Here is a 57,308-nt window from a genome sequence, read left to right as displayed (position 1 = left end):
TCCAGATTTGCGATTTCAGTGAGCTGATGTGGGTCAAAAAAACATCATGGCTGTGTACCTCGCCACTTTCTTCAATGCCAGTCATAATGGCAATAAGAATATTAAATAATATTTTGGACATTTCTTCTGAAATACGATCTTGTTTTTCGCTTTCCATAGAAGTTACTGCTCCCGCACCTTCAGGTCGCTCAGACTGACATATATGTCTATAAAAGAAATCTAAAAGCTCCTTATCGTGTAGGTTGATGGTTAAGCAGGCAAGTTCAATTTGCTTTGTAAATATTTTGTATTCTCTTGTTATCATTAATCGCAGCTTGGGCGTATCTTTTAGTGCCTGAAAAAGTACTTTAAAGTTTGAGTGATTGCTGACTCCTAGGTATCCCCTGAAGGATTGCATGTCATACGCTTCTGGAATGTTGTTTGAATTTTTTGTCGCAGCCTTAATTGCCTCAGTGCAGTAAGCGGACACATGCTCTCTAAAGTACAGGTAGGAGATTTTTAACTGTTCAGCTCTGTTTTCCTGCTTTATTTTTTCTTGTCGGTCTGAGTGGTAAGTTGTGTATTTATGTAGAAGCCACCCAAAAATTGCGATTCCCAGAAGTGTTTCGAAACTTGTTAGGAAGTAACCGACTTCATTTTTAGGGGTAATATCTCCATATCCCAGCGTTGTGATTGTCACAATGCTGAAGTAGAAACTTTTACCCCACTTCATTTCTTCATCGCTTAGGCATAAATCGCAGTTTTTATAGAAAGCTGCAAAAGTTATTATCGCTAAAAAATAAGCCAAAAGTGGTAGAAGCCAGGGAAGCACTGATCGGAAGCGTTGCATGTACCTGTCCATAGTTTTTGTATCAATCTACTTATTATCACGCCAGACTTTATTCATGTAAACGAATTAGGCGTCAGGGAAATAAGCTAAATTTATGAGTTTTAACTACGGGTACAACCCATACCTCCCAGACTGGGAAACCCAGTACAGCCCGGCTCCCCCATTAATTCAGCAACCCCAAACCCAGCAGCAATCCAGCATCAACCCCATGCAGGCCATGAGCTGGTATAACAAATTTGCAGGCGGTGGCGCATCTGGTGCAGGTAGCACGGCAAGCGGTACCGCGAGCACTGGCGCGGGCGGTAGTGCAGCGGGTGGCTCCAGCTGGATAGCTTCTGCTGGCCCATGGGCTGCCCTGGCTGTACTCATTGCGGCAAATGAACACGAAGCCCGCGAAGGTGGCTATCGCGATGAGGATGACAAGGGCTACGCCCTGGATTTACTCGGCGGCAAGGTATTCGAGCAAGACGCAACCTATCGCTGGAAAGACGACCTCAATGATGCAGTGCCAGGCTCTGGCAGCATGGTCGAATCAATGGCAAATATCGGTTCTCTGGATTTCTCCAACGCTGGCAAAGCGTTTGAAGATGGATTGAAAGAAGACCCATTAATTAAAGGCATTCTCAGCCTCTTTTAACAGGTGAAACATGGGATTTTTAGACGGTCTTATGGGTGGTGGCGGCGAATCCAAAAGCCAGAGTTATCTGGATGAGGACCAGAAAGGCTACCTAAATGATATCTGGGGAGAAGGGCAAAGGCTCTACAACTCCGGGCAATCTCCAGTAGCCGACCTCACCCCAGAAATGCAGCAATATATCCAGGCTGCAATGGGGTTTGGCAACACTGCCAATGGCTATGCCAACCAAGTATCTGGCGCGTCCAGTGGTTTCGGAAATACCGCCAATGTGATGCAGGATTATTTGACCCAGGTAATGAGCGGCGGAGGCTTTCAGGCCCCAATGCAAAACGGTGTTGATATGAACACCGTGAACTCCCTGGTTAACAACGATGTTTTAAATTCGCAAATTACAGCCAGCACTCGCGACATATACCGCAACCTCAGCGAAAACCAGTTGCCGGGCATCGCCTCTGGGGCGGTTTCTACGGGCAATGCTGGCTCGACGCGCCGAGGGGTTGCTGAAGGTATTGCCATGCGCGGCGCAGACGACAGGGCCGCAGATGTTGCTGCAGGTATACGCTCCAATGCCTATAACCAAGCCGTGCAGGTCGCGGCCGGCCAATCAAGTGCAAATCAGGGTGCTCAGCTGGCAACCAATAATCTCAACACATCTCTGGCCAGTAATAACTTCGGCACCGCTGGCAATCTCTTTAATACCGGATTCGGCAACGCCTACAACATGGGCGCGGGCGGTGTGAGCATGATGGGGCAGGGCGGAAACGCGATGCAAAACTATATGCAGCAGGTAGCCATGGCACCCTGGCAAAAACTGCAGCTATATCAGGGCTCGATTGGCTCTCCAATTGTGCTCAATGAATCCACCCAGGCGGGAGGCAGTAATGGGGCCGGGGGAATCCTGGCCGGTATCGGCGGAATCATGCAGGGCATGGGGTAAGGCCCACAACTGAAACTCAACAGGATAGAGAAATGCCAATACTCAGCATGGGCGAGCCTATCGGGGCGCTCGACCAGAATTTCATAGAACCCCAACAATCCCCCACCTTCGACGCCTCAAACCCTTTTGCCCGCACCATCGACCGATACGAACAGCAGCTAATTGAAAATCAGAGTGAAGTGGAAAAACTGAAGGGCAATAAATGGGCCCGGATTGGGCGCATGCTAACCGCTGCAGGTGTGGGCCTTAACGGCGGTGACCCCTCGCAGGTTTATCGGGGATACAACAATCAACTAGCGGCACTGCAAAATCATGGCGCTAAGCTCAATTCTGGGATTGATGAAATGAACCTGAAGCGGGCAATGATGGAGCAGCAAGGTGCGGGCTCAGCAGACACAGTAGGTTCTCCGCTAACACTCGCTAATGGTAATTATGGGATTGCGGTTAAGAATCCTGACGGCTCTACCGAGGTGCGTGACCTCGGTGTTCGGTTTGACCCGAAGGTGCATAAAGTCGGTGACCAGCTCCTGACGACAACTGGCGGAAGCACGCCCGTAGAGCTCCTGTCTGATGAGCAGCTTCAGAAGGTTTATGACCAGCGTATAAAAAACAAGAAAGGTGAGATTGATTTAAAGAATAATTCTGAGGCAGAAAAAACTGCAGCGCTTAACGCTAAAACTTACAAGGCGTATCAGGCTGGAATGGAAGGTCTGTCTAAGGGAATGGATGGAACTACCACCAATCCGTTTGCAGGTTCACTCCCGGCATTGACCTCAGGGGCGCAAACGGCTGATGGTGCAGTATCGGCCATGGCCCCAATTCTCAAATCTCTATTCCGTGAGGCTGGTGAAGGTGTTTTCACTGATAAAGACCAAGAGCTACTGCTAAAGATGATTCCAACTCGGAAGGACCACCCAGAAGCCCGCAAGGCAAAACTCGAAATGGTTGACCGAATTGTTCGGGCGAAACTTGGTATCGACTTCGAAGATATTGAGCGCGATGGCCCCGAGGCAGCAGCTGACGCCGCCAACACAAATAAAGACCCACTGGGGATTCGATAAATGGCTTTAACTATCGCGGAAATACGTAAGCAATATCCTGAATATTCAGATATGAGCGATGAAGCTTTGGCGCGCAGCCTGCACCAGTCATATTACAGTGATATGGAGTTCGGGGAGTTCGCCGGCAAGATTGGCTACACACTGCCGGACCCTGCGGGCATTAACCAGCCAGGGTCTTTTGAGCGGTTTGTGGACAATTCCGTTGGAGAATTTGAAGTGTTGGGCGCGGTGGGGTCATCCGTTCTGGCCGAGCCTATTTCCGGGCTTGCGGGCATTGCCCAATCTTTAAATCCCTGGGCTGAACCGGGAGCCGGTGCCGACGCCGTAGAGGCGACCCGTGACTTTCTCACCTATCAGCCCCGCACCAAGGAGGGGCAGGATAAATTAAATACGATAGCCGGCTACATCGAGCCTATTGGTGAGGCCATGGAGTATGTTGAAAAGGGCTTGGGTGATGCGACCTATAACGCTACCGGAAGCCCAACGCTGGCTGCCGGTGCCGCCTCTGTACCAACGGCAATTTTGGAGCTGCTGGGCGTTGGCCTCGGTAAAGGCGCTGCACGAGCAAAAAGGGCCACTCCAGAGAATGTAAAAACGGAACTGACGCGACTTGGTGTGGACTCGTCTCAGATGTCGGAGGAGGCAGTTTTAAGGGTAGTTGACGGACTGAATGAGGGTGCTGACTTCTCCGGTGATGCTCTGGTGGGAGTCCTTGAAAATGTCGATATGCCAGAGGACTGGGTACCAAAGACCCGCGCCGAGCAGCAGGGGATTGAAACTAGCAACTTTGACCTATGGCGCAAACAGAATGAGGCTGCGGCCGGCGTTTACGGTAGCGATGCAGAGGAGGCAGTTAATCGTTTCACTGATTTCCGCGAGCGCCAGCTGGGCAAAGTGGTGCAGAATCAGATGGATGACCTGGGGCCGACTGAGGGGGCTAGCTCACTCGCAAGTAATGCGGGGATGCTCTATGACGGCATTTTGTCAAAGGTAGAGAATGCCAAGCAGGCCAAAACCGACGCTTACACCAGAGTGGGCGATATTGCCAAAGAACGTGGCCCGATGATGGCTGAAGGCTCGGTTATGCAAGAGGGGTTAGGTGCGGCTTATCGTGGCTTTAATGGTGATATTAAACTTGCCAGCAAGACAGAGACACCCAACGCCTACGGGTTGTATGAGGAGCTGCAAGGAGCCCTGCGCGGTGAAAAGTCTTCCGGCCTCCCGGGCGCGCTGACGGTCGCGGCCAACAAGATGGAAAGCCTGGACAATTTTGAAAGCCTGCGCCGTCGAATATCTGCTGCAGAGCGGTCCGCCGCCCCGGGCTCTGCCGACCAAGCACTACTTGGGCAAGTGCGTCGGCAATATGACAGCTGGCTTGATGAGGCAGTGGAGAATGGGAAGTTTTTTGGCTCCCCCGAGCAGCTGGACGCCCTCAAAGAAGCTCGCCGCCTTAATCGTGAATATATGCAGATAGTCAAAGGCACTCACAAGGACGGCAAGCCCACGGCTCGCACTCGCATTATCAATGATGTTGTGAATGGCCGTAGCACTCCTGAGGAAGTGGTTAAAAAGATTATCGGTGGCACCGGTAAGAAGCAGGGCGCTGCTATTGTGAAAGATTTTAAGAGGCTGTTCGGTGAGGACTCTCCGGAATTCGGAGCCCTGCGGCAGTCCGCCTTTATGAATATTTTCGGCCCCGCTTTTAAAGTGGCCAATGATGGAAGCCTGCAACTATCCAGGGGCAGCTATATCAATCGACTCTCCGACCAACTTAAGAACAATGAGAGCAACTTACGGGCACTGTTCGATGAGTCAGAGGTGGGCCGCTGGAATAAGTTTGCCGGCGAGCTGCGCAAACTACAGGAGGATGTGCGCAAGAAGAACTTTTCGGGCTCTGCGTACCACTTAGCCGGACCGATGAGTGCACTGATTGACCGGGTAGGCATCATTACCCAGTGGCTGCCGTTTATGCGTGAGGGTGCCGAGAGTGTGAGCAAGAGCCGCCGTTGGCGAGACCTGAGAAAAAACGGCTTGGCTGAAGGTGATTTCACCGTGTCCAATGACACCGCTACTTTGCTTGGAGCATTACTGGGTGGCACCCCGGCGCCCTCATGGATATCACCAGCACTATTGTTAAGTGAGGACGGCGAGCCCCGTAATCAGGGTGTCTTGGCTGTTGAGTAATCCCTCGGTCTCAGAAACTTGTGACGGTACTGGCTGTGAACGGACGAGGAATCACTCTGGATGCGCCGTTATAGTGGGGTGGCAGTACTGCGCAAACCAGGCGGCACCCTGTCCGGTCTCTATACCGCTACAGCAACCGATAACGCCAGCGTTGTAACGATAGATTCCAATCTGGATTTTACCCCCACACTAGATGGCAGCATGGAACTGCCGCTGTATATGCTCGGCCAAGCCGAGCGCTGGAGCCACCCGGCACTGATCACCGATATTAAACCCAGCGGCACCGAGCGGGTAAGCATGACTGCTGTGAATTATGATGAGCGGGTCTATGCGGATGATGATGGTTACCCTAGTTGATTGGTTGAGGGCGAGAGAGGCATAGAGGGTGTGATATATTGCAGTTGCTTTTGAATATACTGTTAGGTTTCATGCACATGAAGGAAAAATTAAAAATAGAGTTTCCCGCACAAGGGTGGAAGCAATTCCTCACCTCCAGAAAGGAAATGCTCGATGCATTTGACCGTGCACGAGAAAAGTCTCGTATTCATGAAGTAGAAACTTATCATGGGAGAGTCGCAGAAGCAGAATTTAGAAAATGGTTATCAAGTTTTCTTCCTAAAAGATATGGTGTAACCGCTGGCTACATAGTATCTCCAGGCCTCAAAAGTAACCAAAAGACGCCTCACTTTGATGTAATTATATATGATCAACTAGAGTCACCTGTGCTTTGGGTAGAAGACTCCCCAGATTCTTCTGATCATGGGAAATCTCTTGCAATACCTGTAGAATATGTCAGGTGTGTTCTTGAGGTTAAATCAAAGCTGACATCTACAACAGCACAAGATGCGGTAGAACACCTTAAAGATTTGCTCCCTCTAATGGGTGGTCCCGATGACCCAGATCAAAAATACAAATTATATTTACCGCCAACTTTTTGTTGTGGATTAGCATTCTTTGAGTTGCAGGAAAAAAACCAATTTAGTAATGCGGCTCTTGAGAAACTTATTGCTGGAAAAGAATTGCGAGGTTTCTTCGGTGGGCTTGTTCTTCGTGGGGAGGGGCACGATAAAGATGTTACTGGAAAGCTGTCACTCCTTCGCGCAAGAGAATCAATAGACAGCACTATTGGAAAGGGTAAATCATCCCTGCTGAAAGTTGGAATAGCTAAGTCTGTAAAAGCTTCCGATAATTTGCATTTTAGCGCAATGGTGATGTGGAGTGAGTCTCACTTCTCTCAGTTTGGGTTTGATATCCTAGCAATGATGCAAGGAACGTATGAAGTTGGACGCTTGTCTAGTTTTCATGGCATGGGCGCATCTTAACGGGGTCAGGTAAATGTATATGCCCGGCCAGGCCGATGGCTAGAGCTTTCAGGTGCTGATTACTGGGATTTAACTCTCTGGAGCTAAGCGAATGAGTATGGCTGCTGTGAATCATGATAAGCGGGTCGGTGCGGAAGATAATAATAGTTGGGTTTGATTGCTTGGGCGGCTATTTATTGAGCAGCCCCTGTCCACAATTAGTGATGAAAAAATTTCGACACTAATTGTGGAAGGAATTTTGCTTGAATGGTTGTTGCTAGTAATTGGTTAAAATTATCTAGTTTATATTAAATTCCCTTTTGATCTTATCGTTTATATGTTTGTCGCCCCATGCCGAGCCAGCCTTCCCTTTTAGCTCATTCTTCAAGTTGTATTTTTTAATGAACTTTAAGTACTTTTTTAAAGATTTTTCTCTTTCTTTTGCGTATGAGCTAGGGCCTTTGTTGAAAGGGTTTTCTCTCCAGCTGTTTGCATAAGATAAGTCATATAGGGCATGAATTTGCTCTTTTGAAAGGTACCATTTTTTCCCTGTGTGATCGCAGACCCCTATTTTTTTTATCCTTCTGATTGAGGGTAGATTTTCTATATGCTCGTAAATTACAGTTGATTCAGCTTCTTGCAGTGTTTTATATAAATCTTTATTTTCCCCACAAGTGTAACCCCCTGAGCTCCAGCAGACAGTTCCTGCACTTTTTATCAGTATGGGCCTTAGACCAACATTGCTTACAGTTATGGCTATTGCGAGTTTGCCTTTTCCTGACTTTGGTTCGCTTAATTGAACGTGGCAGTTTATAGCTAGACGGCCTTGGTTTTTTTTGTAATTTAGGTACGTTATGATAACTGAGAGTGTGCTCGAAATAAGGGCTAAGCTACTGACAATGATTGCTGCAGAGGATGTTGTTGTAGACATAATTTTTTAGTTTTTCCGAGCTTAAATAAATTGCCTTTATAGTTTATTGTATATGGAAATTAGTGGCTATCAAAAGTTAGATTGACGGCATCGAAGAGTTGTTATTAAAAATTTGATCGCTAGGTTTTTTATGTGTTTACTTTCTCTGTTTGTCGTAGTGGCTGCATTAAGTGACTACGAAGCCGAAGCCGAAGCCGAAGCCGAAGCCGAAGCCGAAGCCGAAGCCGAAGCCGAAGCCGAAGCCGAAGCCGAAGCCGAAGCCGAAGCCGAGTCCGAAGCCGAGTCCGAGGCCTACGACCGCTAGCAATGGCTCTCCCGCTGGTCCGATGCCGATTGCCAGAAGAATTTGCCAAGTAATGCTAATCTGCCTCCTCTTGGTTCTAGTCACTTCCAACAAAGAAAAACTGAACATTCGTGCCAAATTAGGGGCCGCAGTTAATTTGGTGTAGGGGGTTAACGATGATAATATTTTGGCTGGATTTTGAGTGGTTATTCGTTTGGGTCTACATAGTTTAATTAGAATAGAATAAGAAATGGATATTACATATAAGCTACCTCATCCGGTTCGAATTTCTTGTAATGAAATCTATGAAAGAGAAATTCATCAGCAAGATGATTTTTATGATACTGTTCTCTCTGGGGTCAAAATAGAAAATAGCTGCCTTGACTATATTGGTGCAATTTTTGATAAGAAATGTCCTTCTCTGATTGATCACTATATGACCCAAGGTTTAACAAAGCATGAGGCAATGATAGCAATATCATCAACAGCTCTACCGTATAAGTATAGAAAAACTGAGGGAACCATTTTAACAACTTCAAAAGAGCTTGATCTCCTCTTAGAAAATACCGATATAGGAGATGATATCCCTATTGCTTACTTAAGGCCACCATTTCAAAACTGCTATATAGAGTTTACAGAAAATCGTAGCTCGTCATTGTTTGTTTTTAATAGCGAGACAGGTGAACATATCCTTGAGGGTGTTTATATTTCAGAAACTGAAATTCTCCCAGGGACAGTAGAAATGGAGGCGTTTAAAAATAAGGCAGAGGTGGATGCAAGTAAGGCGCTTAGAATATTGGATTTGATGTTTACAGGTTCTCCTGTTGGTAAGCAAAACAATAAAGATGATGCTCTCAGGCTTCAAAGTTTTTACATTCAAGATGATAATAGGACAATTTTAGAAGAATTAGAATCTATTGAGTGCATGTATGGTGGTGATGCAGATTTTGTTGGCGATATTCCTTATCTTGCGAAAACACTATACCATATGGCCAAAGTTCTTTTGTTTATAAATTGTAAGCAATATAGGGATACCGCTTTTAACGAGAGGAAAGAAATAGAAAAGAAGCTTTCCTCGCTAAAAAGTTTTTCAAAAATAAACAAATATAAGAATAAGCTAAGAAAATCGTATAATCGTTTAGTTATCAAGCCTGAGGACAATGTTAAATATTTAAAGGGTGATAGTAATGAGCACCCATCAGGGGTTAAATCTAAAAAGGCACATTGGCGAAAAGGGCACTTTAGAATGCAGCCTTATGGCGTGGGAGCCTCAAAAAGAAAAATTGTCTTTATAGAGCCTACAGTTGTCGGCGGGATTTACGCAGGTAAGAAGATTTATACAGCGAAAACTAAGCCTAATGAATCAGGCTCTTGATATCATTTCTGGTGAATTCCTTAGACTTATTTGTGCTTGTTTAGTTTGGAGTTTTAGGCGGTGAAAAGTAATTGTCATGCATTCCGCTTATTTCCTGAGAGTTTGCATAATAAACAGTATTTATTCCCTCACTACGACTCCCGTACTACCTCCTAAAATAGAAGAGAGGCCGTCAGGCGCCTGATTCTGCCTATCATCCTTTCTGCTGCTCTATCTGGTTGTTTTGAGGCTGAGGCCAACAGCACTGTCAAAGACTACGACCGCCACGAATGGCTCCCACAATGGTCTGACTCTGACGGCGACTGCCAGAGCACCCGGCAGGAGCTGCTTGTACAGTTCTCTCTGGCCCCGGTGACATTCACCAATGCTAAGGGTTGCGCGGTTCAATCTGGCCTGTGGCTAGACCCATACACCGGCAACTTCTACGCCCTGGCTTCTGACCTGGATGTTGATCACATCGTGCCACTTTCATGGGCTCACGAGCACGGTGGTGCCAGTTGGACTGTAGAACTGAAGCGTCAGTTTGCTGAAGACCCTGAAAACTTGTGGCTGGTGGATGACGGCCGTAACCAAAGCAAGGGCGACAAAGGCCCGGATGAGTGGATGCCGCCCTATGAGCCAGTCTAGGCCATCTATGTTAAGCGCTTTATGGCGATAGTTGAGATGTATGGGCTAAAGTTCTAACGGAAAGAGTTAGCCCAAATGTTGGCATTCTTGGGAGAGTAGGCGATTGTCAGATCTCGGAGTTCATAATCTGCTCTATTTATTAGAGAAGCGGCCTCCCCTTATTGTGTAGGCTGCTTCTCTTAAAATAAGCTCATCAAGTGGGAGCATTCAACCTGTTGAAATACTCCTCATTATTAGTGGTATCGTGAAGTTGTTTGTGGTTATTGATAGCTTTTACCAAGAGTATTTGAAGTCTATCCACTCGCCATTGTCATTACAGTAGGCGTTAACGTCGCAATAGTTCTTACAAATCGAACCTCTGCTTATATTAATTATTGTACCTTCATGATGTGCTGCTTCAACATCTCCAAGCCAACAATCTTTTCCGGTTCTGTTGGTGGTATCAATCTCAACTTTATAGGTGCTGGATCTAAATCCTGAAGTTGTTTCCTTTATGACCCCAGTGCATTGATATAGCTCTCCCTGAAAAACAAAGTGGTGTGACAGTTGTTGCGAAGGGCAGGTAGCGCTGTTGGCCATTGTAGTGACAGAAAATAAAACTACGGCTGCTAATAATTTTATTTTTAACATCAATAAATCCTTTTTTGATTAAAAGCTTGTATCAAGTCTTGTTTTTTATTTTAAACAACATTAAGTATTTTCCTTTGCGGGAGGTGTTGAGTTCAAGTTATGAAGATATAGTTTGTGCTGTACTACCGGTAATATATGGGCACAATGGTGCCAATTGGATGTGATAGTGAGTAGATTCGTAGATAGAGATAGCTAGAACAATTTATGGGCAGCGCTTTATGGCGATAGTGGAGAAGTATGGGCTGGAGTTCTCGGAGGAGGAATCAGCCCAATAACTGGTTCTCTTAGAAGAGTAGGGTAGTTACAGCTCTAGGAGATCGTAGTCTGACTTAGTTCTTAGGGCTGTCGCCTTCCCTTCATTGATGAGTTTCATTGGGCCCTGACAGTTTAGCCTAGCGAATCCTCAGGGTTATGAGGGGCAACAGCAAAGAGGGGGTGGGGGCCTGCAGGTAGAAATCTACATGTTTCATAGTCCCACTTGATGCCGCAGACTCCACGATGACAGAAGATTTAGACAGGCCAACTTGAATTCTGTTTCTTGCTACAAAGAAGTGTCTTTGGGGTGATACGTCTTCAGGGTGTTCGGATACCCAGAGGCCTCCAGTATCGAGTATTCGCATTGCTAGCTTATAGTTTGCCCGAGGGTTTGCAGTGTGTAGGCCATGGGCAAGCACAGGGATAGTGTCTCCCCCGGCTGCCAGGGCGCCCTCATGGGCTGCGGCATCAATCCCCAGGGCTAGTCCGCTTATGACAACATTGCCCTTAGTGGTGATGTAACCTGCGATTCCTCGAGCAATCTCCAGGCCGTTTGGAGAAGCGTCTCGAGATCCAACAATCGCAACGCCTGGCCGATTTAGAAGGCTGACATTGCCGCGGGCAAACAGTGTTGCCGACGGATTGGGAGTATGTTCCAGGCCGACTGGATACTCTGGATTGCCGCGTTGAATCTCAACTATTTCCATTAAGAAGCAGTTTTGCAGAGAGCTAGTGTTAAAACTAGATGCTTAGGGTTATTGCCCCCGCGATATGGATGGTACTCAAAAAGATATTCTACGGACATGCCAAAATCCTTGTAACACTTTACATCCTAGTGAAATTTGATCGTAAATATACAGCGGAAATTTAAATCATAAAAAATGGATTTATTTTGGTTAAGCTTCTTGGTTTGGTGCGTTTTGTTTTTGCGTTGAATCATCGGCGGGCTTATCTATCACTTCATGAGTTGCTAAAGTTTTTCGAGTTGCTTTTCGTTGTAGTGATCTTATTGATGTTTTTGTACTAGTGTACAAAAGGCTGAAAAACCTTTTGAAAGGAAGGGTTTCTTTGGTCTAAAAAAAGTTTTACTTTTTTGTTTGTCTGTGTATTCTTCGCGCTCTGTTTTAAAGTGTTAAATGGATTTTTTGATGAATAAAATAATTAAAATAACCTCTGCGGTATTAGGGTTAACAATTTCCTCGGCTGTATTTTCTGCAACGTGTTCTACAAGTGGGTATGATCCAAGCAGCTATCCTAAGGGAAGCGAATATCCAGCTGTGGGCGTACCGACAACTTTTTATCACGATACCCGGCATGTTGATTACAGCGGGAAAAAGGCAACCTTCTCAACCTCTACCGGATTTATGGGATGGGATGAGTATAATTATCAGGATTTTAAATGGAGAGCCAAAGAGTCCATTACATTTACGACCAGAGGACCACACTGGGTGACAGTTAGAGATCCTTTGTCAGCCAAAACAATTTGTAATGACGTTTCGGTTCAAAATAAACCTAAAATGAGTTTGCTTTCTTTTAGTTCATCTAATAGAACAGCAAAAATAAGTTATACCGTAGATGAGTATTCCAAGTTTGCCAAAGAAAACAAGTCTATGGCAATTGTATTCCGCTGGAGGTCTGATTTCTATGGGACAACTGGTAGCGCTGGAGGAGTCACTATCAATGGCTTAAGTGGTACTGTCACCGGAAATATATCAGTCCCTGGTGGCGATGATCTCTATGAAATTGATGCCGTCCTATCAGATGGTACTTATACTGCGGCGGTAAACCTGGGCTATATTAGAACTCAGGGCGATTCTAATCGGCCATGTGAACGCTGCAATAAGAACTAGATTACACAAGGCTATGAAAATTTCACTCTAGTCAAAAGAGTGTTGTGTGCTGGGTTGACCTTTTGTGAGAACGAGTCAGCCTAGCAACCAGTCTTTTTGGGTGAGTGAGGTATACCTTCAAGCACTCTCCCGGGAGTATCCTCCAGTTTCTCATTCAGCACCCATGTTTCATGCATACCCTTACTTCCAGTGCGGAACGGAATAGGCGCCGAATTCATTCTTTTTTTATTCTGTATGTTTACACAGTATTTTGGTAAATTGCTCCTGTGTCGCCGGAAAGAAGGAGTTGGACCATGACATTTATAGATGTTGAAGCCGAGATACGCGCTTGCTTGAACACTATTGAGATGACCGCAGACACTACCGACCCGAAAATAAGGGATATGCTAAAGGTGCAGATAAACAACCTAGATGCAGCAACCAACACCCTGGTTGATGAGCTAAACACTCTTAATGAGAAGCAAGAACAGCTTAGAGAATTATTAAAGTAGTCAGGCAAGGTCAAGAGGTGGCGCTGTGGTCATGCGCCCCCTCGCCTGACGGCTCCCAGCCTTTCGACACTGTATGTATAAGTAGTATCTAGCATTACGGTGAAACTTACCCCTCTATACGGCAGCGGCGTCAGCTGCGGCTCCCCCTCACCGGCAGACGACTACAAAGAAGAAGCCCTCAGTCTAGATGATCATTTAATAACCAGCGGCCCGACGACGTTCATGGCTCGTGCCAATGGCGACTCTATGCAAGGGGTGGGAATCTTCGACCGGGACATTCTTATCATTCCCGGAGAGAGCAGGAGATTCAGTATCCTGGCCCCGTATGTCCTCCTTTGCTAGGAATATGAAGTCAAATTATCGAGAGAATCCAGAACCTGTGAACGAAGGAGGGTCGGAGGAAGCTGATCAAGTTGTTGGTATGTAACTACGAGCGGTAAAGGGGCGCAATAACCAAGATAAGGCCAGAATTGAGTTAACAGTATTTTGGCTCCGTTACTTCCGAAGATGGGAGTTGCAGGAGGTGGCAAAGGTGGCAAAAAAATCGGTAGCTAGCATTAAGATTCTATGCCAAATCATTGAGTCCAGCATAGAAGTGGGCTACAAGATGCGAGAGAGGCTTTAGCAGGGATGAGGAAAGGCCCTTTCCCTTCCAGTTAATTAAGTACAATTTTTTATTATACCAATTTGCTCTGGCCATTGGCGCCTTAATTATTAAGCCTTATTAACAGTTAAAGTCGATTGTATTCGATATCGTATTTTTACATAGTATCTATGTTTTGGCCTAACCTGCTATTTAAGTATTAAGAATTTCCTGCCATTAAGGAGTTTTACTATGCGAAACAAGACCTTAAAGCTACTAGTCTTGTTCCAATTATTGCTTGGGTTACCTTTATTCGCTAATACGTCGGAGTTAAAGGTCGCTATAGCTAATGATGCACCTCCTTATGTTGCTGATAACGCGAAGAGCGGGCTCGAAGTCGAAATAATCCAGCAGGCATTACCTGGGTATTCAATAAAATTCTTGCAGATGGGTTGGGGGGATATTCAAAATGCTATTAAAAATGGCATAGCAGATGCTGAGACAAATGTGTATGAGCATGGCGAGACGGGTGGCCATTTTTTCTCAAAGAAATATGTTGGATTTGTTAATTACGCAATTAGCCGCAAGAGTGAAGATATTAAAATAGATAATGTGAGCGACCTTGTAGGGCACCATGTCATTGCCTGGAAGGGGGCTCACCTAGATCTAGGGCCAGAATTTGAGCGCCTTTTCTCGCCTGGAGGGGCAGGTAGCAAAAATTATGTCGAGATACAGGATTCACGAGATCAGGTCCGGGATTTCTGGCAGAACGAAGATTCTATTGCCATTATCGATAAGAGTATATTTGCTCACTTCTCCATGAAACAGGGGCACTCAATGGATGAGGTGGATACTCATAAAGTCTTTTTACCGGTTTCGAAATTTAAAATGGCGTTTAAGGATGAAAAGACCAGAGATGAGTTCAATAAAGGGCTGGCCCGTCTTTGTTCTACAGGTGAATATGCAAAGCTTCTTAGGAAACATGGCATTTCGGAAAAAGCGAATATCTGCGAATGAGCTGGTGATCTAGATGCTATTAGAGGCTTTTAGGATTTACTGGCACGCTAATTTCTACTCTGTGCATATATAAAACTGTATTTATTGACAGCTAGCCATCAAAAGAATAATCTTGGGTAAGCTGTCGAATTGTATGTATGGCGACCGATCATCCTTTCTTAAACCAGCCCCTAAGCCGGTTTTTTTGTGTTTATTATTTAATTAAGCTTTACTGTCGTTGATAAGCTTCTGTAGGCTTTAACTCATACTTTATATATTTTTTGATTAGATTTTTCGAAAAGTGTGATCAGGTACTGGGTTTTGATGTGTGTTATAAGGTTAACTTTCTTCTCGAGCGATTAATTCAATTTATTTTTCAGTGAATTTTTATGTTTTTTAGAAATACCATTAAAATAGTAGCTGTCTCTGTGGCTCTATTAGCCTTCGGTGCGCAAGCAAAAACTTTCAAGTATGAACTTCAAGATCTACATTCATCTAACGGTGAAATACAGTATCCTGGCCTAAATTTGAATGGCGCTAGTTCTGTGATTTTGACCGTTGATCAAGCGAATCATTCAGTACCCGCAATGCTTACTTCGTTAGAAATTAATTTTCCTCATGCGCCCGGTTTGTTAATAAGTAATTTCAAGGCAGATGATCAAGGTTGGAGATTTTATTCTACCGTGGATGATGTTTGGGTGTATCGTCAGCTTGATATTGCAGTAGATGGTTTCAATGCTGGAAATCCAAATAATGCAATGGTTCACATTGAAGGCTTTGTCTCTGAAGTTGAAAATTTTATTGGGGAAGAGCGTTCACTAAATTTTGAACAAAGACTATTTTCTGTTCATGGACAATTAGTTGATGCGACTCCAAGCAAAGTTGTTGATGTCAAATCGTTTACAGTTGATGGCAGTCAGGTTGAGTTGTCGCTTAAAGATAATCCAGCTGTTGATCCAAATTCAAGCAATGGTGATATGGCATTTGTTATCGAATTGCTGTGGTTTGGAGAAGGGAAAGAAGTTTTTCATTTTCACGCACCCTACGGCGATGAGTCAAAGTTTTTTGAGGCATACAAGCTAGAAGTCTCAACAATGCCTGGGCCTGATGGTGATGAAATAGCTGTCAGTATTAAATCTAAAGACGCGCAAGGTATGGAGTTTGAAACACATCATATTTATCTTAAAGATATGCTGAGGGAAGCTTACGAGCTTTAATCGCATCCTTATTTTTGATTTAAGCTTTAAGATACGCTGTTTATTTAAATCAGTTAAAAAATATTAGTAAAATCGTTCTGTAGTGACACTTATTTTATAAAAATAAACCCGCCCTGTGCGGGTTTTTTTATTTCTGGTGCTTCCATGTTTGATAATGACTATTTCACAGAGTTGGAATTGGCCTGTCGTTGTTGTGGCAAAAATTATTTTAAAGATGAAACGCTCAGACGCCTGATCCAAGTTAGAGAGCGCTTTGGCAAGCCGATGATTATTAACTCCGATTACCGCTGCCCAGTTCATAACGCTCGATTAAATGCCACCATGACCCATACCACCGGGCAGGCTATTGATGTTCAGGTGGCGTCAGGCAGGGCCTACCGGTTAATTAAAATCACCCAGGAGGAAGGTTTCACCGTTATAGGGGTATGGCAAAAGGGGGCATTCAAAAGGTGATTCCTTCACCTGGATGACCTTGAATCAATGCCGGGCGAGCGTACCCGCCCTACAGTCTGAAGTTACTAGCCGTCCCGCTGAAGTGTATAAAATTTGTTCGGCAGTCTGATTTGAAAGATTACTTTGGAAAACTGACGCGGAATTGCTTCCGAGGCAGTGATCAGGATAATAGTGGTCAAGATCATCAGTATATAAATGTTAGCAATAAGTATGAATAAAATCGAAGTTAAGATAACACCCGATGACTACTATCATTCCCAATGGGTTCATCAGAAGCTTAGTGTAAGCAAATTTTTTATCATTGCGCTTTTAACAGTCTGGCTTGCCTATTTTTTATATAGTGCTTTAAACGTTGAATTATCAATCGCCGTTGGTAGTGCCTCTGGCTGGCTACTTTGGTATTTTGGCTATTATTTGGTCTATCTGCGCTACAAGTGTAATAAAATTTATCGGCAGCAAAAGAGCTTAAATCTTCCAGCTCAATTCGAATGGGATCGTGAGGGCATTAACGCAATTAACGAAAGAGGGGTAGCAAAAATCAAATGGTCAGACTATGTCAAGTGGCGTGAAAGCAAGCGGATTATCATGCTTTATCAGTCAGATTTGATTTTTAACATTATTCCTAAATCATCATTTGAAAACACAGACCAGGAAAATGACTTTTTATCAAATCTGCAAAACATCAGCAGCTAATAAGACTAAGCACAATCGACCACTTCTTTATTATTTTGGGCTGACACCTTTTTGGTACTTCTGCGTTTTGGGAGTATAAATAAGCTACCTTGCGATTGTTGTCTCTAGCAGGTACCTAACCATATAAACCGGCCACTGAGCCGATTTTTTTACGTCTGGATAACTTTTAACTGGTGCAAGTCAAATGTACCCGTCCCACAATCTGGAGCTATTAAAGATTTCATTCATATCAAATTTACTCGGCAAGGTCATAGATAAGGCATTCCCAGGTAAGACAGAAGCCAACCGCTTAAAGGCGCAGGTGGATTCAAAGTTAATCTCAATGGACCTGGAGGAGTTGAGAGCGGCTACCCAGGTAATCACTGCAGAAGCTGGAGGAGAGTCATGGCTACAAAGAAACTGGCGGCCAGTAACATGCTCACATTCGTGGGGCTGACCGTCTTTCATTGGTTGGGGTGGACAGCGCCAAACCTCAGCGAGAACCAGACTCTCGCCCTTCTGGAAATAGTAAAAATCGGCCTCGGAGATTATGTGGTGGGGCGCAGCGTTGAGAAGGCAACTATTGCCTGGAAGCAGTCATGACACTTCAGGATGCTCTGAGAGAAATAGCGGATAAGGCTGGCTATACGACTGCTATTGGTGCCGGAGCTTTAGCGGGTTGGCTCGCAAACAACTGGTTTGGCTTTGCTGGTGTGCTGATAGCTGCAGCAGGTTTAATGGTTAATTGGTATTACAACCACAACCACAACCACAACCACAACCACAACCACAACCACAACCACAACCACAACCACAACCACAACCACAACCACAACTACAACCACAAGCGCTAGAAGCTGCAGGGCGGGCACGATGGGCGTTAGTGTAAAGCTGGATACTTCAAAGTTTGATCAAGCATCTGCTGAATTAAAAAAGCAATTACCTTATGCCAGTTCTGTCGCACTCAATAATGTGGCGTTACGAATCCGGGGAGAAGAGGGTGCAGCTATGGGGCGTGTATTTACAAACCCAGCAAAGTTAACGCTGAACTCCGTATTGGTAAAGAAAGCCACGAAGTGTTCAGGTATTGCCAAAGTCTTTATCCGTGATCAGGTTTTCAACGGTACTGCACCCGGCAAATACCTGGCCCCTTCGGTCATGGATATGAACGGGAACGACAAGTGCTTTGAGCGAGCCCTTTGGCATATGGGTGTTCTGCCTGCTGGTATGTATGTGGTACATGGCAAGGCGGCAAGATTAAACAAGCATGGGAATATCTCGGTCGGAGCCTATAAAAAATCCTGGCTGAATTGCGGGGCAGCTCTGGTACTGCTGGTGGTGCAGGTAGTTCGCAGGGTAAGAAGGGTAAATATTTCGTTGGCAAAGTTAATGGTGTCTTAGGAGTATGGAAGAGGGCAGACGATAAACGCCGGCCAGTGGTTAAGCCCATCCTGATTTTCCCCAAAGGCAAGCCAGATTACCGCAAACGTTTCCCTTTCATCCGAATAGCTGAAGGCATAGCGCTGCGTCACCTGCCGATTGAACTGGATAAGACCATGGACCATGCGATTGCGACGCAAAGAAACGTTGAGCGGGTCCTCCTGAGGGGACCAACACACGGGTGATTCGGACCGAGTTTTTTAACAGATATCTGAAATTTCATAGGGGGTTATACCTTGGCTGCTGATATCTCTCTTGATGACCAGCCCACTCAATCGGGTTTTGTATGTCTAGTTGGTGCTTCTCAACCTGCTATTGCCAGCACTACAAAGCTCAGTTTTTTACGGTAGGTGCCAGTTTCAGAGTTTGGCTGCGAGCGGCTGCGAACTACCGCAACCACCTTATCCATTGCAGATCCAAGCACCGCCACGATCACCGTCAGCCAGCTAAGCAGCATCACCGGCCCAGGCCCGTCCGCACAAATCACCATATAAGCAGGAAAAAATCATGATCAACACACCGAATAACGGCATCCCCTACGCCCAGAAAGGCACCCTAGACCCCGCCCTGGATACTGCTGCAGCTGGAAATAGGGGGTATTTTATCGGAACCGAAAACTGGCCTTTTAACCCTGTACGGTGCTTAGTTAGCTGCGCTGGTTGACAGAGTATTATAGTGGTTTTGTCCATCTCTAAAGATGACTTCTAAAAGGGCAGCTAACTTCTTTTGAAGTCGCTGAAAATGCTCTTGATCCTTATCCAAAATCCCAACCGACTGCGCGGCAAGCTTAGTTGATTTCCTTAGGTCTTCAATCAGCCTATGTACTTCTGGCCCGAAATGCAGGGTCAGTTTCTCCAGCTTGTCATCAACTTTATTAAAGCGCGTGATGAAGGCTTCTTTGGATTGTGTAACTTTGCGGTCTGAACTATCGCCTTTTCTTATTTTCTCGAACTCCGTTAGAAGGCGGTTTAGTTTCGACTCCAGGCCATGTATCAAAAGCACGGCGTTTTCATACGCCTTCATCTTATGGTCGTAAGGGACTTTTCTCTCAGGAACTCCGCCGTCAAACCATTTTTAATGGCTTTATTACCCGCCAGAATATAAAAGCGCTAATTAGGAAAAAGGCTATCGTGACAACGGCAGTGCGAATGATTTTTGTTCCAAGTTCGAATTCGTCCATGATTTTTCCTTAAAAGGGGGATGTCGTCGTGCGGCTGGAGGTATAGCTGAGTAGGGCCGCTGATCTCGTAGGCAGTTGAAGTGGTTAACCCTCTAGCCTTACATAGTTCCATTGCGGCTATGACCATTCCGAGTGGATGAGGATGGTTGTGATAGGAGGAGATAGCCTATTAAAGCAGTAAATAAGCACTTGAAAACCTCGAGTCGCAACACGAGGTTTTTATTGACCTGGCTTTAGCGGCTAATCACTAGCCTTGCCCAGGCTCTGGTCTGACTCCGCCTGTCCCACCTTCTACTGTCCCAGCTTTGATATCAGTTTCTACATTCATCATGTATTCCTTTTAACTAAAAAATAAAGAGCATTCAAAAAGGTTGGTGTGGAGTCTATGGAAACTTAAAGTATTCATGTGACTTCCATATGGCAATTATCAGGCCAACTGAAAATACCTAAAATCTATTTATGGGGCAATAGTTGTCTTAATTTATAAATCATTATTTTTAGTGCAATTGTACTTATTAGGTTGTTCTGGTAACTCTGCAGCAGGCCGCGAGGGCTGACTCAGTAGCGAGCTGTATTGTTGAGGTGGTCAACCGCCTGGCCGTGCATCGTTCTATTACAGCTATGACGAAACCTAGTAGGTGAGCGTTTTATGGGCTGCCTTGGGGTAATCAGGCAAGTTGACTCGCTTTATATATCCGAGATAAAAACACCTTCATCTATCCACATGAAAAAAGTACTAACCTTTCGATTTTTAAGGGGTTTTCAAAATGATATATAGCAGCGAAAATGTCGGGATATGATGTGGCTGCAATACATCCACATATGTACGCTGGTGCCAACTGTCAGTAGTCTAATGTTCTTACAGGATTTTTTAAATCGTTGCCGAAAGAGGTCTGTAGATATATTACAGCTGCTTTTGAATACACTGTTATAAGCTAAGGAATCGTTCCATGAAGCCAGCATTTCTACTTCTAATTTCGCTATTATCGATTTCCGCTTTTGGATAGATTGGTGGTGCATGGATAGCTGAGAGTACTATCAAAAACAGTTATGGTGAACCAGCGGATATCTTTGAGCTAGTCCTCATCAGAGATGGCATAGACGTGTGTGGTTATTTTTATGGTACAACGCGGAGTAGAGCGAAGATCGATGGCTCCATTTTAGACGATATAAATGACCCAAAGGTGATCGGTACGTTTAAATCGAATGAAAATATGATTTTAACTCTATATAGTAACCATCAGGCACGACCTGTAAATGGATCGGTGAAAATTACCGATGATACTCTAATCTGGTCTGTGGGAAGCAAAGACTATCCACCAACGATTTGGCGCACTGCCGAGCTATCGCGCCGTAAATTGAAAGAGTATTAGCTTTTTACACTTAAAAAAATGTGCAGTAAAAGCTTATAACAAGCGCGTGCATTTGATCTTCGCTTCGCTGTGGCAAATGACTCGGGCATTAAGCATCCTATGGAAATTAGCCACGAGGAATATCTCGAAGAGAAGCGTAAGCGTGCCGTTGAATTCGCAAGCGGAATGATTGATGGCTCTATTCACTATCTTGAGGGAGCAATTGAACTTTCTTTACTAAGGTTTGAAGTCGGTCTGCCCGAAGATGATAAAGATTTTCTGGCAATTGCTGGTGTCGCTTCAGAAATCGATCATTTGCCGATCGGTACATCAAGGTAATATTGGTCTAATGAAGCCCTTGAGCGGCACGAGCCAGAAATACAGCAATCTATCAAGTGGGCAAAGGAAGTCTCTTTGTCAGAATGTATATCTATCGTAGCAAGGTTCAATACTTAGCAAGGCCAGGCAGTATCGCCAGCAAAACTGGCTGGACCCCGCTACGCTCGCCCGCTGTTGGCGGCGTTATGTGTAAAGTAAGGTAGTACTAATGAGTATGGACAAAGAAAATATCTCAGACTTTTCTGGTAAATGTATTTCAATGCGTTTGACAGACTTGGAATGCAGTCATGATTTGCACAATCCACGCTTTGAATATCAAGGTGGAAAACTATTTATTGTTGGTGAGATTTCAGTTGGATGCAGTGAGTCAGGTTGGAATGCTGGTCATATTGGCGCAGCTGAATGGGCGCAAGTTAGAAGCTATATGCTTTTCGATGGTTTTAAAGCGTATACAAAAGCAATAAAAGTGTCTGAGTCGTATTACGAAAATAGTGAAGAGAAAAACTCATAAGGAGTTACTGCATCTGACCACTTACACTGCTCTCCCTTTGTGCTGTACGCTACGCTAGCACAAAGCGGCTCCATTCCGATGGTGGCTGAGTAAGGTGTTAGCCGTTGAACACACGTAGGTATGATGAGGGATAGAAACCAAGCATTAGTCTTTATCGTCTTGGTGCTTGCAATTAGTTGGAGCTTGGAGGCGTTCATCATCGCCAGCGGGGGTGTCAGGCATTTCGGCCCGCTTTGGATAGTCGCCCTGATGTGCATCCCTGGCTCTCTTTCAATAGTGCTGAGGCTCATCCTGAAATCTGGATATGAAGATGTCAGCTTTCGGATCGGAAAGGGACGCTACTACGTCTATGCAGTCGCAATTCCATTCCTATTAGTATTGCTAACGGGTCTGGTATCTGCAGCCATCGATATCCGGCAATTCTCGCTGGTGTCATTGGAGCAACTGATCCAACTCAGCCCTGTTCTTCTGTCCGTCTTAGTGCTTGGCCTGATCGGCGCATTTGGGGAAGAGCTCGGATGGCGCGGATTCCTATTGCCAAAGTTGGTAAGTGGTGGTGTTAAGAACCCCTATCTCGTCAGCGGACTTGTATGGGCGTCCTGGCATCTTCCACTCATTGCTTACGGAGGTTTCTACCAGACAGATTATACGTTGCTCATGGCGTTGATCTATGGCCTCGGTATTATCGCCATGAGCTTTGTATTCAGCGAGCTCAGAATGCGCTCTGGATCAGTCTGGGTTGCCACCATCGCCCACACTGCTCACAATTTCTTCTTCCAGTTCGCGGCTCCTGTATTGCTTTTAACGGAATCGGGTTCGCGTTCAAAGCTTTGGGATATGGTGGCCAGCGATACTGGTTTGTGTATCGCAGTGTTCTATGCTGTTGCGTACCTCGTTTTTCGTCATGCCGTTCGACGGGGCAAGGCTTTTGATCGGTGTTTATCGCCTAAAGCCCCGATAAATCAGTAGCGGACCTTGGTGGGGGTAAGCCACCGGGGTCAGTGCCTTTGGTGGTTAGGGTTTGTCGTTCCTACAAGGAGGTAGACCATGCCTTTGACCGCTCACGTTCAACAACTTCACCACGTTAATAATCTATGTGCGGGCCTGGAATGGGTGGTTGGCTGCCCCAATCAGAATGCGCGCACCGCCTTGCTGCAGCTGATTGGTGAGGAGGTGGCCCTCAGCCTGGATGAGCACATGAACAACAAGCCGGCGGCGATCTTTATGGCGTGGGCAAATGGGGATTCCATGATGGGGCTCGGTATCTTTGACAAGGATTAGTTGATTGTCGATCGCTCGCTAAAGCCTACCCATGGCGATGTGGTGGTGGCCCTGGATGGGCAGCTGACCTGCAAGGTGCTGGACCAGTAGCAGGGGCGGCTGCTATCTGCGAATGATGACTACGCGCCGATCCCTATTTGGGAGGGGCAGGAATTGATTGTGGAGGGGGGGTAAAGGCTTCGGTGCGTTACTACCGGCCGCGCTGAATGCTGGTATTGGTGGACTGCAGTGAGCAGATATTCAGGCCCGATCTGCGCGGGAGCCCAGTGGTGGTGCCCTCAAATAACGACGGCTTTGTGGTGGCGCGCTCCAAGGAGGCGAAGTTATTAGGTATTGGCGACCTGGAGCCCTTCTATAAGGTCCAGCACCTGCTGCGTGCGCATGGAGTGGCTAGCTTCTCCAGCAATTACCTTCTGTATGGCGATATCTCCCACCGGATAATGACAATACTGAGGGAGTTCAGTCCCAATGTGGAGGTCTACAGCATCGACGTGATGTTTTTGGACCTGCACGGGCTGCAGGAGGACTGGCAGGACTACGGCCGCAAGATCCGCAATACCCTCTGACGTAATATCTGTATGTCCGTGGGTGTGGGTATTGCGCCCAGTAAAACCCTGGTCAAGCTCGCCAACCGCGCGGCCAAGAAAATCCCCAAGTGTGATGGTGTCTGTGCGTTGGACACGCCAAAGAAGTGGCAGTGGATGCAGCGCCGCACAGCTGTTTTTATCATATCTATTCCTTCTGAAATATCTCTGTAGAAGCCTTGTCTAATTGGTTGATTTAACATTTTTCTGTAGGCTTTAAGTCGGTAAGCCATCCGCACAGAAATGGTCAGATCTTAGCTTTACCGTTTTGAGGGAATCTTGGAGTTGAAAGGGAATATTTTGAACTCTGTCTTGAAAAAATGCAGCTGGCAAGAAATTGTACTTTTTTGGTGTTATATCGTCTAATTTTATCATTTTTTTGGGTGCGGTCGATTTGGGAATTATGTACACTTGGTTTTATTAGTTTTAGGGAGTGATAATGAAAAATTTAGGCTTAATTGCAACTTTAATGCTTGCTTCAGTACCAGTTTCAGCGAGTGACTCACTGGATGTATGCTTAGTTACGGGGCACCCAGCATCAGATATAAAATATGAAAAGATCCAAAGAATTAAAATAGGTAAAAATTCTTATGGCAGTGTAACTGATGTTTTGCAGGTATTTGCTGATAAGGCTGATGCCTTAGGAGCTAATGCAGTAATAAATTATGTCGGCTCTCAGCGTTTCGGATTTTGGCCTTGGCGTTTTGTTCGCCCAGTGGTTAGGGGTGAAGCTGTCAAGCTTTATTTTAGTAATGGTCAAACTTGCAGAGATATTGGTGGTGCAACGGTTAGAGAGGTTATTAAAACCAATAAAGAGCCTCATCACATTTAACTATACAATTGTTGTAATCTAAGTTTCGGTTATGGCTATCTTCTACTGTATCTTAGCGCAAAAGGTGTCGGTAGCCTCAGGCAATTGAGTTGTGTACTGGGTTTAATTCACTTCAGGACAATGCTTCTGAGTAGAAGTAGCCATATAGACGATGGGTTGAATCAGCAAAAAAATAGCAGTGGCTCTTTGTTTATAGGGGACAATGGTGTCCAGAGAAAATTGAATGTGCGGTAAGTATTTACATTGCCTACTTGAATCGCTAGATGGGAAGATTTCCCTTGGGAGTGACTTGAGTTTTGCTGGACTGCTCAAGCCACTCCCTTTATTCACTCGGTTAGTCTTGATGCAGATACGTATTCGATAAAGATATGACCGTTAACCCTTCCTATAGGATCGTAACCGTTGCACCAATACGAATATCCAATGTGAGGACGGTCGGGCCCATTACTTGCGGCACCTGGTGGGATGTCATCCATATCTATAATAAGAGACCAGGTGCGCTCCCGAGTACCATGCCCCACCGTTCGTGAGCATTTCCACTCAACTGGTGTATATCGACTAGTATCGCCTGAAGCCGTCATAGTTACCTCAAAGTCATCTATTGTTAGGTTTAAGCCAGTTGCAACGTTAATTCGCGCTAATGCACGTGCTCTAGCTTTGCCCTCTTTGCCTCTTGCGGCAAACCCAGTGCTTGGTGGATTGTCTTGTAAGTCTTCGTCGTGTTCTGTGAGTTGATAAGGTGGAATTTTTGTAGAACCTCTTAAAGCAACCATTCGGAAACTCCTAGATTAAATAATTATTTTAAATGGCAGCCAGAATGCATTTTAGGCTACATCGAGAGGGTACGACATTTGCCCCCAAGACGAATTTAATAACTTATTAGGAGGCTTCTCTATCATGCGATACTTCACTGTGTTTTCCTGCTTTTCATCTAAATGAGAGGGCAAAAGTTCTTAAGTGTAAATTAATATTGTTACTCCACTAATAAATGCTTCTTTAGTTACCCTTTACTTCAACAGAGCAGCAAAGCTGTTATACAGTCTCCTTACTCCATCGATGACATTCGTAATTGTACGATCGGGAGGGGAAAGATTATTGCGAATTTAAACCGTCCAGGGTGACTTTCTATGAAAGAAGGAATGGGGCATATCGAGATTACTACCACCAGGGCAATTGTTCAGAATAAGGGAGGCTATATAGGAGATGGATCGAATCAACAAAATATTCGACCAGGAGGCGCTTCCAGTTGTAGTAATACATTAAGGAATGATCAAAGGCTCGTATACAGCCTGCCTTGATCTAAGAGCAGCATAGCTCCACTGGGTATTTCTTGATATTCCCGGGCCATTACCAAGGCCTTTGTTGTTAATGTGGCATTTGCTTGCTTTGAGAGGGACCATTTGACGATGCATGTGAGCATGCAAATCGATGGTGGTTGCTAGGCAACACCAGTCTTAACCAAGCCCAGATATAGGTAGTATCAACGCGCTAAATTTTGATTGGGCTTCTCTGCATTAAACTGGCGGTTAAGTTCATTTGGCGTGTCTAAGTGCGCAATTATTTCGCTTCTGTATTGATGAGATTTAGGAATACTTGCATACCAAGCCGGTCTCACACACTTGCCGTCTAACTTTGAAACTCACGATTGATATCCCTGTCGATAAGGTAAATTGACGATTTTGTGGCTTTCTCCTGAGCTATGGCTGCGTTAGAAGGGCTCAGTGACTTGGAAGTGATGCTGCATTCTAGGTAGTTCAGAGGAGTTTTTCTTTCTGCTATATTCGAAACGGTATGCCCGATATGCTTCAATCACTTTGCGGGCTAGCTTCAAGCTAATCAGTCTCTCAGCGTGTGCGATTCTTCTTGTTGAGTGCCAAGAGGTCGAGCTCCTTTTTAAACCTTTTTCTCTCTTGCTGGGCTGTCAGTATGGCTTTAAGCTCTTAAATTTTTATTGCTCAGTTGTTAGCGCTTTATTTGCGGGTATGTCTCCATACGTTCTGTCTCATATCAAAATGTTGATAGTTTAGTGGCGCTATAATCTATTTCTGGCGGATTTCTTAGGCGTCATGTTTAATTTGATGTCTCAATTTTGGCGAATATTTTTACCTGAAGTAGTATGGCGGTATTAGAAAATAGAAACTTGTGAGCTGGTACCTATTGTTGGGAGAAGTTGTAGTTGTACTAATTTAACGAGGAGAGTTAAGGTGGGGCTGGTTTGGAAAAAATTATATCGCTTATGACAATGATGTGAGTTAGCTGATAAGGCTTGCTAGAAAATATTTAATTGTTGTTTAGCTAATTCTGCTGAATTGGTCGTAAATAAAAGCCTAATTGAAACTTGACGATTGCCTTGAAAGGTGGCGGTTTGGTTTGCTTGCGATGAAGATATTTTGGCTATTTATTGAAAGGCTTCTCCTTTAACATAAAATGGGTTTGAAAGATGAAGATATTTATGCGTGCATTGGCATTCTGTGTTTTGTGTGTTGGATATTGTAATCAGGCATTTTCTATTGAGATTCTCGCACATAGGGGGGCATCTGGTGAATATCCTCAAGGTACAGAGCTGGCGTTTGATAGAGCATTGGAGCAAGGTGCCGATATACTAGAGTTAGATGTTCATCTGTCGAAAGACTATTTTGTCATCATTAATCATGATTCAGATCTTAAGGATAATGTTGGGATACCTGAAAAAATTGCGGATTTGACGTTGGGTGAAATTAAAACCCTTGATGCTGGTCACGAATTCACATTAGATAATGGCAGTAGCTACCCTTTTAGGGGGCAAGGACTCACTCTGTTAACTCTCAATGAATTGTTTGAGCGTTACCCAGATGGCTATTTTAATATAGAGATTAAGCCCAATGATAAGACTCTTTCTGAGGCTCTTTGGCAAGTCATTGCAGATTACCGTATGGAGAAGCAAGTTACTGTTGCTAGCCAGCATAGTAAAGCCATGAAGTACTTCCGTGAACTTAGCGGGGGTCAGGTTAGAACCAGCGCAACTATAAGTGAGCTTATCGAAGCAAGTCTTGCTTGGAGTACGGGTTTTGGCTGGGCTTTTCAGCCCAAGTTTGATGTTGCACAATTGCCATATAGTATTACGACCAAGCCCTATGTACGCTTTTTTCAGAAAAAAGGAGTGGCTGTGGACCTTTGGACAGTGAACAATGAAGACCATATTGAGCGTAGTATATCATTGGGTGTAGATGGGATTATTGGCGATTATCCAGGCCGAATTTATCGAGCGCTTGTTGATGCTGGTGAGCGTTAACTGATCACTTTATTTTTAAAGGCTATGGAAGGTTGAAATGTAAAAAATTTTAAAGTGAATTGGATCCTTATTGTATTTTGGGTACTCTAGTGATACTTAGTTGGTTCCAAGGCGGCTTCTTTTAGCCCCAATTCCTGATGAATTAAGTACCTTCCTGATTGAATGGTTTGGATCTGGTTACAAATACAGAGATGCCGTAATGAGTAGGCTGGAAATTGATGTATTTGGATTTTTGGTGGGTGCTTAGGGGGGATTTCGGTGTGACAATGAATCTAGCAGTTGGAGTTTTGTGTTGATCTGCTGTTTTTAGTAGTGTTTAGTTATCATAATATGGGGAGGGGGTTAGATGTATAAAACAATTCTTTGCGCTATAGAGGCTTCCAAAGAAGGGCGCTTTGTGCTTTCAAGGGCTGTAGAACTTTCAAGCCAGCATGAAAGTAAGTTAATCGTATTAAATGTGCTTCCCTACAGCTTTTTGCCTAAGGATTATCAGCGAGAGCTTAAAGAGGATGCTATTCCGAAGTTTGAGGAGATAGTTTCAGATTTCGGTATCTCTAAGAAAAATAGAATCCTGAAAGTAGGTAAGCCCTATGAGGTGATTTGCAAGGAAGCTGAAAAAAGAAGTGTAGATTTAATCGTGCTCGGGACTCACTCTAAGAAAGGTATAAGCTCTCTAATAGGCTCTACAGCAAATAGTATCGTAAATTATGCTCATTGTGATGTAACTTTAGTGCGAATTTAATTGACACTGAAATTATTTGTTGTTGTTAGTTGAGTTGCTCGCTACCAAAGCTAGCCGGTGCTGTTATCTAAGTAATTGTTATGTGAGTAAATCTTAGCCGAGTAACTATTGATTATAGTTACTCGGCTCCGGTTGTACGATTTAAAGCGGAAATTTTAGGCCTACCACAAATCTACCCTGCTACGAGACGGAATGAGGCGGCAGTCCAGAATTTGAGTTCTCAGCTTCCTTGAATTCATCCTCTTGCTCTTCAGAGATAGGTGCATTGCGTAGAACTAGGAAGCCGGCAACTCCGGCGATTACAGAAGCTAGTAGGATACCGGCTTTCGCCTGCACCAGAAGTTCGTACTGGGAGCTAAATGCCAGCTCGGCTATAAAGATAGACATAGTAAAGCCAATGCCGGCGAGTAATGCCACACCTACGATATGCTGAAAGTTCGCAGCCTTGGGTAGCTTGCCCCAGCCAAGTTTCCAGCCTATCCAAGTTGCGCCTACAATGCCAATTAGCTTGCCAACAACCAAGCCGCTAATGACACCGAGTGTTACTGGGTTGAGTACCGCTGCTGAACTACTAAAGCTATCGAAAGGGATGCCCGCATTAGCCAGTGCGAAAATTGGAATTACTATAAAGCCCACCGGAATATGTAAGCGGGTTTCCATACGCTGTAGGGGGGACTGAGCTAGATTTACACCGTTACCCAAGGCCATTACACGTGCATGGAGGGCATCGTTTGCAATGATCTTATCACCGGGGCGAAAGTATCGATCGAAGCTGCGGATAATATCTTTAACAAAGGTGCTGAACGCTACAGGATCATACTTTGGCTTGGCAGGTAGTGCCATTGCCGTAATTACGCCTGCTAGAGTGGCATGAACGCCTGCCTTGTAAAGTCCGTACCAGAGCAAAATACCGGTAAAGACGTAGGCAGAAGAGCGGCGAACCCCGGCGGCATTGAGTAAGCCCATGATTACAACTAGAAATCCGGAGGCCATTAAAGCGGTAGTGTTCACTTGCTCTGTATACCAAATAGCAATTACAAGAATTGCTCCTAGGTCATCTACAATGGCTAGGGCTACCAGAAAAGTTACCACAGCCCTTGGGACTCTGTTTCCTAGTAATGCTATACAGCCCACGGCAAAAGCGATATCAGTAGCCATAGGGATGCCCCAACCGCGTTCTGCGATGTCGCCATTGTTTAGGGAGCTATAAATCAAGGCTGGAACTACCATACCGCCAACCGCTGCCATCACGGGCAGGACTGCTTGGCGTAGATCTGAGAGTTCCCCAACTAAAAATTCACGTTTAAGTTCTAACCCTACCAAGAAAAAGAAGATGGCCATTAGGCCATCATTAATCCAATGATGTAGTGATAGAGAAAGCACCCAGTCACCAGTGCCAATGCTGACAGGCATATGGAGCAGGTGCTTGTAAGCATCCTGTAGAGGGGAGTTGGCAACAATCAGTGCAACCATTGCAGAGAGCATCAGTAAGATACCACTGCTGCTTTGGCGATGGATAAATTCTTCAAAAGGTGTAACCAGGCGGCCAAAGGCCCCCTCTAGCGGTGCCTCAAAGACTTTTCCTTTACGAATTTTGAATCTATCCAGAACACTTTTTGCCATCGGCTAATTGCCTCCTTTTATAAAGCTAAGCCCCACTAAATGCAGGGCTATTTCATGCCGGTTCAAACCAGAGGTTATCATGGTCATAGTGTCATTTTCTATATTTGACGTTTTTTATTGAGTAGGGTGTAACTGGGTTTAGTTTTGAAAATAGGGGGAGAAATGGTCATCTCTCGCTTACGAGAAGGCACTAAGTAAGCACAAATTTATATGTGTGATATTACTTACATATGTAATTGGAGAGTGAAGCATGGCGCCTACTAAAAGATAATCTCCCTTTTGAATATTAGCTAATTATCAAAGGGTTTATCCCACCTTATAACTTTTTAGGGTTACTTGTTTGCTAACGCTCTTTTAGGTTGTGCCATAGTCCTTACGTGGCACTTCTATATGCGGGATGCGAAATATTTAAAGGTATAGTTGTCTATGCTTGCATAATGTCATTAGATGAAATGAGGCTAGATTTATAACGTAATATTTAATTGTTTATATGTGCTGTAACTGCAATATAGAGCGCAATGAGATATGCTTTAGTTGCTACCTGGTTAATACTGATTGTTGTTTAATGAAACTTATTTGAAAGTGCACAGTATTGAGGCATTGAATTTATGATGCTTTCAATAAGATTATAATCATTACCAAATTTAGGTTAAATCTATTTGCTGGCCCACAACAGTCAATGGAAAAATAGTCTCTACTTCTCGACCAGGGAAAAAGGCGCTTTTTCTTAGGGTTTAACACCTCAAATTTTTCTATTTTGGGTGCCATTGTTCTTGCTTGAGGTCAAAATTTAGAAATAAGTGGCCAGAGGTACTTATGCACATCCACTACTATATGTGGTTTAATATGCTATAAGCAAAGCCTTTACGCTAATGCTTCAAATGCCTGATAATTGGCCGTCTAGCCTCTGGGGGAGTGGTTTCTTGCGAACCTCTCACTGAAGAGGGAATAGGAGTTGAATCAAAATCTTGGAGTGATCGGTGACGACAACAGTTGAACGCAAGGCGACCAATGTACATTGGCATGATGGCGATGTAACTCGTGACAACAGGGCCAGTATTCTTGGTCACAAAGGCGTGACCCTTTGGTTCACCGGCCTGTCGGGTTCCGGCAAGAGCACGGTAGCAGTAGCGGTTGAGAAGGCTTTGGCTGCGCGAGATGTCCTGAGCTATCGCTTGGATGGTGACAATATACGTTTGGGAATCAACTCAAATCTAGGCTTTTCTGCTGAAGATCGCAAAGAAAATATCCGTCGTGTAGGTGAAATTTCCAAACTGTTTGCGGACACTGGGATAGTGGTTCTCAGTAGCTTTATTAGTCCATATCGAGAAGATCGCGATATGGTTAGAAAGATGCATGAGGATGGCAATCTGCCTTATTTGGAGGTGTTTGTAGACTGTCCACTGGAGGAGGCAGAATCTCGTGACCCTAAAGGCCTTTATAAAAAGGCTCGTGCGGGTGAAATTAAGGGTTTTACTGGAATTGATGACCCTTATGAAGCGCCTATTTCCCCTGAGTTGCGTCTCAATACAGCAGAAATGACCTTGGAGCAAGAGGTGGAAGTGATTATTTCTACCCTGCAAGAGAAAGGTCTTATTGCCAAGGATTAAGCTGACTTTTATGAAGCAAACTATAAGGGAAGCCTGATGGGCTTCCTTTTTGTCTTTGCCTGATTTGTTGGGCTACTTGGTTCGATATTTCTGATACATCCTTCCTATAAGTCCTCCCCGGCGCCAACTGTCGGTTGACCTCTTTATCCCTTCATATACTCAAGCTGTATCACTTGGTGAAGTTGACAGCTGTGGAGGCGTTTATGTCGACAAGGGGAGCTTGGTTTCTCTCTGTATTTTTCTTGGCGCTGCTCGGAGTGCTGGGGGTAGTCGCTTGGATCGCGTATGCGAAATTGCCAAAAGTACATGGCAAAGCAGATGCTCCAGTAATAGGGGTGCCGGCTGGCGCTCTTGATTATGCTTCTACACCGGCTTATGCGGGGCCTCACCCTAGAATGATGTCACGTCCGCCTGAGTATTTTCCATTCCCTATCTCAATTGGTGAGGTTGGACCAGTAGAAACGTTATTTACTGGCCCCTCAAAGTACCCCTTCTTTTGTGGTCGTAATGCGATCACCGATAAGCAGCCATTGGTTGATAACCAGGCCAAGGAGGGGGTCCCAATTTTTGCTTTAGGTCCAGATGGGAAGAAAACCAAAGAGGTGATTGGTTATAGCCGAGACTGTAGCCATGCAACGGAGGTAACGTACTTCTATAGGAGCACAACAGATGGAAGCTTTTATTACCTACATGAAGCACGTAACGATATTGATAAGGTAACAGTAAATGGTCGCCAAGTAGATTTTATTGTCCGTGTCGAAACAGGCACGATTAACCGGCATCATTATGCTATTGCAGCTCTGCGAGGAGACGGCGAAACTGCCGAAAAACCAAATGCCAGCAATTGGAACCGGCGTTTGATATATCAGTTTCGTGGGGGAGTAGGTATAGGTTGGCGCCAAGGTAATTTGAGCAAAGGAGATGTGACAACTCGGCGAATGGACCAGTTGGCTCGAGGATATGCCATCGTTTATTCGACGGCGAATCAAACCAGAAATCACTATAACTTATGGTTGGCAGAGGATACGGCACGGCGCCTAAAAAAACAGTTCCAAGCACTCTATGGTGAGCCCATGTATACGGTTGGTATCGGTGGCTCGGGAGGTGCTATTCAGCAGTACATCTTGGCGCAAAATGCACCGGGGCTACTGGATGCGGCGATACCACTTTACTCCTATCCAGATATGGTTACCCAGACTATCTATGCCTTTGACTGTGAGCCTTTAGAGTATTTTTTCGATGTCCTGGATACTAACAACCCCCGCTGGCAGGATGTTGAGGAGCGTCAACGGATACAGGGGTTGGCTGCGAACCCTGAGGCGGATAGCCGCTTCAAGCTGATTACTTTAGCCGCTGGTTTGTTTGATGGCCGTTATAGGGGACGACCAAGCGGCGCAACTGAATGCGTAGAAGGTTGGCGTGGTTTGGTGCCACTGGTAAATAACCCAAACTTTGTACACTTCTTTAAAAGTTTTTCCGGTGATTTGCCGGATAGAGTGCATTGGACACATTGGGAAAATCTTCGCCAGTTCTATGGTGCTGCTGAAAATGGCTATGCGAATACAACCTGGGATAACGAAGGGGTTCAGTATGGGTTGAAAGCGTTGGTTGATGGAGAGATAAGCATCGATAATTTCTTAAAAATCAATGCTGCAATAGGTGGGTGGAAAGCCCCGCAGAATCAGTCGCAAGAAAAGCTCTGGTTTCTCAATGGTGGGCTTTTTCCTGTGCGCCTTTCCGTATGGAGTGAGCAAAATTTAAACATGGGGACTCTGGCGAGCCCAGCTAGGCGTAGCCGCGCGGATTTGGAGGCAATCAAGGGGATTTATAGGTCTGGTCATGTTTTCCTTGGGGATGTAGAGATTCCGATAATTGATATGCGCCACTATCTGGACGAAGAACCAGATATGCATCACAGCTCGGCTTCTTTTTCGACTCGAGAGCGTATCCGGAGGGCCCGTGGCCACGCTGACAATCAACTGATCTGGATGAGTCACAAAGACTACAACCCATTGGATGATGCGCTTGATCTGGTCGACCGGTGGATGCAAAACATCATTAATGACCCTGCTAAAGGTGTAGTTGGTAATCGACCTGAGGATGCCAGTGACCAATGCTTTGATAGCGAAGGTAATGTACTAGCATCAGGATCTGATGTTTGGAATGGAGACTGGAACCGCCAGTCGAAAGGGAAATGTATGCGGGAATACCCTGCCCACAGCACCTCAAGGCAGGTGGCCGGAGCACCAGTGACTGATGACATCTTTAAGTGCGCGCTTCAGCCGGTGGAGAGGGCTCTTGCAAAAGGCGTCTATGGCTCTCATACGGAAGAGATATCAGGTCGTCTCGATGACTTACGCCGCATCTTCCCAACAGGGGTATGCAACTACAATGAACAGGATTTGGCCCGCCCAAGAGAGCAGTTGATTCCTAAAGGGGTCCCAGTGCGAATTGCAGGTCATTTAATTGACCCAGACTATCGACAGGGCAAGCTATTGCAGGAGGCAAGTGTTGGGGAGGAGGAGATGCAGCCGGTGTCTGTACCTTCGGAAAGCATGCCCGATGAATAATAGTGGGACTTGGCGCGAAAATTATTGACAGGAAATTATATTCCAGTAATATGCGCCTCGCTCAAGGGGCAAGGCCCTTTAAGAAGATGAGCAGCGGGTGGTTAGCTCAGTTGGGAGAGCGACGGCCTTACAAGCCGTAGGTCACAGGTTCGACCCCTGTACCACCCACCAACTTCCTAAATGGAAGTTTACTACCGAGGACCGGTAGTTCAGTTGGTTAGAATGCCGGCCTGTCACGCCGGAGGTCGCGGGTTCGAGTCCCGTCCGGTCCGCCAGATACGATAAAAGGCCCGTACATATGTACGGGCCTTTTTTATTTGTGTGTGTGGCGAAGTGGCAATTAGTTCTGAGAATCTTTGGAGCTGCGCCTTGCTTGGCCCCTTAAGGTTATTTGAGGTGAGTGGCACAACTCTTTTTCCTTGTGCTCAAGCTTGCGGTAGTTGGCGGGAAGGAAGGAGTTTGCAGCAGGTATGTTACCCTCAGCATTCTGCGCTAGGGGGGGCTCTTCATCTCGTCCATATGATCTCTGGCTAAGTGCCGAGCACTAACCTAATACGGAGGGCGTTAGACTCTATCGTATTGCTGGCTCTGGATGGGTTGGGATGCACACTTTGCTCGTGAACTTTTTTTGTGGGGGGGGGATTGTGTCTTTATCGGTAAAGGGCTGCTTTTATGGAGTAAACCCTGTCAAACTGCCTCTTTTTAAAGGGGTTGGAGATACGTGACAGTTTCCTACCTGACAACTCTTGATCTGGATGCTTTCACTGAGGCTGCGCGCGCGATTCCTTACCAAAAGGTCCGAAGTAATCTTTTTCCGGGAGTTGAGGTTTGGATTCGTCGTGATGACCTGCTGGACCCACTTATTTCAGGTAATAAAGCGTATAAGCTCATTTTTAACTTGATTAAAGCGAGGGAGCTGGGTGTCGAGACGCTAATCACTTGTGGTGGAGCATGGTCAAATCACTTGCATGCCACTGCTGCTGCTGGAGCGCGGTTTGGCTTTCGCACAATTGGTATTGTTCGAGGTGAGCGCCCACCGGTGCTTAGTGCCATGCTTCAAGATGCCGAGCGCCTCGGTATGAAATTTATATTCGTGTCCCGTGAATTATACAGGCAGCGCAGCCAGTCAGACTTTCTCAATCGCGTTGGTGTTGGCTCTGCTATTGGGGCCTATTTGCCGGAAGGTGGGGCAAATCTTGCCGGGGTAAGAGGAGTTCATTTACTGGGGGAAATTATTGAAGGAACTGTCCCCATCAACTTTGACCAGCTTTGGGTGGCCTGTGGAACTGGACTAACACTGGGCGGCTTAAACTCTTCCATAAGTAGCTTTCCTGTACATGGTGTTGAGGTGCTAAAAGCGGGAGGCTTTGTTCGTCGAGCTGCCTGGCATTGGTTCGCGGCGTTATCACAATATAATACATCAGGCCTCAAAAAGAAAAGCGCAGGTGAGGTTGAGCTGACTGATGAGTTCCATTGTGGAGGATATGGTAAGTACCCCATTCGACTACAGGAGTTTCACCGGGCTTTTGAGATGCAAGCTGGCATCCCTCTAGACCCTATTTATACTGCCAAGCTGCTGTATGCGATTTCGCAGAAAGCTAACGAGGGTCATTTCAGCTGTGGCACCAAGATTTTGGCGCTCCACTCCGGCGGACTACAGGGTCGGCGTGGATTTCAACTAGGCTGCTAGGCTAAAAATTCCCTTCTTCGTATGGTAATTTCTCCTACCCCGGGTGTGTTTGTTCGACTCTAAACGCAAGCTAAGGCATAATCTCCTGTCACTTTTTGAGAAGCTTTTCCCGCCGTCGTGTAGTACCAGCTTCGATGTCTGAAAGGTAAAGTATCAATCGTAAGGCCCAGGCTCGGGCACCTGAGAGGGAGCGGTGTCGGAATTTCAAAATATCGGTCTGATCGGCCGCACAGGAAGTGATAGTGCTGTGCTTTCACTCAAACGCCTTATGGCTTTTCTTGAGCAAGAGGGCTACGCGGTCGTGTTGGAGAAGGATACTGCAACAGCAGTATCTGCCAACAAGGCACGTGTCTCTTCAAAAGAGAAGTTAGGCGAACTCTGCGACTTGGTCATTGTAGTAGGTGGCGATGGCAGCCTACTCGCTGCTGCTCGTGCTTTGGCAAAATTCAGTGTGCCCTTACTCGGTATTAACCGCGGTCGTTTAGGCTTTCTCACTGATATCACCCCGGATGAGGTTGAACGAAAAGTCGGGGAGGTTTTGGCTGGCAAATATATGGCCGAAAGCCGCTTCTTGCTGGATATGTCTGTGGCGAGAGGCGGTAAGCCGGTTGACAGGGGCACTGCATTAAATGATGTCGTCCTACACCCAGGTGAATTTATCCGTATGATTGAATTTGACCTCTACATTGATGGTCAATTTGTCTATACGCAGCGCTCTGATGGGCTCATCATTTCTACGCCGACAGGTTCGACAGCGTATGCACTTTCGGGTGGAGGCCCGATCATGCATCCAAAACTCGATGCAATTGTCTTGGTCCCGCTAAACCCACATACCCTGAGCAGCCGCCCGATCGTTGTAGAGGGCAGCAGTGAATTTAAAATCATTGTGGGAGGGCAGAATATCACTAAGCCTTATGTAACTTGTGACGGTCATGATCAGATAATCACTGAGCCAGGGGATGTGATCCGTATTCATAAAAAACCGCACCGATTAACGCTGGTGCACCCCTTGGAGCATAATTTTTACGAAACTTGCAGGTCGAAACTTGGTTGGGCCGAGTAAATTAAAAAATTACAAGTTATAAACAAATGAGAGGTATCAGTGAGAGTTATTACATTTGGGACTTTTGATGTATTTCACATCGGCCATGTAAATATCCTTGAAAGAGCGAAGGAATTAGGGGCTTACTTAATCGTAGGCGTCTCCTCTGATGCTTTGAATATCAGCAAGAAGGGACGTCCACCAATTTATAGCCAGGATGACAGGATGAAAATTGTTGAGTCACTTCACTGTGTTGATGAGGTATTTCTTGAAGAGTCGCTTGAGCTGAAAGCTGAATATATTAAACGATTCAATGCTGAAATGCTTGTTATGGGAAATGATTGGGAAGGTAAGTTTGATCACTATTCAAATTTGTGTGAAGTTCGCTATTTTCCTAGAACAGAAGGAATATCGACAACTCAGGTGATAGATTTGGTTAAGGAGCGGGCTTAGAATCATGTATTGGTATAGGGTTACTGGAGAATAGTGGGGGCAATAAATGCGATCCATCTGCTTCTACGTTTGGAATGAGTACCAGCTGGCAAGTTTTGAGCCTCTTATTAAGCTTGTGAATGGATATGTTGCTATTGAAAACCGCGGATATAATTCCGATTTTGTTGCTACTACTGAGTATAAATATAGAAACACGAATAAGTGCTTGAAATTTTTGCGTGGTGAAGGTGCTTCCGAATTAGATCAGTTTGACTTGATTGTTGCACACACTGCTTTTTCCGGTGTGGCAGAGCTAACTTCCGCGAAACTTGCATTTATACAGTATGGTCTAGCTAAAGAGGAATATAATTACGGTCTATGGAGAGGGTTAGCTGATGTGAATTTCGTTTTTGGGCCGTATTCTCAAAGAAAAATATCTTCAGTTGCCAGTTCTATTGATGTTGGCCACCCAGTACTTAGCAATTTGCGTAAGCAGAAAGTTCTAAGGAGCAAAAACTCAACTACTCCTACAGTTTTATATGCACCAACTTGGGGGAAACACTCATCTCTCGAAAGTAGTATTAGGGAGCTAAAATTATTAGCTTGTAAATACAATGTTGTCTTAGCTCCTCACCATAATACACTAATATTCAATTCGGCTGTAATCGAAAATATTCCACCAGGCGTAAAAGTTGTACATGATTCTGAATCTCGGGCTTTATCATTGCTGTGTGCCGATATAGTGGTGTCTGATTACAGTGGTATGATTTTCGATGCCTTTTATCTTGGAAAAAAGGTTGCAGTTATAAGGAATGATGCTCTTCTGGGAGTAAGTGAAAAAATAGGCCTGGACTCTATTGAGCATAGAGAGATAGATAAATTTGCTAAGGTTATCAAGTCAATTTCAGAATTGCCATCAATTGGCGCTAGTCAATTTCCTTATTTTAGGTCAGATTCAAATTATTATACCAACCTAATTTCCAATTTTAACAATGCTGATGAGGTACTGGCGGATAGGCTGTCGAATCTGGAATTTTGTGCTCGACATGATGATCTTCGCCAAAAAGTGCGTGGGCAGTGGCGACTGATTGAAATAGAGAAGATGCAACTAAAATCTGAAATTGCGATTTCTAATGCTAAAAAAAAGGGGGTTTTTGCACGTGTACTTAAAAAGATCCAGAGGCTGATGTGAAGCAAGTGTTGTTATTCGTTCCCTTAAGTAATAAGCACCGACTGCCTATAATGGAGCAAATTGCTAGGGAGGAACGTCGTGTAGGAAATTCAGTATCTATTTATGTCGAGCTAGTGACCCCCATAAATGATGATGAGAATAGCGTTTCATTAAATATTGACGCTCTGCTCCTACATTTGGATCACAATGTTTATGAGCGAGTCTTCGTTGGCATACCTAGCCTTATCCAATTGTGGCAAATGCTGAAGCGAACTGGTTCAGGCAGAAAGCGATATCTTGAGCTGAGAAAAAAAACTTATAGTCAGATATTGAGAAAGAATAAATTTGACTATATTTACCTCTGGAATGGAAATTTTTCCTATCAAGCTAACTTTATAAAATTAGCTAAAAAACTGTGTCTTAATTTGAAATATGTAGAAGTTGCTTGGTTCGATCAAAATAATACATACTATGTAGATCCAAAAGGAGTAAATGCTAACAGCATAATCGCAGGTAATGCTCATACCATATCTGAAAACTACCTGACGAAAGGGCAAGAATTCTGTAAAAACTACAAAGATCTAAAGTTTTCAGGATGCTCTATTTCAGACAGCTATATTCTTGTTCCGATGCAAGTGGAATCAGACTCCAACATTAGACTATATTCTTCCTATAAGTCAATGTCCGAATTTATTGATGATTTATCCACTTGGTTGCCAGAAAATGTTGAAGTGCGTGTTCGACGCCATCCAAAATCTGCAATGCCAGAGTTTTCACTGCCACGCAATTTTTCTTGGTCACAAGAAAGTAATCTTTTCGAAGATATTGCTGGTGCTAAGTGTGTGGTGGGGATAAACAGTACAGTGCTTCTGCAAAGTCTAGCATTGGGAAAACCTGTGATCGCTATGGGGCAGGGGGTTTGGGGAAACCATCACTCCATCATTGCGGGCAATACTAGTTTTAAGTTTCGATATCCTGAATTCGATATGCAGTCAGCCAGTGCATTAGTCGGGTATCTGATAAAATTCCAAAAACATTATGACCAGAATATATTTAAAGAAAAGAAAAAGTGGGGTTCATTGGTCATTGCATTTCTGCTGATCTTGGGCGGTTGTAGGACCTTGTTGGGGCATTATAGTGCTTTTTTATTGAAGTTTTTTAAGCCCCTCAGCTGAATTTCCAATGTTATTAATGACTAACAATTTATAAAAGTTAAGTTTTATATAAGGTGGTTTTCTTATGAAAGACTATGCGAGATATTTGAGTAAGGGTGGACCTAAAATTCTAAGGGTATATAAACCACTGGATGAAAAGTTGCGAAAAATATCTTTGTATCAAAAGATGTCTACGGCTCTTCACCGTGCTTACCACAAAAGCGTGGAGCCCTTTATGGGGACAGATGAGTATTACGCAAAATACTTTGACTTATTGCCTGTGGAAAATAATCTGATTATATTTGAAAGCTTTTGGGGGCGAAAAATAGCCTGTAACCCTTATGCAGTGTACCGGGAAGTGGTAAATGACCCGAGAATGCAAAGCTATAAGATTATATGGGTGAAGAATGAGGGGGTAGAAGCACCTGAAGATGTAACAAAAAACAAAAATGTAACATTTATCAGCTATCAATCTGTAGATTATGCTAAGGCATTGCTGCGAGCAAAATATTTAATTAGCAATTCAACTTTTCCCGCCTATTTTATCCGTAAGCCTGAGCAAGAATATGTCAATGTTTGGCATGGGATTCCAGTCAAGCATATGGGACTTGATTCCGATCCGGCAATCTCCGCCGCGGCAAATACTCAGAGAAATTTTTTGCAGGCCTCGAAAATATTATTATCGAGTGAATATGCTATTGATAAGACAGTTGCTCCGTATGGCGCTAGTTCTTTAACAAGGCCAAAAGCGAAAGTCATTGGCTCACCGCGAATAGACTTTACCCTCAATACAGATTGTAGAGCTGTTAAAGCAAAGCTGGGAGTAAAGGAAGATAAAAAAGTAATACTCTATGCCCCCACTTGGCGGGGCCGCGTAAGCTCCGTTTCTGGCGATGTAAATCAGCAATTGGCTGTGATACAGGAGCTGCAAGATCGATTTGGTGAAGAGTACCATTTATTGCTGTCCATTCATAATTATACTCGCAGTAAAATGGAGTCTGTGCCGGAGGGGGTTACCCTAGTCCCAGATGAAGTGGATATCAATGTAATTCTTGCTGGAGTTGATATCCTCATTACTGATTACTCAAGTATTATGGTAGATTTCTTGGCGCTGAATAGGCCGCTAGTACTTTTTGTGCCGGATCGAATTGAGTATGAGGAGGAGCGCGGTCTATATATCTCTTTAGATGAATTACCCGCAACATTGGTTTATAGCTTGAAAAATCTGGGGCGAGCCATCTCGGATAGTAGAAAACCTTCTTCTTTTGAATCTTGGCAGAATGTCAAGAGTCTTTTGCTGCCCGCTGAAGATGGTGGTGCAAGTCGTAGGGTTGTCGATGAAGTATGGTTTCCAGAGGCCATGAGTGAAGGTCAGAAAAAACTCAAGAAGAGAATTTTTATTCATCCGGGCACCTTTATGCCCAATGGTATAACTGCTTCCTGTTTGAATTTGCTTAGTAATATAGATTATGAGAAATATGATGTATATGTAATGGTCGATACTTCGCTAGTTGGGAGAGATGACGCAAGAATGCGTTGCGTAAATCAAATCGATCCCCGGTGCCAGTTAGTACTTCGAAGGCCCAAGTTTGTACTTTCTGCAGAAGAAAATACAATATATAAATTATTTGGGGATGGAGTTGCACTTTCAGCGACAGAAACAAAAATTCTCAAGTGCGCATTTGCTCGCGAAGTAAAAAGAGTAGTTGGAGAGCATAAGTTTGATGTAGCGATTGACTTCTCTGGATACTCACACTTTTGGTCTCTTTTTATTGCAAATATGTCGGCGAAGCATCATGTTATTTATCAGCACAGTGATCTTTTTTCTGAGGCAAATAATAATAAAGGGTACAAAATTAAGTATGATAAGCAGCTAAAACAGGTTTTCAATTGTTATAAGTTCTTCGATGATGTGGTTTCTGTTTCACAGCAGGTTGGGCAGGTAAATTATGAAAACCTTAATGGTTACTACTCTAAGAGAGCTCGTGTATCAGTAGTAAGAAATTCATTGAATTTAAAAAAAATTAGACATAAAGCCACTGCTCCAGTTTCCTTAATTTCTCCCAAGTTTGCGATGATAAGTTCTGAAAATGGGCCTGTTAAGTTTGTAAGTATTGGTCGCCTTTCTCCAGAGAAAAATCAATCTCGACTGCTCAAAGCATTTTCAAAAGTTATAAAAGAGGGCGTGAACGCAGTTTTATTTTTGGTGGGTGAAGGTCCGCTACGCGAAGCGTTAGAGGCTGAATCTCAGAAGTTGCAAATAGAAGACAGGGTTGTATTTACTGGCTGGGTAAGTAACCCATATCCACTGCTGGCGGCCTCTGATTGTATGGTTTTGTCTTCTGACTATGAGGGGCAACCGATGACCTTGCTGGAGGCGTTGTCCTTAGGGATTCCATGTATAGGGACTAATATACCCGGTATCCGTAGTGTACTCGGAAATGGCGGAGGAGTTTTAACAGATCAAAATGATGCTTCACTGGCGGAAGCGATGATTAAGTTTTCTGAATCCAATCAGGATAGCAAAATCGATTTCAATGGTGAGACATATGTTGATATGGTAATGAAAGATTTCTACCAGTCTCTAATCCCGATTTCTGAAAAAGTTTCTTCGAAAGATGATATGATGCTTTCTGATGTGTAGCTATCAATCCATGCTGAGCAAGGGGAAGAATAGAAATTTTAAATCAATTTAAATTGTAGACATTCCTATTCCTATTCCATTTGCAACGCCTCGATTATTTGGGGTGTTGCATCTTAAATTAACCAATATATAGTTGCGGTTTCACAACTTGAAATCTGCTATTTTCACACAATTGTATAGAGAAATACCCGCAGTGGTGACTTGATTCAAATCAGAGATAACTGGCAATCACTGGAAGTTGATCAAAGCTGCCTTCCGAAATTAAAACGAGGAAAGGGAGACCCCAAGCCCATTGATAACCGAGTATGCTTCCAAGATATCTAATAGGCTTTACACTCCGGAGCACGATGGAAAGGTTTTCCTTCACGCTACCCATCGCCGAGCGCCTGCAGAAAAAGGCTTTAATTAGGGGGAGAGTAAGACTCTTGGTTGCAAGCCTGGATAAGATTTTTGGAGCAGTTGGGTCGACAATCTTTCCTTAACGGGGAGGAGGTCTTTTCTGATGACAGCTTCGTACCAGTAAAAAAGAGGTTCCGAAGTCAGGAAAATCAAGCGAGGCAAGGGTTCAAAGCAGATGGTGGTGGTCGATGGCGAAGGTATTCCACTGGGAGGCACCATTACTTCGGCCTCACCAGCAGAAGTGAAGTTATTACACCCATTACTTGATGTTACGTATAAAAATACAAAGATTCATCACTTAGTTTATGATAAAGCGGCGGACTCGGATCCTCTTAGAGATAGCCTGTTGAGTCGTGGAATCGCCCTTATCTGTCCACATAGGAGAAATAGGAAAAAAGCCTCAAGGCAGGATGGCAGAAAGTTCAGAAGGTACTCTCGCCGTTGGAAAGTTGAGAGGACTTTTGCGTGGTCGGGAAATTACCGCCGTTTAGTTGTTAGATGGGAGCGATATTTGTCCACTTATCGTGCTTTTTTCTATATTGCATGCATGTTAATTACGTTAAAGAAGTTATGAAACAGCTTCTAGAGTCGGCACCTCTCCCGACCAAGTAAAAAACATTGATGAGTTACTACCAACGGAGCGGGAATAAACGGTCCCAGACTTACAGTCTGAGATAAGCCGGGCATTTACTGAAAATAATTGCAGAGTTGTTAGACAGACTTCCCTAGACGATCCGTCGAGAGCTGCAACTCATACTGGTTACGTGGATATTGCCCCTGGGAAACATATAAACCTACAGACCTTGGCCTCTGGTAAGGGGGCAAGGCATAGAAAGTAACTGATGGGGCGCGGTAACAAATAGATACCCTAATTCGGAAAGAGTTAATTTCTTAGCTGGCAACAAGCTATTTAAAGAGACTTATCAGCGTATCATTACATGGTGGAATGTTCTACCAACTGAGCTATTCAGATCAGACAAGTAGTGGGGCTTATACAAACCTCAAAGGGTTACAGCAAAGCCCCACCGCAAGCGCTACGGCAAGTATGTCGGTGCGAAAAGATCAGAAACATAAGGCTGTCAACTTACATACGAAATCAAAGGGTCTTCTGTATCATTCTGATCAAGGTAATCAGTATACCAACCATACCAACCATACCAACCATACCAACCATACCAACCATATCTACCAAGCGCTCTTGAAGCAGCATAGAATGATGTGCTCAATGAATCATAAGAAAATTTTTTAGGTAGTAAACCAACAAAACCTTCTTAGCAACCTGAAGCAAGAGCGGTCAATCGAAAACACTTATGCAATAAGAAAGAATACTTTAAAAGATGCGAGAGCTTATATGGATTTCATCAACTCTCGCAGAGTACATACGAGGCTGGGGCAATATAATTCCCATCAAATTTGAGAAATCTGCTTAAAAAATATCCGGTTTGGAGTTGACCACAATACTTGTTCTTATTTTTAAGCGCCTATCTAAATCAGTAACCCTTTTTAAAAGAGTGGCATACTGGGTTGGTTCGGGTAATAATTAAATGTCCTTAGAAGCTATTTTTTTTATACCTAGCAGGCGATAAATTCCAGAAATAAGTTCCACGCCATTATTTGAGCCTATGCTCTTCCAAATTAGAAGCTTTATTGCCCTCTTGACTCGAAGCATAAAGTGTGACGATGTGTGGAGTGTTGTTTTTTTTGTATTATGGGGGATGTCAACTTGTGAGAATTTTACTCCAAGCAGGTAGGATTTTTTGGAAAATAGAGGGAGCGTCCTAGAATTAAACTTTTCTTGAATCCCTTGCCCGGGTATGCGAATTATTCCGAATTTAACCTTGGTGGTGATAGTAATTTCATCCCCATTTCTGTTCACTGATTTTGTTGAGGATTGGCCAAATGAATAAAATTCATTGATAAGATAATTGAGGAACTTATAAACACGATTTCTATCTGGTTCCCACTCCCTCGAAATAAGTGCCGCAGCTTCTTCTGGGGTTTCAGCCTTACTGCATATTCCTTTATGATAATAGAACGCATCACCAACAGAAACAACGTTCTTAAATCTTAGAATAGATAACAATCCAACTCCTGAGTTTAGAAGGAATACTGAGTCAGCAGCATCGATTAAATCATATATATTTTCTAGGTCGCAGTTAATAACATTGTGATTGTCTTCAAATGGGTATGTAGGGTTTTTTTCAAGCGGGTGTGTTTTAATAAGAAATACCCACTCCTTAAGTGATTTGGATACAATGTCCACCCATGCATAGAAATCAGAATATTCCCGTAGTGGCCCCTTAAAAATTTCGCAAACAGTATCAGTTGGTCTTTGAAGAGGTACAAGGCATATCTTTTTCCCATTTATTCGATACTTATTTTTAATATACTCCGAGCCCATTTTTTTTGGCTGCTTTTCAAGGTAGCCTCCCTGTTGTATTTCGTTTTTACAATACTCAGTAACTGATAAAATTTCGGTATCAGATAGTTCTCTGTCCCAGTTTTTTTCGTGATATGAAGTGCTGTCAGTATTGAATCCATTCATATCAAAGAAAACGGCTCCAGGGAGTGCTCCTCTCTCGTATACAATGTATGGTATTTCTTCATTTCTACAATATCTATAGATGTTTAATCTTTGTTTGTTTGCGTATGGATTGTGAAAAAATACTTGATCTATTTTTTTCTTTGATATGTGCTCTTTAAGCTCTGTTTCTGTTTCAAAAAATGATTCACGTTGGTAATCAACATGCCCAAGAGAGGGTATGACTTCTCTTATACTCTCAGTAAACTCACTGCCTTCAACTCCAAGAAATAGGGTTCTTTTTTCATTGTAGGGTATCGGTGGCAGCCAGCAACTACATTGATTGTCATGTTCTAACATACACTGCTTTAACAGGTTCTTGTTTTCCTTTGACTTCCTTATATAGTCACTAGACTCTTTTTCCCGCTCATGCCATAGATGAGCAATAAATATGCCATCTAATGCAGTCTCATCTCCATACTTTCTATACCAGGATCTGAATCCAGAGTAGCTTTGCGTATTCCAGTGTCCGTCGTTACTGTATATATTTGATGGTCTTGGAAATCTTGGGTTATTACTATATGCTCGATAGAATAGTTCGAAATCTTCACAGCCATGCCCTTGGAATCTTGGATCATGTCCCCCGAGGGCACAGTAATAGTACCGATCAAAAACAGCAACTGATGAACTGGCAGCGTAAAACTCTATTCTTTCATCTCCAGTTTTCATGCTGTCTTGGAGATAGATTTTTCTGTTTTCAGGCGTGTTGCTTATATACTCTTTAGATGCGCTGTCGGATAAATATATACATGGGATATTGATAACTTCATCTATCCCATCGCTGAATCTCTCATTAATAAGTATTTCGAGGTCTTTATAAAAATTCGCATACGGGAGTAGATCTATATCCTGGAAAAGGATATATTTTGCTGTTGATATCTCTGCACCGTGATTGCGTGCTTTTCCGATTGAAAAGGTTTCATTTGCGGTATTTATGTAAGAGTATAAGGCGCCATACTTAATGCAAATATCTTTTGCTTTACTTGAGGCTTCCGCATCACTACCAGAATCGACAAGGATAAAACGAGCATCTTGGTAGGTGAATTCACTTAGAACTGTTTCCAAATTAATTAGACAATTGTCTCGCAGTGGGCTATATCTGAACGGAATTATTACATCGAGGAAAATCGTTTGATTCATGGTAGCTCCGAGTGTTGATTACTGGGACATTACCATTGAATTGTTTCTGTTGGGTTTCGATTTTATTTAAAAAATTATAATGTTTTGTTTCAGAAAAATCAGGTTTACGTTATTTTTTAACTTAACTTGTTTTTTATCCATACCTTAAAAGCAGAAAAAATAATACCGGATAGAGGGTAACATGAGTATCTCTGATCTTTGATGGCCGATATTAGCTTGTTAAAAAATGAGCTTCTTGATACTGTAAGATTTTTTTGCTTTTGTAAAAGCAAGTGAAGGAGCTCTTCCTGGCCTTCAATTGAGAAAGTATGATGGGTAAGTATAGTTTCATCCAGCTCTGTTTTAATGATGGCGTCAGCTCCAGAAAAAACCCCATCCCCTACTGCGTAAACAGGTTTGTCGTATATCAATGATTCAAGTAAAACAGTACTGTTTATCCCCAAAACACAACTAGATTTTGATATCAATTGATGTAGTGGGGTTTCGTTATCGAGCTTTATTCGGCTATTTGGGGGGAGGAGGTTAAATGGTGGGGTGCGGTCAAGAGGGTGCTGGCGTGCAATAATATCTATATTGGGGGCTACATGTGATTCGGCCCACTCAAGAAAGTTTTTCATAGTGGAAAATGGAGAAAACTTTGTAATGTTTGTGTCTGTTTCTAACTGGAGGGGAATAAACAGATATCCATTATCAGAGATATCATTATCCCCAAATTTTTCCCTATATGACACTTTCCACTGTCTTACGTTTTGCCGCTCTTCCGAACTGATAGTTTTTGGTTTTGTAATAGAGATTGAGCTTTGCGCATTTACTCCAAGGGGGTCTTCATAGTAAGTGCCCGACTGTGGAAACCAGCCGGCCTCTAAGAAGGAAAATTTCTGATTTGGATTTATATCGCGAGCAAGATTTATAAAGTCCTGTTGGTAATGGGGTAGCCCATTCCAAATTATTATCTTTTCCGGTTTATAGCTTTCTATCACTTTATGGAAGCAGTTCGCTCGATAGTTTTTTATTTCTCTTAGGGTTTTATTTGGGTTCGCTTCGAATTGCTTCGCTAGAGCTTTGCTTCTAGGTAGGGAGATAAAGTTTAATCCGCTTGTTGCAATCTTTGCTTTTACTATGTTTGTGCAGTTTACACTGTGTGGTTGATTGATGTGGTTTCTACTAAAAAGTTGTACTTCCTCTTCAACCAATAGCAAAATATTATTTCCAAGTTCGGTTTCTTTACGCGCAATTGCTAAGATTACATCTGCACGTTGAATATCTGGCATTGGCTCGTATATAAGAACACGCATTACTTTTGTGACTCTTCATAGCATGCTACTACATCTTTGCTATCACCGTATTGGGCTACAACACCACCTTCAATCCATATGGCTTTGTTACAAAGCCGCTTAACAGTTTCTGCAGAATGAGAAACCAAAACCACAGTGTCTCCTGAGGTAATTTTTTCCCTCATTACTGCCTCTGACTTTCTTCTAAACCTAGAATCACCGACTGCTAAAATCTCATCAATCAGTAAGATATCAGATTTCAAATGAATAGCGACAGCCATTCCAAGCCGTTGTTTCATACCTGTAGAGTAGTTTTTAACAGGTTGGTCAAAAAACTCTTTAAGCTCGGCGAATTCATTAATTTCATCTAGTTTACTGACGATGAAATGCTTTTTCAGGCCCATCATCATGCCGCTGATAACAGCGTTTTGGCGGCCGGAAAGGTTTTGGTCGTAGCCAACAGTCAGTGAGAGCAGCGCAGTTCTGTGACCATGGTTGATCACTTTACCACCATCTGGTTTTATAATGCCGTTTAACAGGCGAAGTAAGGTGCTTTTCCCTGCGCCATTACGTCCGAGAACCCCAAGTGAGTCGCCCTCATATAGTTCGAAGCTAATATCTTTCAATGGGCTGTAAACATTGGTTGTACGGGTAAATGGAATTCCTGAGCGATAGGTCACTCGTACATTGTTTAAGCTAATGGCTGGCTTCTTGCTTCCACTCATCGTTGCATCAGTGCTCTTGCGAATACGGGATTTAGCTTTCTCATTATCAACCTAGCTAGGGCATAAAGTGATATAGCTGCGCAGGTGTAGATTGCCAAACTAGATACGTTAGGTGTTTGGTTGTACATCAATATATCGCGGTAGCTCTCAATTACCCAGATCATTGGGTTGTAAGCAAGAATATCTTGAATGTTTTCTGGTAATGAGCTGACGGTATAGAGGATTCCTGAGCCATACATACCGAGTCGCAGCAAATGGGGAATCAGATTAGAGAGATCTGGTACAAATGGAATGAGCGCGCTGGCGATCAGGCCACAGGCATAGTTGAGCAGGAACTGTATCGTAAGGATTAATGGAAGGTAGATGTAACTCCATGTGGGTGGATACCCCATTACCCATAACCCAATGAGCAGTAGCATAAACACAATACTGAACTTGAAGGTGTCCATAACGATATTAATCGATGGGAGTACTACTTTGGGGAAGTTGACTTGGCTGATCAGTGCATGATTTTGAGTGATTGCGGCTGAGCAGTGGCTGACACATTGGGCAAACCATTGCCAAACTACCAATCCCACAAGAAGGAAGGGGACAAAATCATCTGTTCCCTTTTGAAATACAACAGCAAATATAAAGTAATAGATCGCCATCGAAAAAATTGGCTCTATTATCCACCAGAGGAAACTCAGGTAGGTTTTTGAGGCTTCAGATCGTAAATTACAGAGCGCCTTGTAAAAGACGATGTCTCTATGATGTTTTTGTAGAAAGATCACGGGGTTAAAACACTGTTTGATATTCGGATAAAACTTTCTCAGAAACTGCTTTCGAGGACAATCCCAAAGTAGGGGAACCTATTTTCGATATGTCTTTTCTAGCCATATCTAGCAGTTCTTTCAATTGGTTCGCATCATTAACAGAGAAAATGGCGGCCGGAGAAAGTAGTTCTGCACAACCAGGGATATTAGAAGCAAGTACGGGCTTCTTTCTGGCGGCTGCCTCAAGTAACACTTGAGGTTGATTTTCCGGTGAGTTGCTAGGTATTACTAACAAGTCCAGAGAGTCTAGAAAATCTTTGCTCTGTGATTCGCAAAGCTCACCGACATACTCGGTAATTTTATAGGAGTTTAGGCACTGTTCGGCATAGCGTTGGTCGGAAATTCTTCCTGCGACCTTGAGTTTTATTTTTGAATCGCTGAGAGTATTTAGCGCATGGGTAAGAGTATGCAGGCCTTTGTGAGGGGCAACAGCCCCAAGAAACCCAACTACGAAGGGGGGAGGGGTCGTTTGCCGGTCAGGAACTGTTTCGAACCAAGTATCGGAAAGGCCTGCAGGAATATAGTGGCAATTATTGAGTGAGTAGTACTCTTTTATCAGTTTCAGGCTTGTTTTAGATAGGCAAATTACCTTTTTCGCTTTATTTAGGATTGAGGCCAATATTTGTTTGCGATTTTTGTTTTCTAATGTTGTTGTAAATGAAGTATTCTTTAAATGCAGAATTTTAGCGACAGTATTTCTTACAAGTGTGAACTGAGAAGCAGTTTTTAGCAGTTTGTTAGGGTGTGTTTCTGCAATACATTGAAAACAAGTTTTTTGATCGATAAAGCCTGAGCAGAAATCACCGGATTTGAGAGTCAATGTATGTTTGGGGCATAGCCACCAGAAGTCAGTAATCGAAATAAAGTATGGAATACCTAATTTCTGAGCTGCATTGAGTAAATTAATACCAATATGTGCCGGATTCACCATATGCACGAGATCGGGCTTCAATTCAGAAAGTAAAGAAAGATAATTGTCTACTGAGTCACCTTCAGTTGTCCCCCATCCAAAAGTTGGAAGTTTGATTTGGCGAAATCCTCCTTCATCAATGAATGTGCGATTACCTAATATCCCTTCAGGGTCGCCGCCCGCGACTATTACGTCACAACCGCGCTTACTTAAATCTAGCGCAAGATTGCGTATGTATTTTTCGGTTCCTTGATTATATCCGGGCCCGAATTGCATGGTAGAGAATAGTATTTTCACGTTGACACCGGGCTATTGGGGGGCGTTAATATACCTTAATGTGTTATAAAACAACAGGTTACCAGTAGGTTACTAACCCATCAATTAAGCGAGTCTCAATTGTTCCCCGAACTTCAAATTCTCCACTGTTACCGTACGTTTTACCCAGAATCTCAAGGGGGGCTCGAGCAGGTAATCTTAGAGGTTGCACAAAAAACAGACAAGTGTGGTGTGCTAACTCTTGCCGATACTCCCGCAAATTTAAATTTGAATGGTCGGCTTCCTGTTGTTGCAAAAAAGCGTTGGTTCTCAATTGCTTCTTGCTGCATTGGGCCGGGTTTTTTTGGGGCTCTATATCGCTCAAAAGCCAAGTTGTTACATTTTCATTTCCCCTGGCCGTTCGGTGATCTAGCTTATTTTGTGGCTGGAAAGTCACGCCCGCTGGTAGTGACTTATCATTCCGATATTGTCAGGCAACGACTACTTGGTGCTATTTATTGGCCTTTGATGCGTTGGTTTTTGGCTCGAGCAGATCGTATCGTAGCGACATCATACAATTATCTAGAAAGCAGCCCTGTTCTTGCCGCTTATAAGGATAAAGTGAAGGTGATTCCCCTTGGGGTATCCGAGGATGGGTACCCTGAACCTTCGGATAAGACAATGAAAAGCCTTGAGCTGCAATTTGGCCGGGATTTTATGCTATTTGTTGGTGTTCTCCGGTATTACAAAGGGTTGGAATTTTTAATTAGAGCCGCCGCGAATCAGCCCTATCGAGTAGTTATCGCTGGTAAAGGACCTGAGGCCAGTCGCTTGAAATCTCGGGTGGATAAGCTTGGAGCAAGTAACATATGTTTTGCCGGTTTTGTCAGTGATGAGGAGAAAGTCGCGCTAATGAAATTATGCCGAGCCGTCGTGTTCCCCTCGCATTTGCGCTCAGAGGCTTTCGGGGTAACCTTGATTGAAGGGTTGATGAACAGCAAGCCACTTATCTCTTGTGAAATCGGTACCGGAACCAGTTTTGTTAATCAAGATGGAGTAACGGGCCATGTTGTGAGGCCGGCTGATCATCTTGCATTACGCGAAGCGATGGATGATTTGTGGTCTGACGCTGTTAAAGCTGAGGAGATGGGGTGCGCTGGTCGTAGTCGTTATGAGAGGTTGTTTACTGCTGACAAAATGGCAGAAGCATATCACCAACTCTATCGGGAAGTTCTCTTGGAAAGGGGAGTGGTGGATTAATGGCCAAAATAGCAGTGGATGCTCGGCCACTTTCAATTCCCACTACAGGCATTGGACGTTATACCCGTGCACTTTTGGAACGAATGTTAAGAAGTGAGCATCATTGGTACTTATATAGCCATCAACCTCTTCTGGTTGATTTTCAATCCCTACCAAATGTGACTGTCCGGTCTGGAAACATTCAAAGGGGGAGTCTCAGTACTTTCTTTGCTCAGGCAGTTTTTCCATTTTGGGCTTGGAGGGATGAAGTAGATCTGTTTTGGTCCCCCCGTCACCACCTACCGCTTTGCCTGGGGGCATCGGTATCTAAGGTGCTCACAATCCACGATTTGGTATGGCAGCGCTTTCCTAAGACTATGTCGCGCTTGGGGCTGCAGCTTGAGAGGTTACTGATGCCTCTGGCTGTCAAGTTGGCTGGCTCAGTTATTGCCGTTTCTGAATCTACAGCAAGTGAGTTGAAGCAGTCATTTTCCGCTTGTGCTGAGAAGGTTGTGACTATTTATGAGGCTCCTTTTCTGAAGGTTTCTGAAGTCCCGGGCCCTCTTGGTGGGTATTTTCTATTTGTGGGTACGATTGAACCCCGCAAAAACCTTAGGAGGTTACTAGAAGCTTATGCCTCATATCGTACGATAGTGGCAGAGCCGCTGCCGTTGAAAATTTGTGGTGGTAGGGGATGGGGAATGCCTGAGCTGCAAGAGAGAGTGCGGGCGTTGGACCTAGAGGGAAGCGTTGAAATTCTCGGTTATATGGCCGACGATCAATTGCCAAAGCTCTACCGGGAGGCTAGAGCACTACTAATTCCATCGTTATATGAAGGATTTGGCTTGCCAATAGTCGAGGCTTATAGTCAGGGAACCCCTGTTTTGACGGCTAACCGAGGTGCTATGGCTGAAGTTGCTGGGAATGCAGCATTAACAGTCAATCCAGATTCCTCCGCAGAAATTACACAGGCACTCGCAGTAATGACTGAAGATCATCTGAAAGTAACTGAGTTGCAATCCTGTGCATTGAAAAGGGCGAGTGAGTTTTCTTGGGATAAGGCAGCCTCTGAGACTCTCTCATTGATGGAATCTATTTTGAATCGGGCCTAGTAATAGCGCTGATTAAATATATGCCTGGGTTGGGGCTTGGCCGGCTAAATCGATAGCAGGATTAGGTAGCTGTCAGGTCAAGCCCACTGCTAAAATTCAGGTGAAGAGCTTCGGTAATTCTTCAACCTCCGATGCCTTGTCCATACCGCCCTTTCGACTCATCAACCTATCAACCAGAACTTTTATTTTTACTATATTTAGCGGTTTAACAGGTTCTTGATAGATGGCTGCGCTGAGCAGCGATTGGATCTCATGAAGCTCCTCAAAGCCTAACTGGTGCGAAACCTCACTTAAATTATTACCCTCAACTTGTGGCCAGCGTTGCAGAAGCCAGTCGAGTAGGGCTTGTTGAATGTGTCTAGGATCTTCACTTTCAAGAGCCTTCTTTAGCTTGGCTTCGTGGTGCATTTTTCTTGCTGGCTCGGCGCTCGCTGTGGGCTGTTCCAGCCGTTGGGGACGATATCGATAAAGGTAAAAAATCCACAGAAGGTGGGAGGCAAGGGCGGCTATGGCCAGATTGCGCCAGAAATGATCTTGCTCCTCCAAAGTGGTGGTTCCAGGAGCCAGTGTAGGGAGATTTCCTGGCTCTTGAGTTTGGGGTGTGGTTGCAGCAGTACCGCTGACTTCAAAGCGGAAGGCGGGGAGCTGGGTGGCGCGCTGTTTTTGGCTCTTGGTATCCCACCAGGTGAGTGTGACGGCAGGTAGCTGATAATTACCGGGCTGAGTGGCGACGATTGCGGTAGTTTCTATGCGGCTACCTGTTACTCCATTTGGGCCTATCTGATCTTCTTGTTGTGGTTGATCTGGGTAGGTTTTAAGGCCTTCAATATCCAACTTGGGGAGAGGTGGAAGCTGGGCTGCGCGCAGACCCTCTGCCCGTATGGTAAGAATACGGGTTATGGGCTCGCCGACAGTGAAGGTATCCGGATTTTGGCTCCAGCTTTGTACGATTCCGAGGCTTGCAGCGGGCAGCCAGTGGGCACCGCTATAGCTGTCAGGCTTGGGAAGGACCTCAATAGTTTTTGCCTGGGAGCGCAATCGTAATCTCTGACTGTTGCGATTGAACAGTGAGAAAGGATCTCGGCGACCGGCAACCGCAACATAAGTCATTGCCGGGATAGAGAGCTGGCCAGAGCTATCGGGAAAAACGGCATAAGTGAGTTCATATACCGCATGGCTGACACCTCCGAGCTTGCGCTCATAGCGCTGTTCGTCGACTTTTTCTACATGGGCGCCGGCTACTTGTAAAGGTTCGGTGGCGATATCGTGCAGACCGATTGTTGTGTATAGGCGCACCTTAACAAGTAGCTGTTCTTGTACGTAGACTTTATCTTTATCTAATTCGATCTCCAGAAAGGCTTTGCGATCGGCACCGTCGGGTGCACTACCGGCTTCGCTGACTTTTATGGGGATTGCATCAGAAACTTGTCCTTTATAGTGCAGAGAGGGAATAAACAGCTCTCCTTCCCGCTTTGGTGCCAGTGTGAGCGTCCATTCGACGAAGCTTTCCGCACGACCATTAATTACCCGATATTGGTTGGATTGCTGACGGGATAGAATATCGAAATCCGGCTCAAGTAATTCGAAATCGGGTTGGCCGCCATTTTCATCACCGGAGTAGCGCACGCGCAGATTCAGGGTCTCATCAATACCAATTTTATTGCGGTCCACGCTGGCATTGAGGTCGCTGCCCCAACTGCTTGTGGGCAGGCAAAAGAGAGCAAGAAAAAATAGCAGGCAATGAAGTCCTGTAAGGTTTAGTGGCCGAGTAAGTTTATGTTTTCTAAAAAAGCTATCCATAAGCCTTCCTGGGGTTTGGTCACATCTAAAGCCGAAAATAATGTTGTGCATTGTGGGCATCTTTCTACCACCTCTGGGTAGCGCCGTTTTCAGGAGGCTCCCACTCGCCACTGCGATAGGCACGGCGTCTTTGCAGACTTTCGTATTTAAATTTTTCTCGCATTAAGCCGGCGGGGTCATCGGGAATTTGGCGCAGCCATTGGTCAAGAGCCTGCTGGGTTTCTGGGTCTAATTGGCGCTCTTCGGCGCCGGCGGGTTGGGGCTTTCCTTGCTGTTCTTTTTGCTCTTCTTCGCCCTGTTGGCCTTGCTGAGACTGCTGCTCCTGTTCATTTTTCTGTTGCTCAGCATTTTCAGGTTGCTGTTGGTCTGATTGCTCCTGCTCTTGACCGGATTGCTGCTCGGAGGGCTGAGGTTCGCCAGAGGAGGGCTGCTGTTGGCTCTCCTGTTGTTGATTCTGTTGATTTTGCTGTTGGTTGCCGGCCTGCTGCTCCTGTTGTTGGTCCTGCTTATCTTGTTGTTCTTGTTGATCACCGGATTGCTGTTGGTTTTGTTGTTGTTGACGCTCTTGAAGCTCCTTGAGTTTCTCGGCAATTTCCCGATTGTGTTGCGCATCGGAGAATTGCGGGGCTTGGGCCAGAGCCTGGTCATAGGCTTCAATGGCGCGCTCATAGTCGCCCTGTTGCACTAGGCTATTGCCCAGGTTGTATAGGCCTTGCGCATCATTTAATTGGGCAAAGTCTTGCTGAGCAGCGGCATAATCACCGGCGCGATAATTTGCCGTGCCCCGCCATTCCGGGTTGCGGAAAGTTTCGGCGGCTTCGGCAGACTCCCCTTTGTTGAGTAATTCCTGTCCCTGCTGATCTTTGCGTTGCCAGAGGTCTTTCCATTCAAAAGCCTGACCTTCACTCGGTAGGCCCAAGTAAAGGGCGAGGGGCAGGGTGCAGGCGAGAGTGCCACGGCGAAACAGTAGGGCAGCAAAGGGCAGGAGGAGTAAAATCAACAAGGGGCCTTCATCGCGCCATTGGTCGAATTCTCGCTCGGTCAATTCGGCCTGCTCGGGGGTTTCGCTTTGCGGCAACAGGTGTTCTATGTCGGCGTCGTTGACGGTGATCTTGGCGTAACGGCCGCCGCTGCCTCTAGCGAGTTTGCGCAGCTCCCGTGGGTCAAAATTGGCAATCACAATTGCGCCATTACCATCTGTGACGAAGCCGCCGCTATTGCCGCGGGGGATTGGGCTGCCCTCGCCACTGCCGACAGCGAGGATATTGAGTTCAACTCCAGCTTCGGCCAGGGATTTTGCGACGATATCCGCTGCCGCAGGCTCAATGCCGTCTGTAACTGCGAGCAGTTGCCCGCGTCCCGCAGAGCCATCCCTGAGTAGGCGAATGCCGGTCGATACGGCCATCTCAATATTGCTTCCCGGTACTGGCATAATGGCCGGCGATAATGCGGGGACCAGGTTGGCGATGGTGGCGGTATCTTCTGTCAGTGGTGTGACCACATGGGCTTCGCCGGCATAGGCTACCAGGGCGGTCAGGCCATCTTTGCGCTCACGAAGAATGTCCAGAATTTTCAATCTTGCACGGGTGAGGCGGTTGGGGGCGAGATCTGTCGCCATCATAGAGGGAGACAGATCCAATAAAATCACCAGGGCATCTTGATTACTGTAAACCGGTGTCGGCAATTTTCTCCAGGTGGGCCCCGACATAGCGATAATCATGGCGGCGAGTAATGCAAAGATTAGCCCGAATAACCAGGGGCGCTTGGCACCGCCGCGCATTAAAAGGTGCGGTAAAAGATCTGCATCAATCACCTTTTGTAGCTGGGCATTGTTTAGAACGATTTTGCCCAAGCCCCAGCAAATGAGTGCTGCGGGGATTAATAGCCATAGCCAGTACGGGCGGAGAAAATGAAACGATTGGAGTAGCTCAGGGGTGCTCACTATGCCTGGCCTCCGTTGTTAGTGGTTTGTTTATTGTCGTTGCCGGAATATCTGAAATTAGTGGTGAGAGGAGCCACTGCCCAAATAGAAGACAGGAGTAGGGCTACTCCAAGCGGCCATACAAATAGGGACTTCAGTGGGCGGTAGCTTTCTGCTTCCTGCTCCACAGGTTCCAGTTCATCCAATTCCGAATAGATTTCTGCCAGTTCCTGGGGGTTATGAGCGCGGAAATAGCGCCCCCCCGTTGTATCGGCAATCGCCTGCAGGGTTTTGCTGTCGAGATCCCTGGAGGGGTTAATTCTGCGGCTGCCATAGCGGCTGCCCAATAAGCCCGGT

At 44.7% G+C, this 57,308-nt stretch carries 56 protein-coding genes and 2 tRNA genes (2 of these 58 only partly in view); 42 read left to right on the top strand and 16 right to left on the bottom strand.

What is annotated here, in order from left to right; all coding sequences use genetic code 11:
- Positions 1-829 carry the 5' portion of a potassium channel family protein gene (locus ACJJIJ_RS09595; protein ID WP_444939402.1) on the bottom strand. The gene continues 8 nt to the left of window position 1, outside the view, so 829 of the gene's 837 nt are visible here — the first part of the coding sequence; the start codon lies at positions 827-829; the stop codon falls past the left edge of the window.
- Between the two features lie 94 nt (positions 830-923).
- On the opposite strand from ACJJIJ_RS09595, the gene ACJJIJ_RS09590 reads away from it, so the two are divergent.
- The 6 genes from ACJJIJ_RS09590 (at position 924) to ACJJIJ_RS09565 (ending at position 6,970) form a co-directional block, all read left to right on the top strand.
- A complete protein-coding gene (locus tag ACJJIJ_RS09590; RefSeq protein ID WP_444939401.1) occupies positions 924-1,466 on the top strand; it encodes a hypothetical protein in 543 nt (180 codons plus the stop codon).
- A gap of 10 nt (positions 1,467-1,476) precedes the next feature.
- The gene (locus tag ACJJIJ_RS09585; protein ID WP_444939400.1) at positions 1,477-2,403 is read left to right on the top strand and encodes a hypothetical protein; all 927 of its coding nucleotides are present in this window, start codon (positions 1,477-1,479) and stop codon (positions 2,401-2,403) included.
- A 32-nt stretch (positions 2,404-2,435) separates the two neighbouring features.
- On the top strand, positions 2,436-3,464 hold the full coding sequence (locus ACJJIJ_RS09580) for a hypothetical protein (protein ID WP_444939399.1): 1,029 nt from the start codon (positions 2,436-2,438) through the stop codon (positions 3,462-3,464).
- Positions 3,465-5,648 (top strand): hypothetical protein, encoded by a 2,184-nt coding sequence (locus ACJJIJ_RS09575; protein ID WP_444939398.1) that lies wholly within the window; start codon positions 3,465-3,467, stop codon positions 5,646-5,648. It begins immediately after the preceding gene.
- A 60-nt stretch (positions 5,649-5,708) separates the two neighbouring features.
- Complete coding sequence (locus ACJJIJ_RS09570) at positions 5,709-6,005, top strand: hypothetical protein (RefSeq protein WP_444939397.1); 297 nt, start codon at positions 5,709-5,711, stop codon at positions 6,003-6,005.
- A gap of 77 nt (positions 6,006-6,082) precedes the next feature.
- Positions 6,083-6,970 carry a DUF6602 domain-containing protein gene (locus ACJJIJ_RS09565; protein ID WP_444939396.1) on the top strand — a complete coding sequence of 296 codons (888 nt, stop codon included), beginning with the start codon at positions 6,083-6,085 and terminating at the stop codon, positions 6,968-6,970.
- A 277-nt stretch (positions 6,971-7,247) separates the two neighbouring features.
- Here the strand turns inward: ACJJIJ_RS09565 and ACJJIJ_RS09560 are convergent, their stop codons facing one another.
- On the bottom strand, positions 7,248-7,880 hold the full coding sequence (locus ACJJIJ_RS09560; protein ID WP_444939395.1) for a hypothetical protein: 633 nt from the start codon (positions 7,878-7,880) through the stop codon (positions 7,248-7,250).
- Between the two features lie 130 nt (positions 7,881-8,010).
- Here ACJJIJ_RS09560 and ACJJIJ_RS09555 point away from each other — a divergent pair, with 130 nt between their 5' ends.
- The 3 genes from ACJJIJ_RS09555 (at position 8,011) to ACJJIJ_RS09545 (ending at position 10,165) form a co-directional block, all read left to right on the top strand.
- Positions 8,011-8,184 carry a hypothetical protein gene (locus tag ACJJIJ_RS09555; protein ID WP_444939394.1) on the top strand — a complete coding sequence of 58 codons (174 nt, stop codon included), beginning with the start codon at positions 8,011-8,013 and terminating at the stop codon, positions 8,182-8,184.
- Positions 8,185-8,413: 229 nt separating this feature from the next.
- On the top strand, positions 8,414-9,538 hold the full coding sequence (locus ACJJIJ_RS09550) for an AcrVA2 family anti-CRISPR protein (protein ID WP_444939393.1): 1,125 nt from the start codon (positions 8,414-8,416) through the stop codon (positions 9,536-9,538).
- A 351-nt stretch (positions 9,539-9,889) separates the two neighbouring features.
- Positions 9,890-10,165 (top strand): GmrSD restriction endonuclease domain-containing protein, encoded by a 276-nt coding sequence (locus tag ACJJIJ_RS09545; RefSeq protein ID WP_444939392.1) that lies wholly within the window; start codon positions 9,890-9,892, stop codon positions 10,163-10,165.
- Between the two features lie 273 nt (positions 10,166-10,438).
- Here the strand turns inward: ACJJIJ_RS09545 and ACJJIJ_RS09540 are convergent, their stop codons facing one another.
- Together ACJJIJ_RS09540 and ACJJIJ_RS09535 are read right to left on the bottom strand one after the other, a co-directional pair.
- A complete protein-coding gene (locus tag ACJJIJ_RS09540) occupies positions 10,439-10,795 on the bottom strand; it encodes a hypothetical protein (RefSeq protein WP_444939391.1) in 357 nt (118 codons plus the stop codon).
- Between the two features lie 392 nt (positions 10,796-11,187).
- Positions 11,188-11,757: a DNA-processing protein DprA gene (locus tag ACJJIJ_RS09535; protein WP_444939390.1), complete on the bottom strand. Its 570-nt coding sequence runs from the start codon at positions 11,755-11,757 to the stop codon at positions 11,188-11,190.
- A gap of 441 nt (positions 11,758-12,198) precedes the next feature.
- Between ACJJIJ_RS09535 and ACJJIJ_RS09530 the strand changes: the two genes are divergently transcribed.
- From ACJJIJ_RS09530 to ACJJIJ_RS09480, 11 genes are all read left to right on the top strand, one after another.
- Positions 12,199-12,900, top strand: coding sequence for a hypothetical protein (locus ACJJIJ_RS09530; protein WP_444904995.1), 702 nt, complete (start codon positions 12,199-12,201; stop codon positions 12,898-12,900).
- Between the two features lie 293 nt (positions 12,901-13,193).
- Positions 13,194-13,391 (top strand): hypothetical protein, encoded by a 198-nt coding sequence (locus ACJJIJ_RS09525; RefSeq protein WP_252082020.1) that lies wholly within the window; start codon positions 13,194-13,196, stop codon positions 13,389-13,391.
- Positions 13,392-13,490: 99 nt separating this feature from the next.
- Positions 13,491-13,733 carry a LexA family protein gene (locus ACJJIJ_RS09520; RefSeq protein ID WP_444939389.1) on the top strand — a complete coding sequence of 81 codons (243 nt, stop codon included), beginning with the start codon at positions 13,491-13,493 and terminating at the stop codon, positions 13,731-13,733.
- A gap of 493 nt (positions 13,734-14,226) precedes the next feature.
- Positions 14,227-14,991 (top strand): substrate-binding periplasmic protein, encoded by a 765-nt coding sequence (locus tag ACJJIJ_RS09515; protein ID WP_444939388.1) that lies wholly within the window; start codon positions 14,227-14,229, stop codon positions 14,989-14,991.
- Positions 14,992-15,359: 368 nt separating this feature from the next.
- Positions 15,360-16,187, top strand: a complete 828-nt coding sequence (locus tag ACJJIJ_RS09510; protein ID WP_444939387.1) for a hypothetical protein — start codon at positions 15,360-15,362, stop codon at positions 16,185-16,187.
- A gap of 144 nt (positions 16,188-16,331) precedes the next feature.
- Positions 16,332-16,640 (top strand): D-Ala-D-Ala carboxypeptidase family metallohydrolase, encoded by a 309-nt coding sequence (locus ACJJIJ_RS09505; protein ID WP_252082016.1) that lies wholly within the window; start codon positions 16,332-16,334, stop codon positions 16,638-16,640.
- A 210-nt stretch (positions 16,641-16,850) separates the two neighbouring features.
- Positions 16,851-17,333, top strand: a complete 483-nt coding sequence (locus ACJJIJ_RS09500) for a YcxB family protein (RefSeq protein ID WP_252082015.1) — start codon at positions 16,851-16,853, stop codon at positions 17,331-17,333.
- 184 nt (positions 17,334-17,517) lie between these two features.
- A complete protein-coding gene (locus ACJJIJ_RS09495) occupies positions 17,518-17,769 on the top strand; it encodes a 3TM-type holin (protein ID WP_444939386.1) in 252 nt (83 codons plus the stop codon).
- Complete coding sequence (locus tag ACJJIJ_RS09490; protein ID WP_444939598.1) at positions 17,718-17,915, top strand: hypothetical protein; 198 nt, start codon at positions 17,718-17,720, stop codon at positions 17,913-17,915. The genes ACJJIJ_RS09495 and ACJJIJ_RS09490 overlap by 52 nt, the downstream gene beginning before the upstream one ends.
- Complete coding sequence (locus ACJJIJ_RS09485) at positions 17,912-18,166, top strand: holin (RefSeq protein ID WP_444939385.1); 255 nt, start codon at positions 17,912-17,914, stop codon at positions 18,164-18,166. The genes ACJJIJ_RS09490 and ACJJIJ_RS09485 overlap by 4 nt, the downstream gene beginning before the upstream one ends.
- A 19-nt stretch (positions 18,167-18,185) precedes the next feature.
- Entirely contained in the window at positions 18,186-18,713 is a 528-nt protein-coding gene (locus ACJJIJ_RS09480) for a hypothetical protein (RefSeq protein WP_444939384.1), read from the top strand.
- Here ACJJIJ_RS09480 and ACJJIJ_RS09475 read toward each other — a convergent pair.
- The 3 genes from ACJJIJ_RS09475 to ACJJIJ_RS09465 all read right to left on the bottom strand — a co-directional run bounded on the left by ACJJIJ_RS09475 (position 18,710) and on the right by ACJJIJ_RS09465 (position 19,775).
- The gene (locus ACJJIJ_RS09475) at positions 18,710-18,931 is read right to left on the bottom strand and encodes a hypothetical protein (protein WP_444939383.1); all 222 of its coding nucleotides are present in this window, start codon (positions 18,929-18,931) and stop codon (positions 18,710-18,712) included. The genes ACJJIJ_RS09480 and ACJJIJ_RS09475 overlap by 4 nt on opposite strands.
- A 125-nt stretch (positions 18,932-19,056) precedes the next feature.
- Positions 19,057-19,212, bottom strand: coding sequence for a hypothetical protein (locus ACJJIJ_RS09470; protein ID WP_444890092.1), 156 nt, complete (start codon positions 19,210-19,212; stop codon positions 19,057-19,059).
- 182 nt (positions 19,213-19,394) lie between these two features.
- A complete protein-coding gene (locus ACJJIJ_RS09465) occupies positions 19,395-19,775 on the bottom strand; it encodes a hypothetical protein (protein ID WP_444939382.1) in 381 nt (126 codons plus the stop codon).
- 1,629 nt (positions 19,776-21,404) lie between these two features.
- Here ACJJIJ_RS09465 and ACJJIJ_RS09460 point away from each other — a divergent pair.
- The 9 genes from ACJJIJ_RS09460 (at position 21,405) to ACJJIJ_RS09420 (ending at position 28,844) form a co-directional block, all read left to right on the top strand.
- Positions 21,405-21,623 carry a hypothetical protein gene (locus ACJJIJ_RS09460; protein WP_252082007.1) on the top strand — a complete coding sequence of 73 codons (219 nt, stop codon included), beginning with the start codon at positions 21,405-21,407 and terminating at the stop codon, positions 21,621-21,623.
- A 208-nt stretch (positions 21,624-21,831) separates the two neighbouring features.
- Entirely contained in the window at positions 21,832-22,134 is a 303-nt protein-coding gene (locus tag ACJJIJ_RS09455; protein ID WP_252082006.1) for a hypothetical protein, read from the top strand.
- 120 nt (positions 22,135-22,254) lie between these two features.
- Entirely contained in the window at positions 22,255-23,103 is an 849-nt protein-coding gene (locus tag ACJJIJ_RS09450) for a CPBP family intramembrane glutamic endopeptidase (protein ID WP_444939381.1), read from the top strand.
- Between the two features lie 78 nt (positions 23,104-23,181).
- The gene (locus ACJJIJ_RS09445) at positions 23,182-23,415 is read left to right on the top strand and encodes a hypothetical protein (protein ID WP_252082004.1); all 234 of its coding nucleotides are present in this window, start codon (positions 23,182-23,184) and stop codon (positions 23,413-23,415) included.
- A gap of 206 nt (positions 23,416-23,621) precedes the next feature.
- Positions 23,622-23,981, top strand: a complete 360-nt coding sequence (locus ACJJIJ_RS09440; protein ID WP_444939380.1) for a Y-family DNA polymerase — start codon at positions 23,622-23,624, stop codon at positions 23,979-23,981.
- A gap of 12 nt (positions 23,982-23,993) precedes the next feature.
- A complete protein-coding gene (locus ACJJIJ_RS09435) occupies positions 23,994-24,173 on the top strand; it encodes a hypothetical protein (RefSeq protein ID WP_252082001.1) in 180 nt (59 codons plus the stop codon).
- Between the two features lie 265 nt (positions 24,174-24,438).
- A complete protein-coding gene (locus ACJJIJ_RS09430) occupies positions 24,439-24,831 on the top strand; it encodes a hypothetical protein (RefSeq protein WP_444939379.1) in 393 nt (130 codons plus the stop codon).
- Between the two features lie 2,440 nt (positions 24,832-27,271).
- Positions 27,272-28,102, top strand: coding sequence for a glycerophosphodiester phosphodiesterase family protein (locus ACJJIJ_RS09425; protein ID WP_252081999.1), 831 nt, complete (start codon positions 27,272-27,274; stop codon positions 28,100-28,102).
- Between the two features lie 346 nt (positions 28,103-28,448).
- Positions 28,449-28,844: a universal stress protein gene (locus ACJJIJ_RS09420; RefSeq protein WP_252081998.1), complete on the top strand. Its 396-nt coding sequence runs from the start codon at positions 28,449-28,451 to the stop codon at positions 28,842-28,844.
- 180 nt (positions 28,845-29,024) lie between these two features.
- Here the strand turns inward: ACJJIJ_RS09420 and nhaA are convergent, their stop codons facing one another.
- Positions 29,025-30,467: a Na+/H+ antiporter NhaA gene (nhaA, locus tag ACJJIJ_RS09415; RefSeq protein WP_252081997.1), complete on the bottom strand. Its 1,443-nt coding sequence runs from the start codon at positions 30,465-30,467 to the stop codon at positions 29,025-29,027.
- Positions 30,468-31,447: 980 nt separating this feature from the next.
- Between nhaA and cysC the strand changes: the two genes are divergently transcribed.
- From cysC to ACJJIJ_RS09360, 11 genes are all read left to right on the top strand, one after another.
- Positions 31,448-32,077, top strand: coding sequence for an adenylyl-sulfate kinase (gene cysC / locus ACJJIJ_RS09410; protein ID WP_252081996.1), 630 nt, complete (start codon positions 31,448-31,450; stop codon positions 32,075-32,077).
- Positions 32,078-32,280: 203 nt separating this feature from the next.
- Positions 32,281-34,647 (top strand): DUF6351 family protein, encoded by a 2,367-nt coding sequence (locus tag ACJJIJ_RS09405; RefSeq protein ID WP_444939378.1) that lies wholly within the window; start codon positions 32,281-32,283, stop codon positions 34,645-34,647.
- A gap of 95 nt (positions 34,648-34,742) precedes the next feature.
- A tRNA-Val gene (locus ACJJIJ_RS09400) sits at positions 34,743-34,818 on the top strand.
- Between the two features lie 27 nt (positions 34,819-34,845).
- A tRNA-Asp gene (locus ACJJIJ_RS09395) sits at positions 34,846-34,922 on the top strand.
- A 446-nt stretch (positions 34,923-35,368) separates the two neighbouring features.
- Positions 35,369-36,337: a 1-aminocyclopropane-1-carboxylate deaminase/D-cysteine desulfhydrase gene (locus ACJJIJ_RS09390; protein WP_444939377.1), complete on the top strand. Its 969-nt coding sequence runs from the start codon at positions 35,369-35,371 to the stop codon at positions 36,335-36,337.
- Positions 36,338-36,530: 193 nt separating this feature from the next.
- Complete coding sequence (locus ACJJIJ_RS09385) at positions 36,531-37,400, top strand: NAD(+) kinase (protein WP_252081993.1); 870 nt, start codon at positions 36,531-36,533, stop codon at positions 37,398-37,400.
- Positions 37,401-37,439: 39 nt separating this feature from the next.
- The gene (locus tag ACJJIJ_RS09380; protein ID WP_444939376.1) at positions 37,440-37,832 is read left to right on the top strand and encodes an FAD synthase family protein; all 393 of its coding nucleotides are present in this window, start codon (positions 37,440-37,442) and stop codon (positions 37,830-37,832) included.
- 46 nt (positions 37,833-37,878) lie between these two features.
- Complete coding sequence (locus tag ACJJIJ_RS09375; RefSeq protein WP_444939375.1) at positions 37,879-39,003, top strand: CDP-glycerol glycerophosphotransferase family protein; 1,125 nt, start codon at positions 37,879-37,881, stop codon at positions 39,001-39,003.
- Positions 39,000-40,157 (top strand): capsular polysaccharide export protein, LipB/KpsS family, encoded by a 1,158-nt coding sequence (locus tag ACJJIJ_RS09370; RefSeq protein ID WP_444939374.1) that lies wholly within the window; start codon positions 39,000-39,002, stop codon positions 40,155-40,157. The genes ACJJIJ_RS09375 and ACJJIJ_RS09370 overlap by 4 nt, the downstream gene beginning before the upstream one ends.
- 64 nt (positions 40,158-40,221) lie before the next feature.
- Entirely contained in the window at positions 40,222-42,780 is a 2,559-nt protein-coding gene (locus ACJJIJ_RS09365) for a CDP-glycerol glycerophosphotransferase family protein (RefSeq protein ID WP_444939373.1), read from the top strand.
- A 547-nt stretch (positions 42,781-43,327) separates the two neighbouring features.
- Positions 43,328-43,753, top strand: coding sequence for an IS5 family transposase (locus tag ACJJIJ_RS09360; protein WP_444939577.1), 426 nt, complete (start codon positions 43,328-43,330; stop codon positions 43,751-43,753).
- Positions 43,754-44,719: 966 nt separating this feature from the next.
- Here the strand turns inward: ACJJIJ_RS09360 and ACJJIJ_RS09355 are convergent.
- The 5 genes from ACJJIJ_RS09355 to ACJJIJ_RS09335 form a co-directional block, all read right to left on the bottom strand.
- Entirely contained in the window at positions 44,720-46,900 is a 2,181-nt protein-coding gene (locus ACJJIJ_RS09355) for a glycosyltransferase (protein ID WP_252081987.1), read from the bottom strand.
- Positions 46,901-47,016: 116 nt separating this feature from the next.
- On the bottom strand, positions 47,017-48,195 hold the full coding sequence (locus tag ACJJIJ_RS09350) for a capsular polysaccharide export protein, LipB/KpsS family (RefSeq protein ID WP_252081986.1): 1,179 nt from the start codon (positions 48,193-48,195) through the stop codon (positions 47,017-47,019).
- Positions 48,195-48,899 carry an ABC transporter ATP-binding protein gene (locus ACJJIJ_RS09345; RefSeq protein WP_252081985.1) on the bottom strand — a complete coding sequence of 235 codons (705 nt, stop codon included), beginning with the start codon at positions 48,897-48,899 and terminating at the stop codon, positions 48,195-48,197. Before ACJJIJ_RS09345 ends, ACJJIJ_RS09350 begins: the two co-directional genes overlap by 1 nt.
- Positions 48,896-49,672 (bottom strand): ABC transporter permease, encoded by a 777-nt coding sequence (locus ACJJIJ_RS09340; RefSeq protein WP_444939372.1) that lies wholly within the window; start codon positions 49,670-49,672, stop codon positions 48,896-48,898. Before ACJJIJ_RS09340 ends, ACJJIJ_RS09345 begins: the two co-directional genes overlap by 4 nt.
- A 4-nt stretch (positions 49,673-49,676) precedes the next feature.
- Positions 49,677-50,921 (bottom strand): glycosyltransferase, encoded by a 1,245-nt coding sequence (locus ACJJIJ_RS09335; protein WP_252081983.1) that lies wholly within the window; start codon positions 50,919-50,921, stop codon positions 49,677-49,679.
- 99 nt (positions 50,922-51,020) lie between these two features.
- Here ACJJIJ_RS09335 and ACJJIJ_RS09330 point away from each other — a divergent pair, with 99 nt between their 5' ends.
- Entirely contained in the window at positions 51,021-52,139 is a 1,119-nt protein-coding gene (locus ACJJIJ_RS09330; RefSeq protein ID WP_252081982.1) for a glycosyltransferase, read from the top strand.
- Positions 52,139-53,230 (top strand): glycosyltransferase family 4 protein, encoded by a 1,092-nt coding sequence (locus ACJJIJ_RS09325; protein ID WP_252081981.1) that lies wholly within the window; start codon positions 52,139-52,141, stop codon positions 53,228-53,230. Before ACJJIJ_RS09330 ends, ACJJIJ_RS09325 begins: the two co-directional genes overlap by 1 nt.
- A 96-nt stretch (positions 53,231-53,326) precedes the next feature.
- Here the strand turns inward: ACJJIJ_RS09325 and ACJJIJ_RS09320 are convergent, their stop codons facing one another.
- The 3 genes from ACJJIJ_RS09320 to ACJJIJ_RS09310 form a co-directional block, all read right to left on the bottom strand.
- Positions 53,327-55,030 carry a BatD family protein gene (locus ACJJIJ_RS09320; protein WP_444939371.1) on the bottom strand — a complete coding sequence of 568 codons (1,704 nt, stop codon included), beginning with the start codon at positions 55,028-55,030 and terminating at the stop codon, positions 53,327-53,329.
- Positions 55,031-55,094: 64 nt separating this feature from the next.
- A complete protein-coding gene (locus ACJJIJ_RS09315; protein ID WP_444886430.1) occupies positions 55,095-56,972 on the bottom strand; it encodes a VWA domain-containing protein in 1,878 nt (625 codons plus the stop codon).
- On the bottom strand, positions 56,972-57,308 hold the 3' portion of the coding sequence (locus ACJJIJ_RS09310) for a vWA domain-containing protein (RefSeq protein WP_444886429.1). It continues 701 nt past the right edge of the window; the window shows 337 of its 1,038 coding nt (coding positions 702-1,038); its start codon lies off the right edge, out of view; its stop codon occupies positions 56,972-56,974. The genes ACJJIJ_RS09315 and ACJJIJ_RS09310 overlap by 1 nt, the downstream gene beginning before the upstream one ends.

It is taken from the genome of Microbulbifer mixtoriginis (SeqCode) (assembly GCF_052467945.1).
This window is presented reverse-complemented; position numbering and strand designations above follow the sequence as displayed.

Excerpts from the sequence above, each read along its gene's own strand:
- ACJJIJ_RS09590 (WP_444939401.1), top strand. The coding sequence starts at position 924 with ATGAGTTTTAACTACGGGTACAACCCATACCTCCCAGACTGGGAAACC.
- ACJJIJ_RS09585 (WP_444939400.1), top strand. The coding sequence starts at position 1,477 with ATGGGATTTTTAGACGGTCTTATGGGTGGTGGCGGCGAATCCAAAAGC.
- ACJJIJ_RS09580 (WP_444939399.1), top strand. The coding sequence starts at position 2,436 with ATGCCAATACTCAGCATGGGCGAGCCTATCGGGGCGCTCGACCAGAAT.
- ACJJIJ_RS09575 (WP_444939398.1), top strand. The coding sequence starts at position 3,465 with ATGGCTTTAACTATCGCGGAAATACGTAAGCAATATCCTGAATATTCA.
- ACJJIJ_RS09570 (WP_444939397.1), top strand. The coding sequence starts at position 5,709 with ATGCGCCGTTATAGTGGGGTGGCAGTACTGCGCAAACCAGGCGGCACC.
- ACJJIJ_RS09565 (WP_444939396.1), top strand. The coding sequence starts at position 6,083 with ATGAAGGAAAAATTAAAAATAGAGTTTCCCGCACAAGGGTGGAAGCAA.
- ACJJIJ_RS09560 (WP_444939395.1), bottom strand. The coding sequence starts at position 7,880 with ATGTCTACAACAACATCCTCTGCAGCAATCATTGTCAGTAGCTTAGCC.
- ACJJIJ_RS09555 (WP_444939394.1), top strand. The coding sequence starts at position 8,011 with ATGTGTTTACTTTCTCTGTTTGTCGTAGTGGCTGCATTAAGTGACTAC.
- ACJJIJ_RS09550 (WP_444939393.1), top strand. The coding sequence starts at position 8,414 with ATGGATATTACATATAAGCTACCTCATCCGGTTCGAATTTCTTGTAAT.
- ACJJIJ_RS09540 (WP_444939391.1), bottom strand. The coding sequence starts at position 10,795 with ATGTTAAAAATAAAATTATTAGCAGCCGTAGTTTTATTTTCTGTCACT.
- ACJJIJ_RS09535 (WP_444939390.1), bottom strand. The coding sequence starts at position 11,757 with ATGGAAATAGTTGAGATTCAACGCGGCAATCCAGAGTATCCAGTCGGC.
- ACJJIJ_RS09530 (WP_444904995.1), top strand. The coding sequence starts at position 12,199 with ATGAATAAAATAATTAAAATAACCTCTGCGGTATTAGGGTTAACAATT.
- ACJJIJ_RS09525 (WP_252082020.1), top strand. The coding sequence starts at position 13,194 with ATGACATTTATAGATGTTGAAGCCGAGATACGCGCTTGCTTGAACACT.
- ACJJIJ_RS09515 (WP_444939388.1), top strand. The coding sequence starts at position 14,227 with ATGCGAAACAAGACCTTAAAGCTACTAGTCTTGTTCCAATTATTGCTT.
- ACJJIJ_RS09510 (WP_444939387.1), top strand. The coding sequence starts at position 15,360 with ATGTTTTTTAGAAATACCATTAAAATAGTAGCTGTCTCTGTGGCTCTA.
- ACJJIJ_RS09505 (WP_252082016.1), top strand. The coding sequence starts at position 16,332 with ATGTTTGATAATGACTATTTCACAGAGTTGGAATTGGCCTGTCGTTGT.
- ACJJIJ_RS09500 (WP_252082015.1), top strand. The coding sequence starts at position 16,851 with ATGAATAAAATCGAAGTTAAGATAACACCCGATGACTACTATCATTCC.
- ACJJIJ_RS09495 (WP_444939386.1), top strand. The coding sequence starts at position 17,518 with ATGTACCCGTCCCACAATCTGGAGCTATTAAAGATTTCATTCATATCA.
- ACJJIJ_RS09490 (WP_444939598.1), top strand. The coding sequence starts at position 17,718 with ATGGCTACAAAGAAACTGGCGGCCAGTAACATGCTCACATTCGTGGGG.
- ACJJIJ_RS09485 (WP_444939385.1), top strand. The coding sequence starts at position 17,912 with ATGACACTTCAGGATGCTCTGAGAGAAATAGCGGATAAGGCTGGCTAT.
- ACJJIJ_RS09480 (WP_444939384.1), top strand. The coding sequence starts at position 18,186 with ATGGGCGTTAGTGTAAAGCTGGATACTTCAAAGTTTGATCAAGCATCT.
- ACJJIJ_RS09465 (WP_444939382.1), bottom strand. The coding sequence starts at position 19,775 with ATGAAGGCGTATGAAAACGCCGTGCTTTTGATACATGGCCTGGAGTCG.
- ACJJIJ_RS09460 (WP_252082007.1), top strand. The coding sequence starts at position 21,405 with ATGGAAATTAGCCACGAGGAATATCTCGAAGAGAAGCGTAAGCGTGCC.
- ACJJIJ_RS09455 (WP_252082006.1), top strand. The coding sequence starts at position 21,832 with ATGAGTATGGACAAAGAAAATATCTCAGACTTTTCTGGTAAATGTATT.
- ACJJIJ_RS09450 (WP_444939381.1), top strand. The coding sequence starts at position 22,255 with ATGATGAGGGATAGAAACCAAGCATTAGTCTTTATCGTCTTGGTGCTT.
- ACJJIJ_RS09445 (WP_252082004.1), top strand. The coding sequence starts at position 23,182 with ATGCCTTTGACCGCTCACGTTCAACAACTTCACCACGTTAATAATCTA.
- ACJJIJ_RS09440 (WP_444939380.1), top strand. The coding sequence starts at position 23,622 with ATGCTGGTATTGGTGGACTGCAGTGAGCAGATATTCAGGCCCGATCTG.
- ACJJIJ_RS09435 (WP_252082001.1), top strand. The coding sequence starts at position 23,994 with ATGTCCGTGGGTGTGGGTATTGCGCCCAGTAAAACCCTGGTCAAGCTC.
- ACJJIJ_RS09430 (WP_444939379.1), top strand. The coding sequence starts at position 24,439 with ATGAAAAATTTAGGCTTAATTGCAACTTTAATGCTTGCTTCAGTACCA.
- ACJJIJ_RS09425 (WP_252081999.1), top strand. The coding sequence starts at position 27,272 with ATGAAGATATTTATGCGTGCATTGGCATTCTGTGTTTTGTGTGTTGGA.
- ACJJIJ_RS09420 (WP_252081998.1), top strand. The coding sequence starts at position 28,449 with ATGTATAAAACAATTCTTTGCGCTATAGAGGCTTCCAAAGAAGGGCGC.
- nhaA (WP_252081997.1), bottom strand. The coding sequence starts at position 30,467 with ATGGCAAAAAGTGTTCTGGATAGATTCAAAATTCGTAAAGGAAAAGTC.
- ACJJIJ_RS09405 (WP_444939378.1), top strand. The coding sequence starts at position 32,281 with ATGTCGACAAGGGGAGCTTGGTTTCTCTCTGTATTTTTCTTGGCGCTG.
- ACJJIJ_RS09375 (WP_444939375.1), top strand. The coding sequence starts at position 37,879 with ATGCGATCCATCTGCTTCTACGTTTGGAATGAGTACCAGCTGGCAAGT.
- ACJJIJ_RS09365 (WP_444939373.1), top strand. The coding sequence starts at position 40,222 with ATGAAAGACTATGCGAGATATTTGAGTAAGGGTGGACCTAAAATTCTA.
- ACJJIJ_RS09355 (WP_252081987.1), bottom strand. The coding sequence starts at position 46,900 with ATGAATCAAACGATTTTCCTCGATGTAATAATTCCGTTCAGATATAGC.
- ACJJIJ_RS09350 (WP_252081986.1), bottom strand. The coding sequence starts at position 48,195 with ATGCGTGTTCTTATATACGAGCCAATGCCAGATATTCAACGTGCAGAT.
- ACJJIJ_RS09345 (WP_252081985.1), bottom strand. The coding sequence starts at position 48,899 with ATGAGTGGAAGCAAGAAGCCAGCCATTAGCTTAAACAATGTACGAGTG.
- ACJJIJ_RS09325 (WP_252081981.1), top strand. The coding sequence starts at position 52,139 with ATGGCCAAAATAGCAGTGGATGCTCGGCCACTTTCAATTCCCACTACA.
- ACJJIJ_RS09320 (WP_444939371.1), bottom strand. The coding sequence starts at position 55,030 with ATGGATAGCTTTTTTAGAAAACATAAACTTACTCGGCCACTAAACCTT.